Source organism: Phyllobacterium sp. K27, from assembly GCF_054796155.1.
The window spans coordinates 3,250,102-3,305,854 of sequence record NZ_CM139240.1 but is presented as its reverse complement, the minus strand read 5'-3'; the positions used below and the strand labels follow the sequence as shown (position 1 = coordinate 3,305,854).

The window sequence follows — 55,753 nt, the reverse complement described above, 5'->3', positions numbered from 1 at the left end:
GATAGCTTGCAGTAGAGGGTAGCGGAACCAATCACGCAAGAATTCAATCGTTACTCTCGACATGAATCTGTCGATATTATCGGGATAGGCGGTGGCGATAGCCTGCTCGCCCACTAGATACTGGTTCCAGACCGGGCCATTGCTGAACCTACCATGCGGGATGTGCTTGACGAGGTCTGCCAATTCGCTCAAGTGCTTTTTGTAGCTTTCCAGTTGAGCCACAGCTGCAGTTCTCGTCTCTATTGGGAAACCACTGCTGAAGTCTTTGATAAATTCTTTGGGAACAGTGTAAGGAGGATAGGCGAAATGCTTAATCTCTTTAAAATAAGTTGACCATTTCCCCAAATCAAACTGAGAAGGAGACTTGATCAAACTGGAAACATCCGTAAGCGTTTGGTCTAGTTTCGTCAGGTTTTGCATAACGAGGTCGGCCGGAGGCTTTAATGCCCCAATATCCGAAAGACTATCGCCAAATACGATGACGTTTTTAAAGGCAAATGCCTTGTTGTCGAGATTCTGTCCAATTGCCGGAGTGGCGATTAACCCGGCTGCAATGATGGCTGCATGGCTGACAAGGCCCAGTTTCTTTGAAAAATTCATACTGAAATACTCCCCCGATCAAATATCTAAAATGAATGCATTATGACTCGTGAGCAGTCTGCCAAAGGCATCTGTTCACTTGCTAAAATCTAAAGTTCGTTATGGGATCATCACGCTGTAATGGTTGCGCGATCTTGAAAGCTTAATGGGCTGGCAGTCCACACAGTGCCGACGAAAGCGCTGCAATGAAAAGAATTTTTACAAAGGCAGCGGACAAGCTTTGCGATGGTACAATGTGCCATAAATAATCCTCCCAAATTCACTATGCACAATCTATTGATAAAAATATTGGCTACCTAAACTTGATTTGGCTTGCAGGGTCAAGATGACTCTCGGCGAGCGCACCTGAAGTAATATCCCGTTCACAACTGATCTTGCGGTTATGGTAGGATAAACTATAGGACTAAAGTATTGTGCACGGCCTGTAGACGTGAAAGGCATAAAATGGGAAATGGGCAATGACTGTGCTGGTGACAGGTGGTGCTGGATATATAGGCAGCCACATGGTTTGGGACCTGCTTGAAGCCGGCGAATCGGTTGTGGTCGTCGATAGCCTTTCGACCGGTTTCAAATGGGCGGTGCCGCCCGAGGCCAAGCTGGTTGTCGGGGATATTGCTGATCAGGCACTCATGCGCCAGACCATCGAGCGCAACTATGTCGATGCCATTATTCATTTTGCAGGCTCCGTCGTCGTACCCGAATCCGTTCGCAACCCGCTGGCCTATTATGAAAACAACACGTCAAAATCCCGTACGCTCATCGATGCCGCAGTGAAGTCTGACGTCAAGAACTTCATTTTTTCTTCCACCGCCGCCGTTTACGGCGATGCTGGCATGCTGCCCGTCGACGAGGATCACCCGGCCCGGCCCGAATCGCCCTACGGCCTGTCGAAACTAATGACGGAATGGATGTTGCGGGATACCGCTGCTGCCCATAATTTCCACTATACGGCCCTGCGCTATTTCAACGTGGCGGGCGCTGATCCGAAAGGCCGCACGGGCCAGTCGACCCGCGGTGCAACCCATCTGATAAAGATTGCTTGCGAAACCGCGCTCGGCAAGCGTCGTTACATGGAAGTCTTTGGCAATGATTATTCTACACCAGATGGCACTTGCATAAGAGACTATATACACGTCACCGATCTGGTCGCCGCGCACCGTCTTGCACTTGAGCGGTTGCGCTCGGGTGGCAGCAGCATGGTGGCCAATTGCGGTTATGGCCGTGGCTATTCTGTCAACGAAGTCATTGCCAGTGTTGAGCGTGTTCATGGCGCGCCGATTGATGCCCGCCCCACCAGCGCCCGGCCAGGCGATGCTGCCTCCGTTGTGGCCGACAGCGGCAAGGCCCGCAACGAGCTGGGATGGGTGCCGCTACTGGATGATCTGGACAAGATCGTTGAGTCCGCGCTGACATGGGAAGCATCGCTGCAATTCCGCAATCAACGATAGGCTGGCAGCGCAACACTATTCCTTTGGCTCTTTTTTGAAAGGCAGCATCAGCCGCAGCGTCAGGAACGTGAACAGCGAAATGATGATGGCGACGTCATAGCTTGCCAGCCCGACCGAAATGCCAATGGCCCCCGTCGCCCATATGCTGGCGGCTGTAGCCGTTCCGCGCACGGAATCCTTCAATTGGAGGATCGCGCCGCCACCAATGAAGCCGACACCAGTAATCAGGCCTTCGACAATGCGGGCCATTGCCTCGGGGTTATCAGCCGTCAAATGCTCCGTTCCCTGTATAACGCCGCAACTGGCGAGCGCGACGAGCGGGAATGTCCGCACTCCGGCACTGCGCTCTTCGGCTTCACGCTCAACACCGATCGGCACAGCGAGCACATAGGCTATAAACAATGCAATCAGGTGCGGAACGACTGGAAAGGAATTGAGATACTGGAGCGTCTCTGTCAATGAAATCCCCCTGAAACGATTTGGCGGTTAACGTTTGGCAACACCAGACGTTCCAGCAAGCTGTTGAAAACCGGGTGGGACTTTAGGCTGCGGCGCAGCGACACATTGAATTAAGATATTGGAATGTAGGAGAAGAGGAACCTTCATCGTAGAGAACGGGTTTGAAGGACAAGAAAGTTGGAGTCTAAAACAATGGACGGCAGCAACCGGACCTACGAAAAACAGTTGTCTCAAATATTGCGGCGACATATATCGCAGTCTTGTTACCGTTCGGCAATCAGAGCAGCTGGAATATATAAAATAGAAGAAACCGTTCCTGAAAGCTTGCTGGATCAACTAAAGCGGCTCGATGACGTAGAACGGAGCCGCCAAGGATAAGCCACCAATCTATTGCAGACCAAACAAAAAGCGGGCCACGAAGCCCGCTTTTATTTTTGATATCTGGTTATTCAGGCGGCGAGCGCAAGATCGTTGGTGTGTTCGATGGCAGATGAAATGGCTTTCGCTTCGGCATCCGCGCCCATGGCAACGCCTTCGATGCGGATGAACTCCACGTCAGTCATGCCAATGAAGCCAAGTGCAGTCTTCAGATATGGTGTGGCATGGTCAAATGACGCAGCTGGACCATCGGAGTAAACGCCGCCTGAAGCGAGAATGACGTAAACCTTTTTACCAGTTACAAGACCTTTAGGACCATCCGCACCATAGCTGAATGTTTTGCCGGAACGCATAACATGGTCGAGCCACGACTTAAGCGTCGATGAAATGTTGAAATTGATCATGCCAGTTGCCAGAACGATGGTGTCAGCCGCCATTAGCTCGTCGACAACCACGTCGGACACGCCCACCACCTTTGCTTGTGGGGCTGTGCGTGTTTCCTCCGGCGTGTAAATTCCCGCTGCAAAGTCGGAATCGATATGGGGGAGAGGAGTGGTGGCGAGGTCGCGTGTGACGAGCGTATTGCCGCGCCTTGCCGAAGCCAGCTTTTTTGCAAATTCGGTTGCAACGCGGGTTGAGTGAGATGCTTCGCCACGTGGGCTCGAAGTGATCAGAAGAATGGATGACATTGTATTGGTCCTTTCAGGAACGAAACTGATGGACAATATTTGGCTCTGGACATCTATTTAGAAAACTGGGAAAATATCTATTAAACCTATCGATAAAGTAGATATTTAAATGCTGCCCAATCCTACGCTTGATCAGTTGCAAGTTTTTGTAGCGGTTGCTGAAACTGGGAGTTTCTCGGCTGCTGGGAGGCGTCTCAATCGTTCGCAGTCGGTAATAAGCTATACGATCGCCAATCTGGAAGCCCAACTCGAATTGCAGCTCTTCGTGCGCGGCGGAGCGCGTGAGCCTCGGTTGACTGACGTCGGCACAGCCATGATTGAAGATGCGAGGCGCATGATCTCAGTGCTTCAAAATCTGCGGGCGCGCGCCGAAGGGCTAAAGCAGGGCCTTGAGGCAGAAATTGCGGTGGCGGTCGACGTTACTCTGCCATCGCCTGTCCTCATTGCTGTGCTGACCGCATTTCAAGTGCAATTCCCCACTGTCAGTCTGCGTTTGCACGTTGGAGCACTTGGCGTTGTGTGGGATCTTGTACTCAAGAAACAAGCCGATATCGGCTTTGGCGGTAAACCGTTGGAGGCTTACGACGAGTTGGTCATGGGCCGGCTGGGACAAACAACGATGATGCCTGTGGCTGCGCCTGATCATCCCTTGGCACTATATGAGGGGCCGGTACCATTGGCTGTGATCCGCGATCACATCCAATTGGTGGTAACGGATTTGAGTGAGCACACCAAGGGCAAGGACTTTGGCGTGTTTGCCTACAAGACATGGCGCTTGACCGATGTTGCAACAAAGCGCTCGCTCATGCTGGCTGGTCTTGGTTGGGGTGGTTTGCCTAAGTGGATGGTCAAGGATGATATTGCCGAAGGCAGGTTTGTTCCCCTTAATCTGGATCCCTATCCGGAACTTCCTTACAATTTAGTGGTTCTTCATCCTGTTGACGCGGCGATGGGACCCGCGACGACGTGGATGGTTGAACGGTTCAAAGAAGAGCTGGAAAAGTTCGATTAAAACGAGATGACGAGCAACAAACCACCTAATCTCGGCCTCGGTGTTGCAATCGGGACGGCAATCGGCGCCGTCTTCGGCAATATTGGAATGGGGATTGGGATCGGTCTTGCCATAGGCATTGCGATTGGCCTTACCCCCGGCAAAACCAACGATAAATGATAGCTGCGTTGTTTGGTTGGAAACTGGTGCTGCGAGAGAGGATTGAACTCTCGACCTCTCCATTACCAATGGAGTGCTCTACCACTGAGCTACCGCAGCCGATTTGCGAACGCGGCGGACTTCTGGCATATCATTGCTGAAATCGCAAGCAAGCAATCGTAATCTCTTGGGTAAAATATCCAAAGAGAGCAAAAAACATAGGCTGGCTACCGACATAATATTGTTAGAGCTAGTCAAAATACCGGATAAAACCAATGTCTTTGTTGCCTAAAAACCCCAGCCGCGAACAAGAGGAGCGTGAAAAACGCCGCTCGGAACAGTTGCGCGCAAATCTTGCGCGGCGCAAACAGCAGACAAGATCACGTCGGTCCGGCGCTGAAGATGGGCGCGATGAAGGTTTGAAAGCCTCGACCTCGCAAACTGATTCAGCCGACGGTGAAAAATAGAGAGTTATTTTTCTGCATATCCTTTTTTGACGCAGAAACGACGCACTCACATTCAAGATCATGAGAACTGCGTAAGGCCGATTCGAAGATCAGCGTTATGCACAGGAATGACAAGCTATTCTTGAACCAACACACGTGATGGTTTAAAGGAACCCGCTCTGCAAAGAGCCTTTAACGACAGGACGGGTATTCCCCCCGCGAAAGTGACAGATTATGGATCGCATCAAGATTGTCGGCGGTAATAAGCTCAACGGCATCATCCCCATTTCAGGCGCCAAAAACGCGGCCCTGCCGTTGATGATTGCCTCTCTTTTGACCGATGACACGCTGACACTTGAAAACGTGCCGCATCTGGCAGATGTCGAGCAGCTTATCCGCATCCTTGGCAATCACGGGGTTGATTATTCGGTTAATGGCCGCCGCGAACGTCAGGACGGTGCTTATTCCCGTACGATTCATTTCACAGCACGCAATATCGTCGATACCGTTGCTCCCTATGAGCTCGTCTCCAAAATGCGGGCCAGCTTTTGGGTTATCGGGCCGCTTCTCGCCCGCATGGGTGTTGCAACCGTTTCGTTGCCGGGTGGTTGTGCAATTGGTACACGGCCGGTTGATCTGTTTATTGATGGCCTGCGCGCGCTCGGCGCCGATATTGAGATTGAAAACGGCTATGTCAAAGCCAGCGCCAAGGGCGGCCTGGTCGGTGCGCGCTATGCATTTCCGAAAGTTTCGGTTGGTGCAACCCATGTCTTGATGATGGCCGCCACGCTCGCCAAGGGCGAGACGATCATTGAGAACGCCGCGCAGGAGCCTGAAGTCGTTAATCTGGCTGAATGCCTGAACGCCATGGGTGCCAAGATCAGCGGTGCTGGTACGGCGACGGTTACAATCGAGGGCGTAACCAGTCTTTCCGGCGCACGCGTCCGGGTCATTCCTGATCGTATCGAGACAGGCACCTATGCCATGGCTGTAGCCATGACGGGCGGCGATGTCATCCTGGAGGGCGCTGATGCCAACCTGCTGACTGCTGCCCTTGCAACGTTGGGTCAGGCCGGCGTCGAAATCTCCGAAACCAATTCCGGTCTGCGCGTTGTGCGTAATGGCCATGGGATTATGCCTGTCGATGTGACAACGCAACCATTTCCGGGCTTTCCGACGGACTTGCAAGCACAGTTCATGGGGCTAATGACCAAGGCCAAGGGCACATCCCATATTACTGAAACCATTTTTGAAAACCGCTTCATGCACGTGCAGGAATTGGCTCGACTCGGTGCGAAAATCTCACTGTCAGGTCAGACTGCGAAGATTGAGGGTGTTGAACGCCTTCGCGGCGCGCCGGTCATGGCGACTGATCTGCGTGCATCGGTTTCGCTGGTGATTGCAGGTCTTGCGGCAGAAGGCGAGACGACGGTCAACCGCGTCTATCATCTTGACCGCGGTTTTGAGCGTCTTGAAGAAAAGCTGACACGCTGCGGTGCGGTGGTTGAGCGGATCAGCGACTGATCGTCCGGAATTTCTGCGTCGATTATACGTCTTGCATAATTCCCTTTGCCTTCGCTTTCCTCTAACAGGGAAGAGAGCAGGATTCCCCATTGGAAGTCCTGGCCCCGCAAATTGAGGCAAAGGGTAGACATGGACACTCTCAAACTCATCGCGCTTGATGAGGAAGATCTGCAAATCCTATCTGCGCACCTGCAGGATTCCGTGCTGAAAGTCCGCGATATCGATTATCTGGCAGCGGAAAAGAAGCTGGTTCTTGGTATTAATCGTTTCGTCTGGGAACTGGCGGATGACGGCAAGCGTCATCGCAGTTTTGAGCGCCGCCGCACGGCGCTCTATTTCGGCCAGGTCTTGAGTGTCAAGGCAACGGGTATCGACCGTCATTATCCGGATGATGTTCTTTCCATCTTGGCCATTCGTTTTATCGTTTCCGAAGCTCCGTCTGGAATTATCGAGCTGCTTTTTGCCGCAAACAAAGCTTTGCGCCTCGAAGTCGAAGCCATTGAAGCTCAAATGGCGGATTTGGGTCCGGCTTGGGAAACACAATCCCGTCCAGAGCACGAAGCCTGAGGAGTAAGTAACGTGGCAATTGTGCTGAAACAGTCTGATTCTGATTTTAACGAGAGTTTTTCCGCATTCCTTTCGACCAAACGCGAAGTCTCCGAAGATGTTGATCGCGTGGTTGAGACCATTATCAAGAATGTTCGCGCCAATGGCGACTCAGCACTCATGGATTATTCGAAGCAATTCGATCGTATCGATCTGGCGCAGCATGGTATCGCCATTTCCGCCGCTGAGGTCGATGCGGCGATGGAGACAGCGCCGCAAGCAACGGTCGAGGCACTCAAGCTCGCACGGGATCGCATCCATTCCCACCATGCAAGGCAAATGCCCAAGGATGATCGTTATACGGATGCATTGGGCGTTGAACTTGGCTCGCGCTGGACAGCAATCGATTCAGTCGGGCTCTATGTTCCCGGTGGCACTGCGAGTTATCCGAGCTCTGTCTTGATGAATGCCGTTCCGGCACAGGTGGCCGGCGTTGAGCGTATTGTCATGGTGGTTCCGTCGCCGGACGGTAAGCTCAATCCGCTGGTTCTGGTCGCAGCACGTCTCGCTGGCGTTTCCGAGATTTACCGTGTGGGTGGTGCGCAGGCTGTTGCAGCACTGGCCTACGGCACTGAAACCATTGCCCCGGTCGCCAAGATTGTCGGCCCCGGCAATGCCTATGTGGCGGCTGCCAAGCGCCGTGTTTTCGGTACTGTGGGTATCGACATGATTGCCGGCCCATCCGAGGTTCTTATTCTCGCCGATGCCGATAATAACCCCGATTGGATTGCTGCCGACTTGCTGGCGCAAGCTGAGCATGACAGCGCCGCACAATCAATTCTCATTACGGATGATGAGACTTTTGGTAAAGCCGTAATGGCCGCTGTTGAACATCAACTGAAAACGTTGCCGCGCGGCCAGACCGCAAGCGAGAGCTGGCGGGATTATGGCGCGATGATTCTGGTCAATGATTTGCAGTCAGCTTTGCCTCTGGTCAACCGCATCGCGCCGGAACATCTGGAGATTGCAGCCGCCGATACAGAACAGCTTCTGGCCGGTGTTCGTAATGCTGGAGCAATCTTCCTTGGCCGCTATACCCCGGAAGTCATCGGGGATTATATTGGCGGCTCCAACCATGTTTTGCCCACCGCCCGTTCAGCAAGGTTTTCTTCGGGACTTTCCGTGCTTGACTATGTCAAACGAACCTCCATTCTGAGGCTGGGTGTTGAGCAATTGCGAGCCTTGGGACCAGCAGCGATTGAGCTGGCACGTGCGGAGGGACTTGATGCGCACGGCAATTCAGTCGCAATCCGGTTGAACCTTTAGGAATCTGATGACGGCAAGTGATGCGAGATTGGTCGATGTGGAACTGGACGACACGATCGGCCGTTCGACACCCGACGTCGAGCATGAACGAGCGGTCGCAATTTTTGATCTTATCGAAGAAAACAGCTTTCGCCCTGTTAGTGATGAGGGAGCGGGGCCTTACAAGCTGAAGATTTCTCTGGTCGAATCACGTTTGATTTTTGCGATTTCGCGGGAAAGCGGGGACGATGTGGTAACGCACATCCTCTCGCTTACGCCTTTGCGCAAGGTCATCAAAGACTATTTCCTTATCTGTGAAAGCTATTATGACGCCATTCGTTCGTCCAGTCCAAGCAAGATCGAAGCGATCGACATGGGTCGAAGAGGGTTGCATAATGAGGGCTCGCGAGCATTGATGGATCGGCTTGGCGGTAAGATTGAGGTCGATTTCGACACGGCCCGCCGGCTTTTTACACTGGTATGTGTGCTCCATTGGCGGGGATAGGCGCACCCGTGCCGGGAATGCCCGATCACCTGCCGGATGAAACGGTAGGTGAGAAACCAAGGATTCCGGGGGCTGTACTTTTTATATGCGGAATGAACTCCATTCGCTCTCCCATGGCAGAAGCGCTGGCCCGAAAAGTATTGCCTTCTAAGGTTTATGTTGCTTCAGCAGGCGTTGAAAAGGGCGATCCTGATCCGTTTGTGGATGCGGTTCTCGAAGAAATAGGGTTAAAGCGACTCTCAATGACCCCGCGCACCTTCAAGGAGCTTGAAGACGATTATTTCGACCTGATTGTTACATTGTCACCCAAGGCACACCATATGGCACTGGAGTTGACCCGAACGACATCAGTGCATGTGGAATATTGGCCGACCCCAGACCCGACCCTGGTGCGGGGTCGCAGGGACCAGATTCTGAGTGCCTATCGCGACGTTCGTGATCATCTGAAGCAACATATTGAGGATCGTTTCGGTCCATTGACTTGATACTCTTGTACGTCCGTACAATTGGATTGAACTCCCTTGTTCACAAATGCTGCGCAATACTATAGGTTCCGCGCAAAATTGCGGTCGAACACGGCCGCAAATTCAATTTCTGGAGATAGAACTACGCATGGCGAAAGAAGAAGTACTGGAGTTTCCTGGCCTCGTAACGGAGCTGTTGCCCAACGCGATGTTCCGGGTAAAGCTCGAAAACGATCATGAAATCATTGCTCACACGGCTGGGCGTATGCGCAAGAACCGTATTCGCGTTCTTGCAGGTGACAAGGTTCTGGTTGAAATGACCCCATACGACCTGACCAAGGGTCGCATCACTTACCGTTTCAAGTAAACCTCCCTCAGCCTGTCCGCAGGAATTCTCTTTATGAGCGATCAGCACAAATTCGTTCTCGCATCCGGTTCTCCGCGCCGCCTGTCGCTGCTCGGCCAGATCGGTATTGAGCCGGATAGTCTGCTGCCCGCCGATGTGGATGAGACGCCCCTGCGGGCGGAACACCCGCGTTCGCTGGCGCGTCGGCTTTCCCGCTTGAAGGCGGAAAAAGTTGCTGCGGACTTGAAGGGGAGTGTTGATCTGGGGAAGGCCTACATTTTAAGCGCAGACACCGTTGTAGCTGTGGGGCGACGCATTCTGCCGAAGGCGGAAATACTTGACGATGCGACTGCCTGCTTGCGGCTGCTGTCCGGTCGTTCGCACCGTGTCTATACTGGCCTTTGCCTGATTACTCCGGCTGGAAAATTGCGCCAGGATCTGATCGAAACCCGCGTTCGTTTCAAAAGACTTTCGCGGGAGGAACTGGAGAGCTATCTTGCCTCGGGCGAATGGCGGGATAAGGCTGGCGGCTATGCGATTCAAGGCTTGGCGGGCAGCTTCGTCATCAAACTGGTCGGCTCTTACACCAATGTTGTTGGCCTTCCACTTTATGAAACCTTGAACCTTTTGCAGGGGGAGGGGTTTCCTGTTTACGCCAATTGGCAAGCCTCCGGACATTAGAGCAAACGGACTGCGACATTGACTGACGATAAAAACAGTATGGCGAACGTTACGCCCCTGCGACCGACACGCCCTTGTCCCGAATGCAAACGGCCTTCCCAACGTGAGCATTATCCATTCTGCTCATCACGCTGTCGCAATATCGATCTCAATCGCTGGCTAACGGGGGCTTATGTGTTGCCCGCCGTAGAAAGCTCGGAAGACAGCGACGGCGAAGAAGACATGTAAGGGGCGGGACCCCGCATTTCTAAAGTTTTATCACGCGTTGCGTCGCAGGTTGCGACAATACAATATTGATTGCACGCAATGCATTGATACTGTCCGCAATCGGCATAATGGCTGACTCCGTTTTGCCTCGGCCTATTGCATCCATGACCGCAATTGCCTCAAACTGGAGGCCGTTACCATCAAAATTGTACTCTTCGACGGTACGCCCCGGCACCGGCAGGCGATCCAATATTCGTCCAATAGTTCCGCGCGGGCCCGATAAGGGGCTGAAAAGCGCTTGGCGGGATAATCCTTGGTAAATCGTCAATTCTTTTGCTTCGAGAAATGGAGCATTCACCCGGATAGTGCCGGTTGTGCCCTCAATGACAAAATGATTTTTCCCATCCCGGTCAAATCCACAGGAAAGTTCTGCTTTCGCTTGATCGTAATGCAGCACGATTTCTGAGCTCATGTCGATACCATTTGGAGCCGCATACCATAACCCCGAAACCTTCTGTGGTTGACCAAGGAAGAACATTGCCAAGGAAACACAATAGACCCCAAGGTCAAGGCTGGCGCCCCCGCCCAATGATCTGCTGAAGAAGCGCGTTTTAGGATCATAGGGATGCTCATAGGCTAACTCGGCGGTGATTCTACGGATTGCTCCGATCTCTCCAGCATCCACTTTGGCTTTTGCCGCAGCAATTGCAGGCAGAAACCTTGTCCACATCGCTTCCATGGCAAAAACATTCGCGCGGGTTGCTTCCCGTTCAATGACGGAAGCCTCCGTATGGGAAGGGGCGAGCGGTTTGCCTGTCAGAATAGCTTTGCCTGAACGAATGGCTTTAAGAGCCTGCGCCAGGTGCATTGAGTTAGGCGTTGCAATGTAAACTGCATCAATCTCGGAATCGGCGACAAATGCATCCAGATCGGAATAGGCTCGCTTGCTGCCAAAGTTTTCGTGAAACCGTTTTGCATTGGCTGCTGTCCGCGAATAGTTACCCACAAGCAGAGCACCGGGTACCAATGCAAGATCAGCGGCAAATTGTCCGGCATGTCGGCCGCTGCCAAGAATGCCCCAGCCAAAAGACGTTGCTTTGGCGGCTTTATCCCCCGTATCAATCATATAAAACGAATCCTGTCTGTAACCCCATCAAGAACGCACCTATCTGTGCCCTTTGCAAGAGGCAGAAAAACGGCGAAAAATTCCTTAGTTGATGCTGGACAGCAGGATTTTTAGTGTTATAACCCACCCGCTTCCAACGAAAACCAACGCGTCGGAATGGACTGCCAACTTGGCAGCCAAAAGTGCCCAGATAGCTCAGTTGGTAGAGCAGCGGATTGAAAATCCGCGTGTCCGTGGTTCGAATCCGCGTCTGGGCACCACTTTTTCTTCTGATAAAGCCAGTATTATAACCAAAACTGTTGCTTGCCTGGTAGAGTACCTGTCAGATATACATAGCCTACATCGCACCTATGATCGCGCCAGCACTGGCAAGAGCGACGACCACAATCCAAGGTGGCATCTTCCATATTGTCAGGAACAGAAACCCGGCTGTCACCAGCAGGAAGTCGGACGGCTTGAAGACTGCGCTTGTCCAGACAGGATTATAAAATGCAGCGGCGAGAATCCCCACTACAGCTGCATTGGCGCCTCTCATGGCCGCTTGTGCCAAGGGGCGGCGTCTGAGGTCGTCCCAAAACGGCAAAGTGCCATAGGCCAGGAGCAATCCCGGCAAGGACAATGCAATTACTGCGATAAGCGCGCCTAGCAGCCCATTGGGCGAAGAATTCACAATCGCTCCAAGATAGGCCCCAAACGTAAAGAGCGGCCCCGGCACCGCCTGTGCTGCGCCATAACCTGCAAGAAATGCCTCATGGCTCACCCAACCGGGAGCCACAACCGCCGTTTCAAGCAGTGGTAGCACCACATGGCCGCCACCAAAGACGAGTGCACCTGAACGGTAAAATGCATCAAAGAGCGAAATTGTTTGGCTGTGTAAGGTATCTGGTAAAAGCGGCGGGACACCGAGCAGCACCGCAAACAGAATGAGTGCAATGATGGCACTGCGCCGGGTAACGGAACAGCCGAGACGATGTGTGTCCTGAGCATCCGCATTGCGGCACAAGAAAAGGCCCGCCAATGCGCCACCCGCAATCGCGCCTATCTGTCCGACAGTGCTGCTGAGGAACACAGCTGCTGCTATTGCAGCCAGTGCAATAGCAATTCGGGTTTTGTCAGGGGTCAGCGTACGTGCCATTCCCCAGATTGCTTGAGCCACGACGGCCACGGCGACGAGCTTCAATCCATGAATAATGCCCTGGCCGATTGGCCCTGCAAAATTTGCTGCTCCATAAGCGAATGCAATGAGCAAAATCGCTGAAGGGAGGGTGAAGGCCGTCCATGCCGCGATTCCTCCCAATACCCCGCCACCTCTGAATATTCCGATAGCGAAGCCCACCTGACTGGAAGCAGGCCCGGGCAGAAACTGGCATAGGGCCACAACGTCGGCATAGGCGCTATCCGTCAACCATTTTCGGCGGTTCACAAACTCGTCGCGAAAATAGCCTAGATGGGCAATAGGCCCGCCGAAGGAGGTAAGGCCAAGTTTCAGGAATACAAAAAATACCTCGGCAATCCTGTCCATGCTTGAACTGATGGTTGTGGTCTCGACCTTGGTCATTGAGCAAATGCCCTATTGTTACGGCTGCACAGAATACCCAGGGTATCCGTTAACCTTGGCCTTTGCTCCTCCCCGAACGAAAAGCCTCATACCATCTCAACAGGTTAAGATCCTGACCCTGAACACTTATATGTTCTGCATGAAGAATTTATCACACCAAGTCCATGTAAATGTTCTGGAACGTTCAACAGAAGGGCAACTTGCAATCCCTGTGATCGGGAGTTGGGAATGAATGGGGGCGTTGCGGCAAGCTGTACATTGACCGGGAGACGATATCCTGCGGTTATAGTGAAATGGATGAGATTGAGATATTCCGCCGGATAGGTTTGGCTACAGCCATCGGGGCCATGATCGGCGTCGAACGGCACTGGCGCGAAAGAAATCAGGCGGCTGGCAGCCGCACGGCTGGAATTCGCACTTATACTCTCGTCGGAATGCTGGGCGGCATTGCCGGCCTGCTGGAGATGTTGATTGATGGCCTGAGCGGCATTTCCGGATTGATAGTCGTCGGATTTTTCATAATTTTTTCATCGATATTCGCCATGTTTCAATGGCGGGAGTCGATTGCAGAGAACAAGTTTAGCGTGACATCCGTCATTGCAGCAATGCTAACATACTGTCTTGGAACTCTCGCAGTACTGGGAAGTATGGCTGTTGCCTCTGCCGGATGTGTCGCGCTTGTGTGCATTCTGCTCAGTCGCGAGTTTTTGCACAGCTTTTTACGTAAGGTGGAATGGGCAGAATTACGATCAGCCGTATTACTCCTGGCTCTGACATTTGTTGTTCTCCCGCTTCTTCCCAAAGATCCGATTGGTCCGTTTGGCGGCATCTCCCTTTCGCGAATACTGCTGATTGTTATTGCCTTGGCATCTATTTCCTTTTGCGGATATATCGCCTTGAAGCTGCTCGGCCCCACAAATGGAGAACTTGCCGCAGGTGCGATCGGAGGGTTGGTTTCGTCAACCGCTGCAACCATTATGAATGCTCGGCGATCCACGGCAGGTGAGACAATTGAACCTATAGCAGCTGGAGCGATAAGTGCCGGAGGCGTTTCGCTGTTGCGAACAATCACGCTCATTCTGTTTCTCGCGCCGCAACTCAGTACGATGCTCATTCCTCCATTGATGACTGCAGCAGTAATCATGCTCATTTACGCAATTACGCTCGCTTATCGAAAGCCCCGTACGCATCAATTGTCCCGGTTCAGAAATCCTTTCGATATAGTAGAAGTTATCAAGATGGCTCTCATTCTTGTCGGGGCCTCGTTGTTGACGAATGCCGCAAGCCAATTGTTTGGCAACCAGGGCTTGATTACTGCATCAATTCTATCTGGTCTTGTCGATGTTGACGCGGCGATGGTATCGATTGTTGGTTTACTCCCGCAAATTTCGACTGAGAATGCTGGCTATGCGTTGGGGCTAGCTGTCCTCAGCAACATTATTGCCAAGGCAATCTATGCATCTGTTCTCGGAAAAATGTCGTTTGGACTACACGTTTGTCTTGCATCCATTTCTGCGGTCCTTGCAGCAGCATTATATGTTGGTGTCCTTGCAGTCTGGTAATCACCTACGGGCAAATCGACAAGCCGCATGAGCGTTCAATCAGATCACGGGATGTCTTGCTGAGATAACGTCCGAGATTCAAAAGGAGTCGGAAGCTGAATGCATAGCTCACAGCATTGACTGCTTTGTATTGTATCTGTATATCTCGATATATGGAAAAAGAAGATGTCATTGAAGCCTTTTCGGCTCTTGCCCAACCGTCGCGTATGGATGCTTTCAAGCTGATTGTGATGCATGAGCCGGAAGGGATCGCCGCCGGGGAAATCGCCCGTATTCTGGATGTTCCTCAAAATACAATGTCGACACACCTCGCGATCTTGTCACGAGCTGGCTTGATCGCGTCGGAGCGGCAAAGTCGTTCCATTATTTATCGTGCGGATTTTAATGGTCTGCGGGCAGCGATTAACTATCTACTGACGGATTGCTGTGCCGGGCACCCGGATATTTGCGCGCCGCTCATCGCTGATATTGTTCCCTGTTGTCCTCCCAAGGAGACCTTCAATGGTTGATCGTGTCTACAATGTCTTGTTCCTGTGCACTGGAAACTCCGCCCGCTCTATCCTTGCCGAATCCATTCTGTCAGCAGAGGGCAAGGGACATTTCCGGGCGTTCTCGGCAGGCAGCAAGCCAAACGGCACAGTAAACCCCTTCGCCTTGAAGGTGCTTGAAGCCTATGGGTATCCGACGGAAGGATTTCGGTCCAAGAGCTGGGATGAATTTGCGACGCCAGGGGCGCCGAAGATGGATTTCATCTTCACTGTCTGCGACAGCGCTGCGGGAGAGGCATGCCCCGTCTGGCCCGGCCAGCCAGTGACGGCTCATTGGGGCATCGAGGATCCGGCTGCCGTTGAAGGAACGGATATCCAAAAGGAAGCGGCATTTTCTTTGGCAGCTCGCTACATGAAAAACCGTATTTCCGCTTTTCTGAACTTACCCTTGGAATCCGTCGACAAGCTTTGGCTGACAACACGTCTGCAGGCCATTGGGCGCCGTGAAAAAGTCGAAGGGGAAAAAATATTGTCCTCAGACGAGGAACTGGCAAAAGCACTACGGGCTGCATCGCTACCCATTGATGATCTCTCCCAGTCCGGGGGCACTTTCTTTCGCTTTACGGATCGCAAGGGCGAGCCTGCCGGATTTGGTGGCATTGAATTGCACGGGAAAAACGCGTTGCTGCGATCGATAGCCGTTCCTCTGGGAATGCAGAATGCCGGTTACGGCACCGCGATCACCCGGTCCTTATTGCGGTATGCAGAAATGGCGGGTGCAGAATCCAGCTATCTGCTGACAACGGAAGCTGCCCCGTTCTTCAATAAGCTCGGTTTTAAAACTATCCCCAAAAGCGATGCACCGCCTGAAATCCTGGCGACGCCGCAAGCATCGGGTCTTTGCCCATCGAACGCCTCCCTGATGGTGCGATCAGTCTCTCTTTAAGGAAAAGCAGAATGTCTATTTTTGAGCGGTACCTTACCGTGTGGGTGGCCTTTTGTATTGTCATTGGCATAGCGCTTGGTCACTTCATTCCGGGCGTTTTCCAAGCCATAGGCTCGGCAGAATATGCCAAGGTCAATATTCCGATGGCGGTCCTGATCTGGCTGATGATCATCCCAATGTTGCTGCGGATTGATTTCGCCTCACTCGGTCACGTGGGTCAATTCTGGCGGGGTATCGGCGTAACGCTGTTTATCAATTGGGCGGTCAAGCCATTTTCCATGGCATTGCTCGGCTGGTTGTTTATCGGCTGGCTATTTCGGCCCTATCTGCCGGAAATGCAGATCGATTCCTACATTGCGGGTCTGATCATTCTGGCAGCGGCCCCCTGCACGGCAATGGTGTTTGTCTGGTCGAACCTTACCAAGGGGGAACCACATTTCACCCTGTCGCAGGTTGCCCTGAATGATGCGATCATGATTGTCGCCTTTGCTCCGATCGTCGGTCTACTGCTCGGTCTTTCGGCAATCACCGTGCCTTGGGATACACTTGTCCTGTCTGTGGTGCTTTATATCGTCATACCGGTCATTATCGCTCAAATCACGCGTCGACAGTTGCTTGCCAATGGTGGTCAGAAAGCTTTCGATCGTCTGCTGAGAACCTTGCAGCCAATCTCGCTTGTCTCGCTTTTGGCAACCCTTGTCATGCTGTTCGGTTTCCAGGGTGAGCAGATCATTGCACAGCCTATGATCATTGCCTTGCTGGCTGTGCCGATCCTGATCCAGGTCTATTTCAATTCCGGTCTTGCCTATATGCTCAATCGCGTCAGCGGGGAGCAGCATTGTGTGGCCGGACCCTCGGCCCTCATCGGTGCCAGCAATTTCTTCGAACTCGCTGTCGCTGCCGCCATCAGCCTGTTCGGTTTCAACTCGGGTGCGGCGCTCGCCACAGTCGTCGGTGTGTTGATCGAAGTGCCGGTTATGCTGTCGGTCGTCTGGATCGTGAACCGGAGCAAGAGCTGGTACGAGAGCGGTGCCGCGGTTCAAAATCTGAAGAAAATTGAAAGGACAGTCTGATGACCGTCACTATCTATCATAACCCATCTTGCGGCACGTCGCGCAATACGCTGGCGCTCATACGAAATGCAGGCATCGAACCGACCGTTATTGAATATGTGAAGACACCGCCAAGCCGCGACGATCTCAGGGACATGATCAAGAAAGCGGGCCTGACTGTGCGGGAAGCCATTCGTGAGAAGGGAACACCTTACGCGGAACTCGGTCTTGGCAATTTGTCATTGACAGATGAGCAGTTGCTGGACGCAATGGAAGCCCATCCGATCCTGATCAACCGTCCGTTCGTTGTGACGAATCTGGGCGTGCGTCTGGCACGTCCGTCGGAATTGGTGCTGGATATTTTATCGGATGCGCAGAAGGGCCCATTCACCAAGGAGGATGGCGAAATCGTTATCGATGCGGAAGGAAATCGCATTGTCTGATCTGCCCAATACAGTTCCGGATATGCTGCATCTGCCCCAGCCGGAAAAGCTTGCCGCTCCAATGTCGAAGCATCGACCGCGCATTCTTCTTCTGTACGGTTCATTGCGCAAAGTCTCCTACAGCCGACTGCTGACACAGGAAGCAGCTAGGCTGCTTGAGTATTTCGGTGCTGAAACGCGAATTTATGATCCGGTCGGCTTGCCACTGCCGGATGACGCGCCGGTCGATCATCCGAAGGTTCAGGAATTGCGGGAACTTTCGCTTTGGTCCGAAGGACAGGTCTGGACCAGTCCGGAACGACACGGTGCAATGACAGGCGTCATGAAATCGCAGATTGACTGGATTCCGCTCGCTATGGGGGCGATACGTCCGACCCAGGGACGGACGCTGGCCGTCATGCAGGTTTCTGGCGGCTCCCAATCCTTCAATGCGGTCAATCAGATGCGGGTTCTGGGTCGCTGGATGCGTATGATAACGATCCCCAATCAATCCTCAGTGGCAAAGGCCTATCAGGAGTTTGATGAAAGCGGTCGCATGAAGCCCTCTGCCTATTATGATCGTCTGGTCGATGTCATGGAGGAACTGGTCAAGTTTACGCTGCTGACGCGCGATGTTTCAGGATATCTGACAGAGCGCTATAGCGAGCGAAAGGAGAATGCTGCAAAGCTGGAACAGCGTTTGAAACTCAGCAAAGCCGTTTGACTGGCATAAGCGTTCTAGCGCAACAGGCACTTTGCGACGAAGTGCAGCCAGGTGTCGTCCCGGCGAATAGTCAGTCTTGGCAGGTTCATCAAATCGTCATTGGCTGTCGCGCGGCGCCGTTCCGTACCGCCAGCCACCGTATAGCCCGCTTGTTGAACCAGTTCCCGCACCTTGTCATTGTGATCGCCATAGGGGTAAGCAAATGAATCGATTGCATCGCCGGTAAGTGCCTGCAGTTTTTCCCTGCAAAGAGACAATTGCTCGAAAGCCTCCCTTTCCGGAAGTTGACTGAGGTGCACATGGTCCATTGTATGCGCGCCAACTTCATGGCCTGCAGAATGCCATTGCTTGATCTGATCAATGTCCATGCAAGTTGCCGGTAAAACACCAAGCGGTCGGTCCCACTCGTTCGAGCCGCCGATCTGATTGCCGACGAAAAAATTGGTCGCAGTAAAGCCGAACTCCTGCAAGATTGGCATGGCGTTCTGATAGACATTGGTAAAGCCATCATCAAAGGTGATAGCGGCGATTTTTCCTGTTTTCCTACCGGTTATGTAGGGCATGCTTTCGCGTAGTGAGAGCCCTTGATAACCCAATCGCTTGAGCCAGCTCATCTGCCGCCGGAAGGATTCCGGGCTGACGATCATGCTTCGAAACGGCGTCTTGCGAGCCGGTGGCGTGGCGATCTGATGGTAAAGGAGGATCGGTATAGGCAAGGTCAGCTCCCTTGGCGGCGGGAATAGGCTTTGACCCGCATGCGATAAATCGGCCGTAATATCTCGCGTCTCAGTTTTTCAAGCAAAGGTTTTTGCTGTTGGATTGTGCTGCCGCCAAGCTGAGATGAAACTTCCATAACGCCGCCAGGAACAACAGCTACCGGCGACAATCCTGTTATCCAGTTCATCTGCAACGTTGTATCGACCGGGCGGTCAAAAGTTTCAGTGACAGCCAGCAATCGTTTTGCAGCCTCGTGACCGACAAGTTGCATCACCATTCCCAGTCCAACCGGTTTGGCTTGCAGGATGCGGGCATTATTTGCAGTGAAGACCTCTGGCCCCTGTTCACGGTGAGGCCGGAAAGGAAAGCGGATAAAATCATCGGGCCTTACAAACGCAGCAGCAGCAGAATAGGCTCCGGCGAAGTCGGACGTTAAGGCAACATCGTCCTCAAGCACCAATCCGGCTGTGAGATTCTGATCAACAATTGCCTGCCATGCCTTCCGGTGCGACAGAAAGCAGGCAACCTCTCTGATATTGAGATCAAAAGGATAGCGCGGGGCATGCAGTCCGGGCTTGTAGACGCGGCGAACATCTTCCTCGGTAAGGTTTCTGGCATCGACAGCGTCGACGACATCCGCCGGGACAGGAAGCGTCTGGCTGAGCAAATCAACCTGTTGTTGCCTGTCTACGGAGCGTGACAGATGAATGATGAATGCTTTGATCAATGTGTCAGGTTCACCAGGGGCTTCGATCATTAGGTATCGTACAACAACATTGTTAGGGGTTTGGCAAGGGACGCCACCTTCAAAATACGGCAATAAAAAAGGCGCCGGAGCAAAGCTCACAGCGCCTTCATCGAATTCCAGGCCTAATTTAATTAGTTGCAGGCCATCCAGGCAATCTGGCGAATGTCGGCACGGGAAATTCCAAGATCAGCAAGATTGCGATCACTGCAAAGACGCAGCTCATGGAGATTCTGGCGGTACTGGCGGTATTTCTGAATGCGGTTGCGAAGGCTCATGGCTCTTACCCCTTTTATTGTTTGCCCTCCCTATCGCAAAGCTTGCGCCAAATAATATCGATTTAAAACTGCGAATGTTGCAACGCACCATTGCATTCCCTGCATGGCAAGCCGGTTGGGCTTTAATCGGAAAGGCCTTCGCGCTATAGAAACCTTGTCTGCAACATTTCCAGCGGGATATTTCCTTGTCAAAGCAAAACCCGACAGCCGTGCAAAGGCTCGAGCATATTCTTGCGCGTTTGATACAGCGCGAGACGGACGAGCGAATATTTACACGGGTATATGCCGTGTCAGCCCGCCGGGAGGCAGAAGCCTCCGACAACCGCTTGCGGAAGAACGAAGCGCTTGGGCCGCTCGATGGGCGGATAGTCTCCATCAAAGATTTGTTTGACGTTGCCGGTGAAACCACCTTGGCTGGTTCGGTGATACGGAAAACGGCTGCGGCGGCCAGTGATGATGCGCTCATTGTGCAGCGACTGCGTGCAGCTGGGGCGGTCATTACAGGCAAAACGCTGATGACCGAGTTTGCATTCACGGCGGTGGGCTTGAATCCGCATTATCCGACAGCGGGAAATGCGGTCGATTCTTCGCGTGTTGCTGGCGGTTCGTCCATCGGGGCCGGAATTTCGGTAGCAGAAGGCACAAGCGAGATGTCAATCGGCTCGGACACAGGAGGCTCGATACGAATTCCTGCGGCTTTAAACGGTGTTACCGGATTCAAACCGACTGCAAAGCGTATTCCGCTGCAAGGCGCATTTCCACTTTCGCCCAGTCTGGATTCTGTCGGGCCGTTGGCACGAAACGTGTCAGACTGTGCATTCACAGACTCAATTCTGGCTGGAGAGCAGCCGCGTCCTTTGGATGCCATCTCTTTATCAGGTCTGCGTATTGGCGTGCCACGCGGCGTCTTGTTTGAAAACATGGAACCAGAAATTGAAAAAGCATTCAATGTAAGTCTCCAGGCCTGCGAGAAAGCCGGAGCCGTGATTGTCGATTGCTCGATAAACGATCTTATTGAAGCCATGGCTCAAGCAACATTGGTGGGATCGATCGCCGGAATTGAAGCGAGTAGGGTTCATGCCGGATGGTTGCGGAATAAAACGTTGGATGTAGACCAGCGTGTTCAGCGGCCACTCCTGCGGAGGCTTGAGACGTCGGAGTCCGATTACATAGATCTGATGATGAAGCGTCAGTCGCTGGTGCGTGAAATGGATCAGCGGATCAAAGCCTATGATTTTTTGGCCTTGCCAACAGTGCCGATCCTCGCCCCCACGATCAAGGCAGTCAGTGATGAACATTTCTATCGGGAAACAGAGGCGTTGCTGCTACGCAATACGCAAGTCGCAAACCAGTTTGATCTGACCGCCATCAGTCTTCCCATGCCGGATACGGCAATGCCAGCTGGATTGATGCTCATGGCGCAGCATGGCACTGACCGAAGGCTACTGGCGATGGCATTGTCCGTAGAGCACATTTTGACCTGATGGTTGGCGGACAGCAGAAATATCGCTCGCAATTTTCAACAATCTCGTCAGGATACGCATCCGATATCCAGAAGGAAGGCTTTCATGATACGCCACTGTGTTTTTATCCGTTTTCGTGACGACGTTCCCGCATCGGATAGACAGGCTTGTTACGATGATCTTGCCGTACTTTGTGCGAAATTGCCCGGCGCTCTCACATTCCGATCCGGTGCCAATGTCAGTCCCGAGATCGGGATGGACAAAGGCTATACTGAAGGCTTCATTATTGATTTCACTGATGCGGCTGCACGGGATGCCTATCTCATTCACTTGGAACATCAGGCAATTGGCGGGCGTATTGTGACCTCAGCCGTAGGCGGTCCCGATGGCGTTTTCGTGTTCGATCTGGAAGTTTGAACCCCATGCATGACAAGGAGTTTTTCACCAAACTATTCCGGGCCGCTGTTGACGCCGCTGATCCTGAGCGGGTGATTGCATCCCATCTGCCATCGAAGCCAAAAGGCCGGACGATTGTGATCGGTGCGGGCAAAGGTTCGTCGCAAATGGCAAGTGCATTTGAAAAAGCATGGACGGCCAAATATCCGGGTTCTTTCATCGAAGGACTCGTTGTGACCCGCTATGGTTTTGGTGCTGCCTGCGAACGCATAGAGATCATTGAAGCTTCGCACCCGGTGCCCGATGCAGCAGGTCTCGTTGCCTCGAAGCGTCTTCTGGAAATCGTGTCAGATTTAACGGCGGACGATCTTGTGGTTGCGCTTGTATCGGGTGGTGGGTCGGCATTGTTGCCATCGCCGCCCGAGGGCATGACCATTGAGGACGAAATTGCTGTCAACAAGGTACTTCTCGCGTCAGGAGCGCCGATTTCGGCGATGAATGCCGTGCGCAAACACCTTTCGACGATCAAGGGCGGTCGTCTTGCTGCCGCGGCATTTCCGGCCCGTGTGTACTCGCTTGTCGTATCGGACATTCCAGGAGACAACCCGGCATTCGTCGCTTCCGGCCCTACCGTTCCTGACGAGACAACGCGGGAAGAGGCGCTGGCAATCGTTGATCGCTATAGTCTGGACTTGCCGCTGACGGCAATGGCGCACCTTCGCACCGCCGCTGCAGATGCTCCAAAGCCCGGTGATGCTGTTTTTAAGGATCATGAACATCACGTCATTGCATCGGCTGGTGTCTCGCTGGAAGCTGCCGCCAAGGTCGCGCGGGAGAATGGCGTCGAAGCCGTAATCCTTTCCGATGCAATTGAAGGCGAGGCGAGAGAGGTTGCTCATGTTCACGCAGCACTGGCAAAACACGTGCTTGCAAAAAACCAGCCGTTCACAAAGCCCGTGGTCATCCTTTCCGGCGGTGAAACCACAGTCACAGTGCGCGGGAAAGGTAAAGGCGGACGTAATACCGAATTCCTGTTGTCGCTTGCCATGGATATAGATGGCGCAAACGGCATTAGCGCTTTTGCCGCCGATACGGACGGCATTGATGGTTCCGAAGACAATGCAGGTGCATTTGCCGACAGCGCTACCGTGGCGCGTTTGCTGGCAAAGGGGCACGACGCATCGGCTTATCTGAATGGCAATAATGCTTGGACAGCATTCAACGCCATTGACGATCTGTTCGTACCCGGACCGACCGGAACGAATGTAAATGATTTGCGGGCAATTCTTGTTCGTTGACGCGCTATCGCCATTATTGAGTGGTCCACCGCTAGTGAAGTGATTTGACATTTGCGTCCCATTCGGGCGCTACCTAACGGCGTTTCATGCAAAGGAAAGTTGGATGCGAGTTGCACCTACCTTGGTTATTCTCTCGGCTATCGTCATTGCTGGTTGCAGCACCGGTTCGACCGGCGGAGTTCCCGCCAATTCGCCGGTCAAGGATGTTTCATTTGTTCCGCCGCCAAAGTCTCTTACTGAACGCGCAAAGCCTGAAAAGAAATTGACGCTCGAAGAAAGCGTAGCAAGACGTAAGGTTGAGATGGGGAAGCAGTAAGCCGGAAAGGCTCTAAAGGATCACAGTTTGGATGCCGTTTCATGTCGCAAAGGCTGAAGCGGCATTTTTCGTGTTTTGAATGAGAGCGAGCCAGAAACAACAAAACCCACCGCGGGAGGAGGTGCGGTGGGTTTCGTTGGTTATGGAGGGTCTTCTGGGAGGAGAAGAGACCGTCCGTTTCGACAGGGTCGGGAGGAGGTGACGCTGTCGAAAATTCCTGATCTGAAAATAACTCAATCGCCGTGATTTAATACAGACAATATTGCATAGCAGCATTGCGTTTGGTGCAATGCAACATTTCGCGCTGGGCTTTTGGGGGCTTCGGCTTGTCGGGATCACAGCCAGTTGAAGAGGTTCGCGGAACACAAACAGCTCCGTATCGTTTATAATATATTAACAAGGCTGAAAACGGTAAAATTGCCGCGGCTTTAATGTATGGCTGGAAAGGGCTTATCATGCACCTTTTAAGATCATCAATGATGGTAGTAACAACGGCAGTGTTCTTTGCGGTTGTTCCTATGACATCCAGCCTTGCGTTCAGCATTAAAGGCCAGCTGGAAACCGACGTTGAAGGCGGCGATATCAATAATAAGAAGTTCCAAAAGGCCGCCATACTGGAAGCCAAAGCCTATATCTGCGGTACTGGAACAGAAGCCAGTGAAGCAGCTATGCGAGCAGGCATGGCTGAAACTGGTTTGCCGGAAGACATCGCTGTAGAAGTTGTTTCGGACCTGGCTTCCGGTATCATTGATCGCGCTACCAAGGCCGGATCAAAAAAGATGTGTGAAATACCCGAAGTTCAAATGTCCAGATTGTAGTCGAATAGGATGCGTTATCGAGTTATGTCATAGGGTTACGTATAGTATAGTAAAATTTTAAACTAATTTTACTATAAATTACTGACGGAAATTGAAATTCGCGCGAACTTTAGACTTTGCAAAATCCCAATTTTGGTATTAGGTCCCGCAACTTTGGGGTTGTGGGAGCGGAAGGCATGAACAAGAGAGCAGAGACATTGAAAGTTCTGAAAACAGAGCTTTCCCGGTTATGCGCTCTGGCGGACGATGAAGGTTTTGAAATGATCGCCTATTTCATTGAAACGGCCATTCGTGAATCCGATGAACGCCTCTCGCAGGAAATGCGTCCGGTTGTCGGCATGGAGTTGCGTTTGGCTTCTTCCCACACCGGTACCATCAGGTAGCTTCTGCAAGGATCCCGATTGAATCGACGTTCAATATTTGTGAATCATGAAACCGCGTAGTCTCATTGTGTAGCGTTTGCGGCGTCCTATATTCAGCTCATGATCCCATTATCAGTCCTTGACCTTTCACCGATTACAGCAGGCAGCACTGCCGCACAGTCTCTCCGCAACTCGCTAGACCTAGCGCAGAATGCCGAGCGCCTTGATTATCATCGTCTTTGGCTTGCGGAGCATCACAGCATGCGCGGCATTGCCAGCGCGGCGACCGCCGTTGTGATCGCACATGTCGCAGCCGGAACCTCCAAGATTCGGCTCGGTGCGGGCGGCATCATGTTGCCCAATCACTCGCCTCTGATGGTGGCGGAAGCTTTTGGTACGCTTGCGTCTCTGCATCCTGGTCGCATTGACCTCGGCGTTGGTCGTGCTCCTGGCACAGATCAGATCACGGCTCAGGCGCTGCGTCGCAATCTCAATCAGGATATCAATGGCTTTCCGCAGGATGTCGTCGAACTGTTGAGTTACTTTGACGATCCGCAACCCGGGCAGCATGTCATAGCGGTGCCGGGTGCTGGGCTCCACGTGCCCGTCTGGATTCTGGGTTCCAGTCTTTTCGGCGCTCAGCTGGCCGCCGCACTGGGGCTTCCTTACGCTTTTGCATCCCATTTCGCGCCGGCGGAAATGGAGCGGGCAATCGAAATCTATCGCGCGCGGTTTGAGCCTTCCCGATATCTGGAAAAGCCCTATGTGATGCTTGGTCTCAACGTTTTTGCTGCCGGGAGTGATGAAGAAGCCGCGCTCCTGCAAACATCCCAGCAACAGGCATTTGTAAACTTGCGTACGGGAAATCCCGGCCCGCTTCCGGCACCTGTTGAAGGTTATGAAGAAACGCTTGATCTGCATGCGAAGGCGATCCTCCGCCAAGCCTTATCCTGTTCTGTCGTTGGCGCTGCTCCTGCCATCAAAGCTGGGGTCGAGGAGTTCATTCATCGCACCGGTGCGGACGAGCTTATGATTACGGGCCATATTTTTGATCATAAAGCGCGAATCCGGTCTTATGAAATTCTGGCAAATACAGTGATTGGACAGAATAGGGCAGCACCAGTGGGCTTGTCTGCTTAAAAGACCGCCATATTCTTGCCGAAATATTGCCTTGAAAAAACCCGTTCATCGACTGGTTGAGATCGAATTTCACAGGTGAAGTAGCTGCATCATCAATAGATGATCGTTCGCCAATCATCTGAAAGGAAAAACGATGCGAAAGATGATAGTGCTCGCGCTCTGCGCGGCATTCCCCTTGGCCACTTCGGCCGCTTATGCCCAGACTGCCACACAAACCGCTCCAAATTCTGCGGCGCCAACCCCTGAGGCGCCCGCCCAGACGGGTGCACCGCAGATTACGACGATCAATATCGTCGATATCAACGAATTGCCCGACGCAACCAAGACGCAGGTCAACGATGCAGTCGCTCAGCGCAGCGATGAAGACGTAAAGAAGTTGCGTTCTTCCATAGACAAGTCGCCGGAAGTAACATCCGCCCTCAAGGAAAAGGGCCTCACATCCGAGGCGGTCGTTATAGCCAGCCTTGATTCAAAAGGGTTGTTGACGCTCGTCACCAAAAAGCCGAGCTAATCCACATTTCTTTGCCTCCAGCAAAGTCAGTAAATGCGGCCGGAAATTCCCGGTCGTATTTTTATGCCTGATTGCCCAATTCGACGGCGCGCCTATGCGCAGCCGAAACAGCTTCTGTCAGGAGCTTTTTTAGCCTCTCTTCACCCATTAATACATCCAACGCAGCAGCCGTCGTTCCCTTCGGGCTTGTCACCTGTTCCCGCAGCCTTGTCGGTGTATCTTCGCTGCAAGCCGCCAAAGCACCAGCGCCGAACACCGTCTGCATGGCCAATATCTCTGCGGTCTTGCGTTCAAGACCTGCGTGGACTGCTGCCTCGGTCAAAGCTTCTATGAAATGAAAAACATAAGCTGGTCCTGAACCTGAAACCGCTGTGGCGACGTCGATCAGATTTTCATCATCCACCGCCGCCACGGCACCGCTGGTTTCGAGCAACTTGTCGACAAAAGCCGCGTCATCGTCACTGACATGCGCGTTGCGGAATGTGACAATCATTCCCTTGCCAATTGCCGCCGGTGTATTGGGAATCGTGCGGATTATGGCGGCACTTGCCCCCAGATGTTCTTCGAAAAATGCCACTTTTATGCCTGCCGCCACACTGACAAATGTCGCTACTCTTGCAAAGCGTGCATAGGCGGGAAGTACGTCGCGCATCACTTGAGGCTTTACGGCGACAAGAATGACGCGCGGTGCAAGATTATCGTCAATCTTCGATGCGTCGGCGACGGCATTCACGCCCAAACTTGCAGCGCGTTCCAGAAGGGCAGGCGTTGGTTCAACAACAGTCACCTGACCCGGCTGCAATATGCCAGCGTCGAGCCAACCTTTGAGCATGGCAAAACCCATATTACCGCATCCAACCAGAACCACATTACCGGACATTTTTCTCTCCATCTGAATGGACGGCACTTTGATCCGGTCCGGGTGCGTGGGTCAACAGGCTTTCCGCTAAATCACGAGCGGTAGAGCAATGGAATCCGTGCTGTCATACGCAGACCGAAGCACGCCATGACGACAATCAGCCAGACGGGATCAGCGCGGCGAAAGAAAAAGCTCTCGAGAAAGGCATTCATCAGGGTGAATGTCAGGCACATCATGAAAAAATCGGAGAGAAATATATTCTCGCGTTTTCTCAAAGTCCGCACATAATCCACAAGTGGAAGCACGACCAGAACGAGTATCGCGCAAACGAGTGCCGGAATTCCCATGGCAATGGCGATATCCAGATAGCCATTATGCGCGTGGACAATGCCCCGCACGTCCCAGTCCAGGTAATAGGGATTCTCCGCCTGCAGCACGGCGGGGGCTTCCCAAAAGCTTTCCAGCCCATAGCCACGCCATGGTGTTTCACCAAGTTTTTCGAGACCAAATTGCCAGATCGATGTCCGGCCGGTGAAGGTCGCGTCGGCACCCATTTGCTGCAAAAGATCATGAGCCGGTGTAAAAAACAGCGTGCCAATGGTAAATAAGAAAAATCCGGCAAGTGCCGCGACAATGAGCAGTGCAGTCAGCAACCGCAATCCAAACAGACCGGGAACCATAACAAGCAGAATTACCAGTGGTACCAGTGCTGTCGATGTTTTGGATCCGGTATGTGCAACAAAGAGCAGCGCAAAGACCAAAATTGTCGCGCCGCTCTTTTTCCAGCCACGGCGGATAAGATAGATACCCGCGAAAGCGAATGAGGCCATGACTGGTCCCGCAACGTTCTTATGGGCAAAAATACCGCGCCAAAGTCCGGCATGTTGGGATTCTATTTCGCCCGCAGTATGCTTGGCGAGGTCGGGCACAATGACCAATCCCATATAGGACAGACCAAGCACCACAGTTGCTGCAATAACCAGAACCAGCGAGAAGCCATCCATATCGGGCGGAAGCGCCAGAACCGCGATGACACACAATACGCCGATCATGGTGAATATAACAGTGCGTTGAGCCGCGCCGGGATCGATGGCAACAAGCGTTGAAAGGAAAACAAACCCGAACATGATGATCCACATTGGGCTTGCAAGAGATAGCAACCGGCGCGGATCGGCCAGCACAATCACGGCAAGAATTGAAGCGCCCCCAAGAGCGCCGAAACCTAACTGGTTAACCAGATCGCCGCCGCCGCCAGCAATGGCGGTGCTCGCCGGTTGAAATGGCCGGAAGGACACAAACAGAACACACAAAATCAACGCGGCAAGAAGGCTGGCGACAAGGCGTGCCGGCATCGCTACGGGCGCGTCAGTTCTTTTCAGGTTGCCGATATTGCTCATTCGAGTATCCGAATTCTGCCAAAACGCGGCCAAGCCCGATATAGATTTGATAGGCGCCGATAGATACCGAGCCGGTCTGCGCTGTTTTCATTACGGCGCGGAAAGGCGAGATTGCAAGCAGTGCCAGACTTTTCACAATTGTTTTCAACGTGCCAAAGGGCTCGTCAGCTCGTTTTCTCTTCTCGATCAGGCTTGAGATGACACCATTGCGCAAGGCCCGTGCTCTGATCCAATCTGCTTCAACGCGCCGGGCAGGGACAGTTTCATAAACTGGCGCTTCTGCACACCATGCAATGGTAAATCCCTTGACCATGCTCCGGCTGATAAAATCCGAATCTCCACCACCCATGAAATTGAAGGTGAGATCGAGAAATGGAAACGGCATAGCCTCCAGCACATTTCTCCCCACCAGCAAATTGCCCGAGGAGTAAATAATCGGCACGCGTCCGGTTGTGTCATAATGCGGGCTGAATACGGGATGTTTTGCCCAAACCTGATGTTCCGGCTTTGCAAATATCGGAATTTGTGGACCACCGACGAAATCGACATTGTACAATTCGCGCGTCTTGCAAAGATTTTCCAGCCAATCGGGGTCAGCAATCTCGTCATCGTCGATCACCACCAATGAGCTGAAATTGGGAAACGTCTCAAGCGCTGTCAGCCATCCCGCATTATAAGCATTACAATTGCCGCGATCATGCGCGACAATCACCAAACCGCTATATTCGCCGCTTTCAAACAGCGGTGAAGCGACTGCCGCGCCCTCGCGTCTCTCTGCTTCGTTTTCAATCACAATAATTGCAAATGGCCGCTCTGTTGCCTGGGTTTTCAAAGAGGCGAGAGTCTTCAGCAGATGATCGGGCCGTTTAAATGTTGGCAGTGTGACCACAACATCAATCATCTCCGGCGAAAGGCCCGGTGACTGTGTAACAATGCTTATATTCTCGTGGCCGCTTAATTTCATCACCAAACTATTTATCCGTTATTTATCTATATGCAGATATAGAAGACACTTGTTCAACATTTCATTACGTTCGAGCCGCAATGCATGTAGTTTTCATCACATCCATCGTTCCAGACGGTAAACCGGCGACTGGCTACGAAATAGCCAACAAAGCGATCATCGATGGGCTGAAACGTGCTGGCGTGAACGTCACGGTAATAGGCTGTATCTGGCCGGGTAGCACACCGCTTGACCCGGATAATACGATACTGCTCGGCGAAGTGGATGTTAGAAATGACACGGCGAGCTTTGGCCAGAAATTGCATTGGCTGGGCAAGGCCATGCTCATGGGCCTCACCGTATCGTCAGTCAAACTGCGCATCATTACCAAGGAGCGCTTTCGAACGGCAATCGCCTCAGCCGAACCATTTGATGCTTACATATTGAATGGGGTGGCGCTTGCGGGTGCTTTCGAAGATTGTTTTCACGGCAAGCCGCAAATATTCATTGCCCATAATGTCGAGCATCGCTCCGCTCGCGAGAATGCGGATGCAGCGACAAGCCCGATACAAAAATATCTGTTCGGCCGTGAGTCCCGGCTGTTGGCAGGATTGGAAAAACGCTTGTGTGACAGCGCAGCTTTCGTCTTTACATTGGCCGATGAAGACATTGCCGCATTACAACTGGATACAACCAACCGAGCTGCTGCCTTGCCTTTGGTAACTGAAGCAGACCCGACAAAGATGTCCGGTCGCACGATCGAGCATGATTTGGGCCTGATAGGCACATGGACATGGCGGCCCAATCGTATTGGGCTTGAATGGTTTTTGCGCGAGGTAGCGCCCTATCTGGACAAGGATATCAAGATTACCGTGGCAGGCAGTACCCCCGCCGATCTCAAAGCCGCATGGCCGAAGATAAACTTTGCAGGACGCGTGCCGGATGCAACGGATTTTGTTCGCAGCTGTGCGGTGATCCCGCTGATCAGCCGCGCGGGGACAGGTGTCCAGCTGAAAACCATCGAAACCTTTGAACTGGGATTACCAACTGTCGCAACAGCGCTTTCCGTACGCGGTATTGCCGACATACCGGACAATTGCGTGGTTGCGGACGATTCTGTTGCATTTGCGCAAGCCATCAATCAGATGGTCGCCCGCGTGCGATCTGGCGAAGACATGACCCGTTCGGGCAAAGCTTTCCGCGCTGCACAACAAGCCCGTTTTGACCGCCAGCTAAAACTTGGCCTTGCCCGGATTCAAGCGGCGAAATGAGCAGGATCGCTCCACCTAGCCGCTCTATTCTCGGCGTGCCTGTTACTGCTTTGTCATGGCACAATGCCATTGACCTGATGCGCCAGCGCATTGCCACGCATGACTTTACGCTGGTTACATGGCTCAATGCTCATAATGCGAATATTGCTCAGACAGATGCCGGATTTCGCGAAGCGCTGAATAGTTTTTTGATTCTGCCCGATGGTATTGGCGTCGATATCGCTTCAAAAATTCTGCATGGCTCATCGTTTCCAGCCAATTTGAACGGTACGGATTTTACTCCCGCTCTTTTGCAAGCCGAAACCAAGCCACTGCGAGTCGGGCTGATCGGCGCAAGGCCAAATGTGGTCGAAAAGGCGGCAGGCAAGTTCCGGAAGATCGCTCCGCAGCATGAGGTTCGCGTTATCAGCGACGGATTTTTTACCGCGGCAGATGAGCCTCGGATTTTGCAATCATTGAAAGACTTTTCGCCGCATATCCTGCTTGTTGCCATGGGCGTTCCGCGTCAGGAAATGTTCATGGCGCAAAAGCTCACAGCAGAGCATTGTACGCTTGCCTTCGGCGTTGGGGCATTGTTCGATTTCATGGCGGATGTTGTGCCACGTGCGCCACTGCTCGTGCAGAAATTACGTTTTGAATGGCTGTACCGGCTGGCACAAGAGCCGGGACGTTTGTGGCGCCGCTATGTTGTCGGCAACCCGCTTTTCCTGCTACGCGTTATGCGCGCAAGATTAAGGGGTCGCAATTGAAGAATGCATTGGTTACCGCGAGCTACGCGCCGGATTTCCGGCGTTGCCAATTGCTATGTGAGACCATTGATCGCTTCGTGACCGGCTATACCAAGCACTATATTCTCGTTGAGCATCGCGATGTTGCTCTGTTTAAACAGCTCGAAAACCCCAATCGGATTATCATCGACGAGAAAGATATCCTGCCGGGTTGGATAAGGCCATTTCCTGATCCCACAAATTTTGGCCGCCGGCGTATTTGGCTGTCACCAAGGACAATGCCATTGCGCGGCTGGCATATGCAGCAGTTCCGTCGCATCGCGATTGCCAGCCATACAGATGATGATGCGCTCATCTATATTGATTCAGACGTCACCTTCCTCAAGCCATTTGACTGCGGTTCGTTTTGGCGCGGCAATAATATGCGGCTGTTCCGGCGCGATGGGGACCTGTTGCGGCCAGTACCGGGCGATCAGCGCATATGGTCGGAAAATGCAGGAAATTTGCTTGGGATTACGCCAGTCAGCATTGCGGGACATGATTACATCGGAACGCTCATTGCATGGCGGCGCAACTCTGTGATTGGCATGTGCGATCTTATAGAGAAACGCAGTGGCAAACACTGGGTGGCAGCCATTGGCCGCACACGCAAGTTTTCGGAATGCATGATCTATGGCCGCTACGTTGACGAAGTTTTGAACGCTCAAGGCCATTACCATAGTGGCGAGGAGTTTTGCCGGATTCATTGGTCTGCCCCAGCGCCAACAGACGCCGAACTGGTAAAATTTGTCGAAGAAATGGCCCCCTATCAGGTGGCGATCGGAATCCAGTCATTTCTTGGCGACGACACTGATCGCATTCGAAAGTTATTCTTTTAAACCCGGCGCGCTGGCTTTTTGATCGCGCTGTAGGTCAGCATGGTAGAAGCGATATAGATCACTGCGAACATGGCATTGAGCCAGATGAGCCAGTCGTTCACTTCCAAAAATGTCACCAGAAGCCAGGACAGTAGGCCCGCCTTTATAATACCGAGCACGGCAAGATTGATTGCCCTTAAGCCCGATTGACCGCGCGCATAGAGTATTTCTGCTTGGTATTCGACGAGATTGCGCAGGCCCGGTACAAGAATGACCAAGGGCAGCAGGGCAACCACCGACGCAACATTATCGCCCAAGGCCCGGGGAAATATATGCAGGAAGAGCGCAAGCGCAGCCAATCCGAGAGTCGAGACCAGAAACACGCCTAGTTCCAGCCCGCCACGGATTTTCATGGATTTAAGCATATCGGGCGTGCGCATCAACTTTTGGACTAGCATCATATTAAAAGAGCGCACCGGCAGAGCGGTCAGATCGACGAGACGCATGATGATGGCATAGACACCCGCTGTCTGTGGACCGCCAACAGCCAGTACAAGCAGCTTGTCCATCTCTGATTGCACATAGAACAGCACTTCCGCGCCGGTCACGGCAAAAGAGTCGCTCAGCCTGCGGCTGTACAGTTTCGGAACAAGCCGCAACCGTACTCTCGGATAAAAGAAGATAATGGCAATGATCAGGGCAATGCCATTGGCACCCGCATACCACCAGCTCCAGACGGCAATATTGGTGATGGTAGAAAATGCAAACAGTACTGCGGCAGCCGCTCTTAATGCTGTGCCGATAATAACGAGCAGCGCCGCGCGGCCAAAGCGGTTAAGGCCATTATTGACGATGACGACGACTTCCATGGAGCGCCAGAGCAGAGCCTCTGCGCCAACGATGACAGCAAAGGTTGCAAGCGCCAGATCTGCGCCAAAGAATACCAGATGGGCAAGATAGGCAGCGAGAAGAAAGATCGGCAGGGAAATGATCACAGCTGCCAGAAACCCGCCCGTATATGCACCGAGAAGCTGCGGCTTGACTGTGGAGATACGGTAAAGCGGCGAGACAAAGCCGAACGAGACAAGACGCGAAAGCACCACGCCGGTCGCCGATGCCGTGGCGAACAGTCCAAACTCCGCAATCGTCAGCGTGTTTGCCAGCGCCACAAAATAGGCCAGCGATATAACCAGACGCCCCGCCGATCCGCTGATCACCGAGAAATAGTCGCGGATGAGCCCCGCATTGGCTTTCACATGCCGAACGACCAATTTCATATCCTGCATAACAATGGTTAAGTGATTTAACGTAAAAGGCTTAACGGCTGATGATGGGGCGATTGTAAATAGACTCCGCCTATTTTACTTGTTCATTTTTACTCGAAAGATATTTCTAGATTATACCATATAGGCTATATTGAATGAATTGGTCTGTTGAAATATTCAGCTCGGCAGAAGCAGAGATGGATGCATTGCCACCTGGTTTGCAAGCGCGGTTGATCCGCCTGATGGAATTGATTGAAAGCATAGGGCTCGAAAACATGCGAGAGCCGCATGTCAAACATATTAGTGGGAAGTTGTGGGAGATTCGTGCCAAGGCAGCGGAAGGAATAGCTCGAAGGCTATATGTAGCTGTAGCCGGTAGACGAATTGTAATTTTACATGTTTTTGTAAAGAAAACACAACAAACACCTCGACGAGCGTTGGCTCTAGCCTATGAACGGATGAAACAGGTGGAAATATGAGAACCCTTGAAGAACTGAAACAAAAGTACTCAAACGACCCGGAATTCCAGAAGCACTACAAGCAAGCGGATCTGGAATACACAGTTATAGAGCTGCTCATTCGTACCCGAACTCAAGCAAAACTGTCTCAAGCAGAACTCGCCAAACGAATGGCGACCACGCAATCTGCTATCGCAAGATTAGAGGCAGGTCGGGTTTCCCCTTCCATTGCAACGTTGCGACGATATGCGGAGGCTACGGGATATGAATTGCGTGTTGATATGACACCCTTATGAGCTGTGGGAGTGTCGTGATATTAACGTTTTATTTTCCATAGAACTTTAGTGTGGATTAACCGTGGATCTCAGCATCCGCGATTGATCGCATTTGGGTTGGGATGTTGGAGTTCAGTTGCGGATGACTAGTCGTGAAAACGAGACGGCAAAGCGGCGCTCGCTGCTCTCGTTTGCCAACGAGGAGGGCTCAGAGGTAGAGACATCGCCTACCGGGGCTGCACCATCTGTGCGTAACGAGACCAATCTCGACCATTATCACAGGATGCGTAGTTTGCGCCTTGCTGCTGAAACCGACGCTATCCAGCCGCCGCTTCCTGAAGATCTTGGTAATGAAGCAGCCGAGCAGGATGCGATAAACCGCATGCGTGCCGATATGGCTGCGATCAAGGCTGAGCTTAATCGCCGCGTCGATGCTGCCGAAAGTGAAGTACGCATGCCCGAGGCGACCTATGAAGACCTGCTGCTGAAGAAGACACCGGCCGCTATGTCTCCTGCCTCTAATCCCCCAATTGCCGAGCCGGCAACTCCAGAGCCCGCAATGTTCGACACGCCTGTTTGTGCGCCTTTGCGGCGGTCAGAACCGGCAAGGGCCGAACGTCAAACTGCCAATGATCAGGATGATGAGTGGAAGCCTCTGGTCGATCCACGCATTGTCATAAACAGGGTCGGTCGTTCGAAGTCTTTGATTGTTGCCACAACAATCATTGGAACGTTGCTGGGCGTTGGTTATGCGATGACCTTGCCCAAACTCTATTCCTCGACAGTTGAGGTGCTCGTTGATCCGCGCGACCTGAAAATTGTTGACAAGGAAATTTCATCGACCCAGCTCCCTCTGGATGCCTCGCTCGCCGTCGCTGAAAGCCAATTGCGCATCATCCAGTCAAGCAGCGTGTTGACCAAGGTTATCGATCGGGCCGGACTTGCCAAAGATCCGGAATTCAATGGCGACCTGAAAGAGCGTGGACTGATCGCGACAATACGGGAACTGTTTTCCACCGACAGCACGCCCGACGCTACGACACGCGAAACTTTGCTGCTTCGCAATCTTTATGAGCATTTGAAGGTCGAGCGCAGTACGAAGAACTACATTTTCAACATCACGGTCGACTCACGCGATCCGGAAAAATCGGCATTCATCGCCAATACTGTGTCGGACGTCTTCCGCGAGGAGCAGGGCAGTATTCAATCTGATATGGCAAGGCAGGCAACCGAGGCGCTCACCGCCCGGTTGAATGATTTGCGCGTGGGCGTTGAAGAGGCTGAAAACGCCGTTCAAAAGTTCAAGGCTGAAAACGATCTGGTGGATGTACAGGGTCGCCTGATCAGCGACGACGAAATCACGCGCACCAATGATGAACTGACAGCTGCGCGCAATCAGACAATCAGGCTGAACGCGCAGGCGGAATCGATCCGCAGCACCTCCGTTGATGGGGTGCTTGGCAATACTTTGCCGGAAGAATTCCGTTCCGGTGTCATTGTCGCCCTGCGCTCGCAATATGGTGCCCTGAAACAACAGGCGGATGGTTTAGCGACAAAGCTTGGGCCGCGTCATCCGCAGCTCATTCAGGCTCAATCGCAGGTCAGCGGTATTCGCAGTGAAATCCGCAACGAGTTGCAGCGCATTGCCTCATCGGTACAAACTGAACTCAAGCGTTCCCAGCAACAGGAACAGGCGTTGATGGCACGCCTGAACCAGTTGAAGGCACGCACGGCATCCAACAATGAGGATATGATCAAACTGCGTGAGCTTGATCGCGAAGTTGCTGCCAAACGCGCAGTCTATGAGGCGTTCCTCTTACGCGCCAAGGAAACCGGCGAGCTTGAGGGCGTGAACACAGCCAATATACGCGTCATTTCACCTGCGCGCCCAGCGCTTGAAAGCACTGGCGGATCACGCAAGCTTGTTGCCATTGCCGGTTTGCTCGGCGGCCTTTTTGCCGGTCTTGGTATCGCGATCCTGCTTGGCATGATCGAAAGTTTCCGTTCGGGAAATTTACCATCCTCCCCGCCGCCACAAGGAAGGGGCAAGCGGACAACGCCCTTGCTTGCAGATGATGCACCTTTGCAGGAAAAATCACGATTGGGTGCTGCAATCGAGCGTGTACACAGTGGCCGAGCATCATCCGAGCTGGAAGATGACGTGGCTGTTGCAGAGTTTCTTTATGCCTATACTGACGCTCATATCGCACCGCGCGAGCACGATAACTCCAATATTGAAGACGTGCTCGATGAGATTGCTGCATTGCGCGAGATATTGCGTGAAGAGGCCGAACGGCAGACTGCTTGATGCAGGTGGTTCGACAAGCTCACCATGAGGGAGGTTAGTGGCTGTATGATTATCGCAAGCGTTCGCGATTTTAGCGTCTTGCCGATCACCAGTATCCCTCATGGTGAGCTTGTCGAACCACGCACGGCGTCAATGCTTTCCACCAGAGAATAATCATGATCACGAATTCAATGCAGCCTTGGCGTCGGGCCTTGTCCCTTATCGTCTATGACATAGCCGCGATAAAAGCGATCCAGCTTAAACGGCGCTGATAACGGGTGCGGCTCGTCTTTGGCTATCGTCCAGGCGAAGCATTTTCCAGAGATCGGCGTTGCCTTGAAGCCGCCATAGCACCAGCCGGTATTGAGATACATTCCCGGTAGCGGGCCTGTTGTAATGATAGGTGAGCCATCCATGCTCATATCCATGATGCCACCCCACGAGCGCAGCAGCTTGACCCGCGCCAGCGCCGGGATCAGCGCAACAAATTCGCTCATAACATCTTCAACGACCGGAAGATTGCCACGCTGCGCATAGGAGTTATAACCGTCAATGTCGCCGCCGAAGACCAGTCCGCCCTTGTCGGATTGGCTGAAATAAAGATGTCCACCGCCAAAGGTTGCAACCGTATCGACCACCGGCTTCAGGGCCTCTGAGACGAAAGCCTGCAAGACGTGGGATTCCAGCGGCAAGCGATCAATGCCTGCACGGCGCATGAGTTCACTCGTATTGCCGGCCACCGCACAGCCAACCTTTTTGGCATTGATTGGTCCACGGGTCGTCATGACGCCCGTAACCTTATCGCCGTCTTTAAGAAAACTGGTCACTTCGCAGTTCTCGATAATATCCACGCCGAGTTGATCGGCAGCTCGAGCATAGCCCCAAACGACAGCATCATGCCGTGCTGTACCCGCACTGTGTTGCATCAAGCCGCCAATAATGGGAAAGCGCGCCGAACTGCTTATATCAAGGCCCGGAATCAGCTTTTTGATCTGAGTGGGACTCATCAGTTCCGCGTCAATACCATTCAGTCGCATCTGGTTGCCACGCCTTGCATAGACATCCAGTTGAGGCAGAGAGTGGGCGAGATTGACCACCCCGCGCTGTGAGAACATCACATTATAGTTGAGATCGTGGGACATGGTTTCCCACATCTTCATTGCCGCTTCATAGAAATGCTGGTTCTCGGAAAGAAGGTAGTTGGAACGGATTGCGGTGGTATTCCGGCCGATATTGCCAGACCCGAGCCAGCCTTTTTCCACGACAGCAATGTTGCGGATGCCATGTTCCTTGGCAAGATAATAGGCAGTCGCAAGCCCGTGTCCGCCACCAATGATAACCACATCATAGGCGGGCTTCGGGTCTGGTTTACGCCATGCAGGCTTCCAGTCCTTGTTGCCGTTAAGGGCATTTTTGAGAAGGCTGAAGGCTGAATAGCGCATTTGAATTCCTGGAATCGGTAAGGTGTTCACAATCATGCTTGGATTTGGCCACTTAGCCAAGCCCTGCAACGTATCATCGCATTGCGGTTCTGTAGCGCTTTCGCTATTGCGTCAGGGAACGCCGTTCTGACGGTATTGTTTGGGCGTAAAATCAAGACAATGACGCTCAATCCGCGAAGTAAGAGTTTCAGGAGCAGCACATGGCAGTGACGATCAATGGCAAGGAAATTGCCGAGGATGTGGTTTCGAAGGTCAAGCTATCCGCTGCCGAACTGACTAACGACACAGGCATAACACCGGGCATTGCCGTCGTCATCGTCGGTGAGGATCCAGCCAGTCAGGTTTACGTCGCATCGAAGGGCAGAAAAGCGCGAGAATGCGGTTTTCATTCCGAACAGCATACTTTGCCTGCAGAAACCTCCGAGGAAGACCTCGTTGCTCTGGTGGAAAAGCTCAATGCTGATCCACGGATTCATGGTATTCTGGTGCAGCTCCCTCTACCCAAACACATTGATTCCGGTCGCATCATCCAGACCATATCGCCGGACAAAGATGTCGATGGCTTCCATTTTATCAATGTTGGAAAACTCGGTACCGGCGAACTTGATACAGCATTTGTTCCTTGTACTCCGGCCGGTTCGATGCTGCTGATTGATCGCATCCTTGGCCGCGATCTTTCTGGCTTGAATGCCGTGGTGGTTGGTCGTTCCAATATCGTTGGCAAGCCCATGTTCAATTTGCTGCTGGCACACAATGCGACAGTCACCATCGCCCATAGCAAAACGAAAGATCTGGCTGCACTGTGCCGCACTGCCGATATTCTTGTTGCTGCCGTGGGCAGGCCGCAAATGATCAAGTCAGATTGGGTAAAGCCCGGAGCGACTGTCATTGACGTAGGCATCAATCGTATTCCAGCTCCCGAGCGCGGTGAAGGAAAGACGCGGCTTGTGGGCGATGTGGATTTTGCCGATGCTGCTACGGTTGCTGCGGCAGTCACCCCCGTGCCAGGCGGCGTCGGTCCCATGACAATTGCCATGCTGATGGCAAATACGCTTGTCGCCGCCTATCGCTCGGCTGGCAAGACGCCGCCACGCTTCTGATCTATTTGCTCAAATAAGGAATCCGGTTACAACAGCGCATGGCCGAAACAATCAAGGTCGGCAGAACCTTCGCCTTTCTGCTTGTTGACAAATTTCCGATGTTCAGCCTTGCCGCTGCCATCGACACGATGCGTACGGCCAATCGCATGTCGGAGCAGGCGTTCTATTCATGGATCACTGTATCCCCGACCGGCGCCGCCGTCACCGCATCCAATGGCCTTCAGATCAATGTGGAATATGCGCTGGCGGATATTCCGGCAGCGGACATTTTTTTCATCTGTGCTGGATTAACGACCGAATTTGAGGATAAGCCAAAGGTTATCGCCACACTTCGAAATCTTGGACGACGTGGCGCCTCCTTGGGCGGCCTCAACATAGGCAGCTATATCTTGGCCGAGGCGGGCCAATTGGAAGGGCATCGCTGCACGATCCATTGGGAGAACCGGGCCGGTTTTCAGGAGCGATTCCCGCATATCGAGTGCACGGGAAATGTCTTCGAGATTGATCGCAAGCGCTATACCTGTGCAGGTGGCACAACATCAATCGATCTGATGCTTGAGATTATCAAGCAAGATTTCAATCCGGCCCTGGCTAATGAAGTAGCAAACCAGTTTCATCATGAGCGTATTCGTTCCCAAACAGATCGCCAGCGCATCGGGCCGGAGCGCGATCTTACAGGGAAATCGGAAAAACTGCGCAAGATCGTCGAGATTATGGCGGATAATCTGGAGCAGCCGAAGTCTGCCGTGCGATTGGCAAAGGCGGTTGGATTGTCCGTGCGTCAGGTGGAGCGGCTCTTCCTGCGTCATCTCAATATGACACCTGGCCGCTATTATATGAGCGTGCGCCTTGAACGTGCCCGCGAGCTTTTGCGGCAGACGCATTCGCCCATTCTGGATGTGGCGCTGGCTACCGGTTTCACGTCACATTCCTATTTTGCCCAGAGCTATCGCGCACAATTCGGGCGCTCACCTTCCGACGAGCGCCGCACCAATTACTGATTTTTCGTCAGCCCGATAGTTTCAAGATCTGTAAGAGCGAAACCGCCATCCTTAGTCAAAATAGGCACGTGCTGTGCCTTCGCCGTTGCATAATGGAAGCAATCGGCAAGGTTAAGCGAACTGTTCCGATCCGTTGCCGGATAGCGGTGCCGCCCGTATTGTTCGAATGCTTGGAGTGCTCCAGACAAGTTGTCGTTTGAGACAGGCAAAACATTAATCTGAGTGGCGTCAAGAAAATCCTGCACTCGTGATCGTGCCTCTGTCATAGAAAGCCGATTCTGCTTGAATATGACGGCGGTTGCTTCCCAGACCGCGATAACAGAGGTAACCAGTAATCCGGAGTCGGCATCATCCAGGTGTTCACTCAACGCTTGGGCATCAGCTTCGTCCATTAAAATCGATATTATTACAGAAGCGTCGACAAACATCAGTAGTCGCCACTAAGGTCATCAAAGAAGGCCTTATCCGCAACGAATCCCGTTTTCTCGTAACTTGCCATCTTGTCACGTAGTGGCTTCAGACGCTCCCAAAGCGGGGTCTCCGCATCCGTAAGGCGCAACTCCTTTAAAAGAGCGAGCCGCACAGCCTCAGTCTTGCTGATATGTTTGCGGGCAGCCAGCTTTTCGGCCAGTTGATTGACTTCCTCATTGCGAATGTTGAGTGGCATACCAAATCCTCGTGTGTAGACATAATATAGTTATGTCTACACACGTATGCAATGCTACTAAAGTCCGAACACCGACGCGCCAGCATCCGCACGTCCGACAACATTGCGGAATGAGGCGAACAACTCGCGGCCCATGCCATAACTGTTATGGCTCATATCGACCATAGCGGCTGGCCGTGCTGCCAGCACTTCTGGATCTTCCAGCACGTCCAGCGTGCCGATTTCGGCATCCAGGCGCACAATATCGCCATCGCGTATCTTGCCGATGATGCCGCCGTCCAGAGCCTCTGGCGTGACATGAATGGCGGCTGGCACCTTGCCCGATGCGCCGGACATACGGCCATCGGTGACAAGCGCAACCATGTGGCCGCGATCTTGCAGAACACCAAGTGCGGGGGTCAATTTATGCAGTTCCGGCATACCATTGGCGCGAGGCCCTTGAAAACGCACGATCGCTACGAAATCACGATTAAGCTTACCAGCCTTGAAAGCGTCTTGCAGGGCAGCCTGACTGTCAAAGACCAGCGCAGGAGCTTCAATAATATGCCGGTCGGCCTTCACTGCCGAAGTTTTGATAACGGCGGTTCCAAGATTGCCTTTCAGCATTTTCAGGCCGCCCGTCATTTGAAACGGTTCCGCGCAGGTGGAAAGCACTTTTTTGTCGGCGCTTTCAGCGGGAGTAGGGTTGCGGACTACAGTGCCGTTCTCGCCAAGCGCGGGTTCGATCGTATAGGCACGCAAGCCATCGCCGCCGCCCCAGACGGTCTTGACGTCCTCATGCAATAAGCCGCCATCCAGCAATTCGCGGATGATGTAACCCATGCCGCCTGCTGCGTGAAAATGGTTCACATCTGCAAGCCCATTCGGGTAGACCCGTGCCAGCAGCGGCACAACATCCGAAAGGTCGGAAATATCCTGCCATGTCAGCTTGATGCCAGCGGCGGCTGCCATTGCCACCAGATGCATGGTGTGGTTCGTCGAGCCGCCGGTCGCATGCAGGCCCACAACGCCATTGACGATGGTACGCTCGTCGATCATTTCACCGACAGGTGTGAATTCATTGCCCAGCGCCGTTATTGCCAGCGCACGCTTTGTCGCTTCGCGCGTCAGCGCCTCCCGCAATGGCGTGCCCGGATTGATGAAGGAGGAACCTGGCATGTGCAGGCCCATAATCTCCATCAGCATCTGGTTGGAATTGGCTGTGCCGTAAAATGTGCAGGTGCCAGGGCCGTGATAGGACTTTGACTCCGATTCCAGCAGTTCGTCACGGCCGACCTTGCCTTCCGCATAGAGCTGGCGGGTCTTGGCCTTCTCATCATTCGGCAGGCCGGTTGTCATCGGGCCAGCAGGGATGAAAACGGCTGGCAGATGACCGAAGGTCAGCGCACCGATAACGAGACCTGGAACAATCTTGTCACAAACGCCAAGATAGACCGCTGCATCGAACATATCATGCGAAAGACCGATAGCGGTCGCCATGGCGATGACATCGCGGGAGAACAGCGACAATTCCATGCCGGGTTGGCCCTGAGTTACGCCATCACACATGGCAGGCACGCCACCGGCAACCTGTGCCACACCACCGGCTTCCTTTGCCGCTTGCTTGATCAGGTTCGGATAGGTCTCGAAGGGCTGATGCGCAGAAAGCATGTCATTATAGGAGGTGATAATGCCGAGATTTGGCACCACATCGCCAGCAAGCGCAGCCTTGTCGGATGGGCTGCATGCGGCAAAGCCATGGGCAAGATTGGCGCAGGCAAGAGCGGAGCGCTTGGGCTTGCGTGAGGCAGCCTCACGCAAATGATCGAGATATACATCACGCGTTGGCTTTGACTGTTCGCGGATGCGATTTGTAATGCTTTTCACCCGTTGCGTTACGGTCATGGCTAAGTCCTTTTCTTGCGACCGGGAGTTTGGGAGCCTCCCGGCAATGAGGTATCAAGGCGCTTACCGGGCCCAGAAAATCTCAAGATCAATCGGCTTGTGGCGAAGCACGGCGCGGATCGGCATGTCCTCAACCTCGCCATCGGCAAGCGCTGTTTCCAGTGTGGTCATCTTTGCGGCACCTTCAATATGAAGTGCCACAAAACGTGCGCCGACTATAACCGGCAGCGTCAGCGTCAATCGCGGCTCGCCTGCATTTTCTGCTGACATTGGCAAAACCAAAGCTTTCGCATCTTTGGAAATTGCTGCTTTCAAATTATCGCCGCCGGGGAAAAATGACGCCGTATGGCCATCACCGCCCATGCCAAGGACAACCACATCGAAGGGCTGCCCAAGCTTGGCAATCTCAACCGCTGCAATTTCCGCACCGCGACCCGCGTCAGAAGCTTCATGGTATAGCCCGACAAATTTGGCTTCAGCCGCCGCATTCTGCAAAAGGGTTTCGCGCACCAGACGTTCGTTTGAGCGCTCACTGGTGGGTGGCACAAATCGTTCGTCCACCAGCGTTATTGTGATCCTGTTCCAAGGCAAATGCTTGAGCGACAAAGCTTTGAAAAAGCGGGCGGGAGTTGTGCCACCGGAAACAGCCAGCACAGCCTTTCCGTTTGCCTCGCATCCGGCCAAAAGGCGTTTGGCAACTTCTGTTGCCAATGCTTCGGCCAGCGCTTCGCCATTGTCAAATCTGTTCAGTCTTTGATCTGTCACCATGGATTGTGGCCCTATTCCGGCTCGTGCCATGTGCGGCCATCACGTTCGATGAGAGCAATGGCGGAAGAAGGCCCCCAGGTTCCTGCCGTATAGCCGGAGGGAACCTGTTCGGTCTCGGCCCATGCTTTGAGTATGGGATCAATCCAGCCCCAGGCCGCAACCACCTCGTCGCGCCGCATGAACAATGTCTGATTGCCGCGAACAACATCCATGAGCAAGCGCTCATAGGCATCAGGGCTGCGAACCTTGAATGATTCGGCAAAACTCATATCCAGCGGAACGTGGCGCAGGCGCATGCCGCCCGGTCCCGGATCCTTGATCATCATCCACTGCTTCACGCCTTCATCCGGCTGCAAGCGGATGACGAGCTGGTTGGCGACAATCCGCCCGGCTGTCTCGCCGAAAATCGAATGCGGAATGGGCTTGAACGAAACCACAATCTCCGATGCCCGCGCGCCGAGACGCTTGCCGGTACGAAGATAAAAGGGTACGCCAGCCCAGCGCCAATTGGCGATTTCCGCTTTGATCGCGACGAATGTTTCCGTGTTGCTTGGCGAGCCCAACTCGTCCAGATAGCCCTTGACCGCACCTCCGGATGAAGCACCGGCACGATACTGGCCGCGCACAGTGAGCTCTTCGGCATTTTTCGAGGTAATGGGGCTCAGCGAGCGCAGCACTTTCAGCTTTTCATCGCGCACCGCATCGGCATCCATGGATGCCGGCGGCTCCATCGCGACAAGGCAAAGCAGCTGCATGATGTGATTTTGCACCATGTCTCGCAAAGCGCCCGCTTTGTCGTAGTAACCGGCGCGGCCTTCAAGCCCCACCTGCTCGGCAACCGTAATCTGCACGTGATCAATATGGGCGGAATTCCATAGGGGCTCGTAGAACGCATTGGCAAAGCGCAACGCCATCAGGTTCTGTACGGTTTCCTTGCCAAGGTAATGATCGATGCGGAAAATCTGCTGCTCGTTGAACACATGGCCGATTGTATCATTGAGCGCGATGGCGCTATCAAGATCACGGCCGATTGGCTTTTCAACGATGATGCGTGTGTGATCGGTAACGAGCTTGTTGCTCTTTAAACGGCTCGCAATATCGCCAAAAAGTGAAGGGCTGACAGCGAGGTAAAAAGCACGGATGCGCTTGGAGTCATTGCCGATTTCCGCCTTGAGTTCTTCCCATCCGGCGTCAGATGTCGCGTCAACTGCAACATAGGAGAGGCGCTCCAGAAACTGGTCGACCTGTTTTTTGTCGTACTCGTCAGCTTTGACAAATTCCTTGATCGCGGCTTGCGCAAACTTGCGATAATCTTCATTCGACATGGCCGAACGGGATGCACCAATTATACGCGTGGGTTCTGAAAGCTGGCCATCACGCTGGCGCTGATAAAGCGCCGGGATGAGCTTGCGTTCGGCAAGATCGCCGGTTCCGCCAAAAACGATGCAATCAAATGGTTCAACCGGGATAATCTGACTTGTCATGAATAGAGTCTCGCTATGCCTGAATTGCGCGATACAAAATGTAGCTCCAAAGCGCAGGGTTTCTATAATCTAATCGATTTAAAATGACCAGTCCTTTAGCGTAAACTGCGTCAAATTGCATTTCCAATCCGCTGAAGTTCCGGTACGACTACTACGAACGGGAAACAGCCATGTTACAGAATCTCTCGCGTATTGTCGCACAGGATAAGAATTTCCTGAATATCATCAATGGCAGGCGTATCGGCTCAGCCACTGGAAAAACCATTCCTGTGGCATGTCCTTCTGACGGGGCGGATTTCGCAACAATCCCGGCTTGCGATACAGCTGATGTAGATCGCGCTGTCAGTGCAGCCCGGCTGGCTTTTGATGAAGGACCGTGGTCCTGCATGCCTGCCTTTGAGCGCGGCCGCTTGCTGACACGCCTTGGACAGCTCATAGAAAAACATGGCGATGAACTTGCGGCACTTGAAGCGCGTGATACAGGAAAGCCAATAAGGCAGGGCAGGGCTGATGTCGCTGCGACGATACGCTATTACGAGTTTTATGGTGGCGCGGCGGACAAGGTTCATGGCGATACGATCCCTTTTCTTGAGGGATACACCGCGCTGACTTTGCGTGAGCCGCATGGCGTTGTGGCTGGAATCACCCCTTGGAACTATCCGATGCAGATCATGGCGCGCGTGGTTGGAGCAGCGCTTGCCATGGGCAATACGCTGGTCATCAAACCCGCCGAAGACGCGTCGCTTTCAACCATCCGTATTGGTGAGCTTGCCATCGAGGCAGGGTTTCCCGATGGCGTGCTCAATATCATCACGGGCTATGGCGCAGAGGCGGGAGCAGCATTGTCCGCTCACCCTGGTGTTGACTATGTAACTTTTACAGGTTCGCCCGTCACCGGCACTGCGATCCAGCAGGCGGCGGCCACCAATAATCGCGGCGTGACGATGGAGCTTGGCGGCAAGTCACCGCAAATTGTTTTCGCCGATGCCGATATCGGAAAGGCCTTGCCGGTCCTCGTCAATGCCATCATCCAGAATGGGGGGCAGACCTGCTCAGCGGGTAGCCGTATCCTCATTGAACGTTCGATATATAATGAAGTCGCAGAAGAATTGGCGGCAAGGTTCAACAATCTTGTCGCCGGGCCGCATGATGCTGATCTCGACCTTGGACCAATGATTAATGCCGCGCAAAAGCGCCGTGTGGAAAACTATATAACAGCCGCCGCGGAAGCCGGAATTGAGGTCGTTGCGCGCGGGTCGATTCACGCGGACGCGCCTGTCTCCGGCTTTTATGTTGCGCCGGTGCTGTTTGGCTCAGTCGATCCGGCGGCAGTCCTGGCGCAGGAAGAAGTTTTTGGTCCGGTGCTTTCACTGTTTTCGTTTGACAGTGAAGAAGAAGCAATCCGTCTTGCCAACAGCACTGAATATGGACTTGTCGCGGGTGTCTGGACCAGAGATGGTGCACGGCAGCACCGTGTTGCAAAGCGCGTGCGTGCGGGGCAAGTCTATGTCAATGCTTATGGCGCAGGTGGCGGTGTAGAACTTCCCTTTGGCGGTTTTAAACGCTCTGGTCATGGCCGCGAAAAGGGATTTGAGGCGCTTTACGATATGTCCGCAACCAAGACGGTCGTTTTTCGCCACGATTGAATCTCGTAAATAAATCACAACAGATGGAGGATAAAATATGGCCCGTTTGGCAGGCAAGACAGCGATTATTACCGGCGCAGCATCAGGCTTCGGTGAGGCAATGGCACGCCGTTTCGCACAGGAGGGCGCGAATGTCGTCGTTGCTGATTTAAATCTTGTCGGAGCAGAAGCTGTCGCGCAATCTATCGGCGATAACGCCCTTGCCGTGAATACGGATGTGACACGCAAGGAAGATATTGACGCCATGGTCCAAGCCACCATGGATAAGTTCGGCCGTATCGACATCATGGTCAATAATGCGGGTTATTCCCATCGAAATGGGTCTATGCTGGGTGTTGACGAAGATACATATGATCTGATCGCAGCGATCAATATGAAGGCCATTTATTATACCGCTCTTGCCGTTGTGCCGATCATGGAGCGGCAGGGCAGCGGATCGATCATCACAACGGCTTCCACCGCAGGCTTGCGCCCGCGTCCCGGCCTGACCTGGTACAATGCCTCAAAAGGCTGGGCGATCAGCGTGACCAAATCCATGGCCGTCGAGCTGGGCCCGAAAAATATCCGGGTCAATTGTCTTTGCCCTGCGGCAGGCGAAACTCCAATGCTCGGGCTGTTTCTTGGCGAAGATACACCAGAGCGGCGGGCGCAGTTCAAGGCCACTATTCCACTTGGACGTCTGTCTGTTCCGCTCGATGTTGCCAACGCAGCGCTTTATCTGGCTTCCGACGAGGCTCAGTTCATCACTGGTGTTGCGCTTGAAGTGGATGGCGGGCGCTGCATATAAAAGTGGTGCTACACTTGAATCGCTGGCAGAGGGGTCTACATCTTTGATGTATTCCCCCTTCAATAAGCGCTGCCCGGCCAAGCGGCCGCTCTGGCGTTATGCTTTTTCAAGGAAATCAACATGACAACCAAACCTGTCTGGTTCATCACGGGCTGTTCAACCGGCTTTGGCCGTGAACTTGCCCAACACACACTATCGCTCGGTTACCCAACCGTTGTCACTGCGCGCAATCCCGCACAGGTTGAAGACATTGCCAGGGGTCACGAAGGCAATGCCCTTGTCCTGAAACTCGATGTCACCAAGCCAGAAGAAGTCGCCGCTGCGGTCAAAGCGGCCGAAGAGCGCTTCGGACGCATCGATGTTCTCGTCAATAATGCGGGCATTGGCTATTTCGGCTCCCTCGAAGAGAGTGAACTTGCTGAAGCGCGCAAGATGTTTGACATCAACATCTGGGGTCTCATGGATATGACCCGCGCCGTTCTGCCGGGCATGCGCAAACAGCGTTCCGGCACCGTGGTCAATATCTCGTCGATTGGCGGGTTGCGGGGCTTCCCGGCGGTCGGCTTTTATAATGCGACCAAGTTTGCTGTGGAAGGATTGTCGGAGTCACTCTCCAAGGAAGTCGCACATCTTGGCATCAAAGTGCTGATCGTCGAGCCAAGTGGATTCCGCACCGATTGGGCTGGCCGTTCTGCCAATGAAGCGCCGGAGACGATCGAAGATTATCGTCCCTCTGCCGGCGAGCGCATGCGCCAGATCCGGCAGGCCAGCGGCAATCAGCCGGGCGATCCGGTAAAAGCCGTGCAGGCGATCGTCAAGGCTGTCGAGGCGGAAAACCCGCCGCTGCGTCTGCTGCTTGGCAAGATTGCCCTCGATGGCGCTCGTGAAAAAATCACGGAAATGCAGCGTGATTTTGATGCTTGGGCCGAGGTGAGCATAGGCGCGGACGCGCCAAAGCAATAGTTAGAAGGGCCACGCGAGTGCTTTCGGAAGAGATATTCGCGTGGCCTCGTTCACCATCTCGCTAAAACAATTTTCGGCCCCGCCTCCCATCGGCCCGCTTTATGCGCTATCATCTTTTCACCGAAACTGACCTTGGTGATTGATGCCTTCCGAAACTCCTGAAAAGAAACCTGCGCGAACCTCAGCGAAACGGCAGCGCACGCCTGCCTATGTCAAAGCTACTCGTGGTGTGAAAAACTGGCGTGAAGCGGCTGAGTGGCTTGCCTGGCGGGATATCGAAGACATAGAATGCATCACGCCCGATCAAGCCGGCGTGGCTCGCGGCAAGATGATGCCGTCGAAGAAGTTCACCTCAAATACATCGCTCGCCCTGCCATCGGCAGTTTTCATGGCGACGATTTCCGGTTCCTATCCGGAAGATGGTTATGGTTTTTCCTATCCGGAAGACGATGGCGATCTCAAATTGATGCCCGACCTTTCAACTCTGTCGGAGGTGCCGTGGGAAAGCGACCCCACCGCTCAGGTCATTTGCGATCTGGTAAACAAAGACGGGCAGGCGGTTGAGTTCACGCCGCGCAATGTGTTGAAGCGTGTGGTGGCGGCCTATAACAAGAAGGGTCTGAAGCCCGTCGTTGCGCCTGAAATCGAATTCTATCTCGTTAAGAAAAACCCCGACCCTGACTATCCATTAACCCCACCGGTCGGCCGGTCTGGCCGTGCTATCGGCGGCGGGCAGGGCTATTCAATTGCTGGCGTCAATGAGTTCGATGAACTGATCGACGACATTTACCACTTCTCCGAAAGTCAGGGTCTTGAGATCGATACACTGATCCATGAAGAAGGTGCAGCGCAGCTGGAAATCAACCTGCGTCATGGCGATCCGGTCGAACTTGCCGATCAGGTATTCCTGTTCAAGCGCACGATCCGGGAAGCGGCGCTAAAGCACGATATGTATGCAACCTTCATGGCCAAGCCCATTCAAGGGCAGCCAGGATCAGCCATGCATATCCATCAGTCCATCGTCGACAAGAAGACCGGGCGCAACGTTTTCTCCAATCCTGATGGTACCGAAAGTGAGGCTTTCCGGCATTTCATCGGCGGTATGCAGAAACATGTTCCCGCCTCACTGGTCATGTTTGCACCTTACGTGAATTCCTATCGCCGCCTGACACCGGCAGCATCAGCTCCGGTCAATGTCAAATGGGGTTATGATAATCGTACCACGGCATTCCGCGTGCCGCGCTCCGACCCTGCAGCACGTCGTGTCGAAAATCGCATTCCCTCCTCTGATGCCAATCCATATCTGGCACTGGCAGCCTCGCTCGCTTGCGGTCTTCTGGGTATGAATAACAGGATCGAACCGGATGCACCTGCCTCGACGACCGTTAATGACAATCTGATCGAGCTGCCTCGCGGTTTGATCGAGGCCACCTTGCTGTTCGAGCAAGACAAGGACTTGATTGCTATGCTGGGTGAATCTTTTGCCATCACCTATGCCGCCATAAAACGTGCAGAGTTCGAAACCTTCATGGAGGTTATCAGTCCCTGGGAACGTGAATTTCTGCTGCTGAATGTTTAAGTTTGGCAGCAGCACCATCGTGCGTGGTTCGACGGGGCTCACCATGAGGGAAGTTGTTAATTGCAGTGCTAAAAACAGTTCTGCAAATAATTTTGCAGCCCGGTACCTCCCTCATGGTGAGCCCCGTCGAACCACGCACTGCACCGTTGCGGTAAATAAGTGAACAAGATTGCATCAATAAATGGCCCATCAGTCCCCCATTTCGCCCGGCATATCATGGTACGAATCAACGATTGCTGATCGCACGGAATATCCGGCTCTGGATGGCTCCCGCACCGCTGATGTTGTTATCGTCGGCGGCGGGTTCACCGGCCTTTCGGCGGCCGTGCATCTGGCATCTTCAGGCGTTGACGTCGTGTTGCTGGAAGCATTTCGGTTTGGGGATGGGGCTTCAGGGCGCAATGGCGGCCAGCTTGGGACAGGCCAGCGCGCATGGGCGGAAGAGCTTGAGGCTCAATATGGCTTTGAGCGCGCCAAAGCCCTGTTCGATCTTGCCGAAGAAGCAAAAAGACATCTGCTGGAATTCGCTGAAACTCATCAGATCGACATTGAATATGTGCCCGGCCAGATGTCCGTTGTGCACAAGAAGCGGTACCTCAAAAGCTATCGCGAACATGCGGAGTTGATGACGGCGCGGTTCAATTACCCGCACATTCATTACATGGAAGCGGACGAAACCACCGAGCGGTTGGGCTCGACCCGCTACCTTGGCGGCCTTTACGATAAAGGTACCGGCCACATCCAGCCGATGAAACTCGTCGTCGGCACCGCCGCCGCTGCGGCGAGGGCAGGCGCGCATCTTTATGAGAATACCAAGGTCACCGGTATCAAATCCGAAAATGGCAAGGTGAGTGTCAGCACAGCGACCGGCACTGTCACTGCGGCAAAGGCCCTGATCGCCGTCAATGCCTATGGCGGCAATCTGGAACCGGTCAGCGCCTCTCATGTCATGCCGATCCGCTCATTCATTGGCGCAACAGTGCCGCTGGGGGATAACAGCCCGGTTTTGCCGGGTGGTGAAAGCGTCGATGATTCGCGTTTCGTTGTGCGCTACTTTCGCCGCTCAAAGGATGGGCGGCTGCTGTTCGGCGGTCGTGAGGCCTATACGGCCGATAATCCGCTGGATATCAGCACCCATATTCGCCGACAGATTGCCGAGATTTATCCGGCACTTGCCAATGTGGAGATGACGCAAGCCTGGGGCGGGTCGGTCGGTATCACCATGCCGCGTCAGCCATTCGTGCGTGAAGTCATGCCCAATGTGATTTCGGCAGGCGGTTATTCCGGTCACGGAGTAATGCTGGCGAATTTTGTCGGCAAGCTCTATGCGGAAACAGTAGCCGGCAATCGCGACAGGCTGAAACTGCTGGAAGAGTTGAAAGTTCCGGCATTTCCGGGTGGGCGTACATTCCGGGCGCCCATGCTGTTTCTTGCCCTTAGCTGGTATGCACTGGTGGATCGGATTTAGAACCTTTCGTGCAACAAGAATGGCCTAAACCTTCCGCACGATCACACTTCCAACCGAATATCCCGCGCCAAATGAACAGATGACGCCGAGGCTACCCGGCGCAAGGTCATCGGAATATTTCGAGAATGCGATGATCGATCCAGCCGATGACGTATTGGCATAGTTCTGCAGGATATTGGGTTGTTCGCCGGGTTCCGGTTCGCGGCCAAGCACCTTCACGCCGATCAGATCGTTCATACCTTTGTTGGCCTGATGCAGCCACAGGCGTGACAGGTGGGCAGGAGCGATGTTCTCGTCTGCCAGATGTGTCAGGATCAGGTCGGAAACGATCGGCACAACCTGTTTGAAAACCTTGCGGCCTTCCTGCTTGAACAACATGTCACGGCGGTCGGTCATGTGGCCTTCGCGGGTGCGGCGCAGGAAGCCATTATTGTTGCGGATATTGTTGGAGAATTGCGTCAGGCAACGTGTCGACACGATCTCAAAACGGTCCTCCCCGGTGGCCAGGTCATCGCGTTCAAGCAATACCGCAGTGCAGACATCACCAAAGATAAAATGGCAGTCGCGGTCGCGCCATTCGAGATGGGCCGAGCAGATTTCCGGATTGACCATCAGAATTGCCCGCGCAGAACCCGAGCGGATCATATCGGCCGCCGCCTGAATACCGAAGGTTGCCGAGGAACAGGCCACATTCATGTCAAAACCAAAGCCTTCAATACCGAGCGCCTGCTGGACTTCTATGGCGATGGCGGGATAGGCACGCTCGTGATTTGAAGCCGCGCAAATCACAGCGTCGATTTGTGAAGCATCGCGCCCCGCTTTTTTCAGGGCAAGGGTAGCTGCATGGACGGCCATTTGCGCCATGACGGAAAGGTCTTCGTCGTTGCGTTCAGGCAAAACAGGATGCATGATTTCGGGATCAAGAATGCCGGATTTATTGAGCACATAGCGGTTTTCGATGCCCGACGCGCGAACGATAAAATCTTCATTGGACATGGTCATTGCATCGCGTGTGCCAGCAGCGATTTCGTCGGCATGCAATTCATTTTGCCGCGTTGCATAAGTATTGAATGCTTCAACAAGCTCGGCATTGCTGATGGATTGGTCCGGCGTGAAAACGCCTGTACCGCTGATGACGACTTTATGCATGGGCGTTTCCAGAGTTTTTCTTCTTCACAAAAGCGATAGAGCAAAGAAGGTTCAAATGGAACCCATACCCTCTCTATGCTTGGCCATCTTAAAAGCAAAACCGCCCGCAATTGCTTGCGGGCGGTTCTGCGTGCCGTGCTGGTTCCCAGACCGAAACCAGAGAAGGCCACAGCAATACAATGGGAGAGGCTATTGCCTTGTTACAACGACCGGGATCAGCAGATCCCCCCAGTTTCCGTCGCCACCATGATGACGGGCCGAGCGAACCAGCTCAACCGAAACCCCGGCATCAACCGCCTTCATGACGGATTGGTTGAGGCGGTGCAGATCATTGGCAACCATGCGAATGACAGCCTGCTGGTCTGTATTCATTGAGGAAGCCTGTTCCTCAGCCCGTTCTTTTACGCGTGAAATGGAAGCCATGATCGTTCTCCTCTCGTTATTCTATTCGGCAGCCGGGCGGAATTGCGCGGTTTCCGTTGATTCCTTCATTGCGGTTGTCGAAGACTGACCACCGGTGATTGCCAGTGAAACCGCGTCGAAATAGCCAGTGCCTACCTCGCGTTGATGCTTGGTGGCAGTGTAGCCGTTTACCTCGGCGGCAAACTCCGCCTCTTGCAGTTCCGAATAGGCGGACATCTGCCGGTCCTTGTAGCCGCGGGCCAGCTCGAACATGCCGTAGTTCAACTGGTGGAAGCCGGCCAGCGTGATGAACTGGAATTTGTAGCCCATAGCTCCCAGTTCGCGCTGAAACTTGGCAATTGTCGCCTCGTCCAGATGCTTCTTCCAATTGAAGGAAGGCGAACAATTATAGGCGAGCAACTTGCCCGGATGTTCCTTGTGTACGCCTTCGGCAAAGCGCCTTGCCTGCTCCAGATCGGGCTTCGATGTCTCGCACCAGATCAGATCCGCATGCGGGGCATAAGCGACAGCACGGGCGATGCAGGAGTCGAGACCGTTCTTGACCTGATAGAAGCCTTCAGTTGTGCGCCCGGCATCATAATCGACGAATGGCTGGTCGCGCTCATCAATATCCGAAGTCAGCAGCTTTGCAGCCTCCGCATCCGTGCGGGCAATAACCAGAGTTGGTGTGCCCATGACGTCGGCAGCCAGACGTGCAGCGTTGAGATTGCGGATATGGGCCGCTGTCGGGATCAGAACTTTGCCGCCAAGATGGCCGCACTTCTTTTCCGAAGCGAGCTGATCTTCATAGTGAACGCCAGCTGCGCCTGCCTCGATAAAGGCCTTCATGATTTCGAAGGCATTCAGAGGTCCGCCAAAACCTGCTTCAGCATCGGCGATGATCGGTGCGAACCATGTATCGACTGAAAGACCCTTGCCCTCGGCGGTTTCAATCTGGTCAGCGCGCTGCAAGGTCTTGTTGATGCGTTTTGCCAGTTCCGGTGCGGCATTGGCCGGATAAAGCGACTGGTCTGGATACATGGACGAAGCCGTGTTCGCATCAGCGGCAACCTGCCAGCCCGAGAGGTATATCGCCTTCAGCCCCGCCCGAACCATCTGCATGGCCTGATTGCCGGAGAGCGCACCAAGCGCATTGACGAAATCTTCCTCGTGAATGAGTTTCCACAACCGGTTTGCGCCGTTTTCAGCCAGCGTGTGCTTGATCTGAACCGAACCGCGTAGCCGCTTGACGTCCTCGGCAGTGTAGGGACGCTCAATATTGTCATAGCGGCCAGCAGGCGCATTCGGTACAAGGTTGTAAAAATCAGTCATTGTCGTCTCCAAAATAGTTTGTCGAACTCGCGGTCATCAGATGCGAAAGATACTTATCGCAGTTTCTGTGTGACTAAATTTACATTGCACTGCGATATATGCGAGAAATATCAGCGTTTTTCGGATGTTTATCGAGTTATCTTGTAAGGGGATTTACACTTCGCAATTGTAAAGTTGTAAATCTTGTAATAGGTTGCCGAAAGCGTTTTAATGTAAATCTTGTCATAAAGGTGCTGTGCGTGGTTCGACAAGCTCACCATGAGGAGCGATGTGCAGGAGGCAATGGGCTGGACTTAGACGGAGCTCGCTGGAAGCTGAGGCAATAACCACGTTCCTCATGGTGAGCTTGTCGAACCACGCACAATGTAATTGCAAGTCCATATAGGGAACGATTGGAGCATTATGGCTGAGGGGAAAATTTTTGCAGGTCCGCGTATCCGGCGCATCCGCAATGAGCAGGGTTTGACACAGACCTCCATGGCGGAGGCTCTGGGCATTTCCCCATCCTATCTCAATCTGATCGAGCGCAACCAACGACCTCTCACTGTGCAGCTGCTGCTCAAGCTATCTTCGACCTATAAGATCGAGCTGGATACGTTGCAGCTTGAAACCGGCTCGTCCATGGCGTCGTTGAAAGAGGTGTTCTCCGACCCGCTTCTGAATGGCGAATTGCCTGGCGACCAGGAGTTGATCGAGATTTCCAACGCAGCGCCCAATGCTGCCACTGGCATGATCAAGCTTTATCGCGCCTACCGCGAGCAACAAGAGCGCCTGTCTGACCTGTCGGCGCTTCTGGCAAAGGACGGCCAGGCTCCATCTCTTACCAGTACGCGCTTGCCACTCAATGAAGTGCGTGAGGTGATGGAGCGCCGCGCCAATTATTTTCCGCGCATCGAAGGAGAGGTTGACAGTTTCCTTCATCTGATAAAGCCGGGTGATGATCTTTCCGGCGCCCTGAAGGCCTGGCTTAAAAGCGAGTTTGGCACGACAGTGCGTATCCTGCCCGTCGCAACCATGCCAAACTGGCGCCGCCGTTACGATCGTCACTCGCAACGTCTGTTCCTGTCAGAG

General features: G+C 53.3%; 61 protein-coding genes, 2 tRNA genes and 1 pseudogene (2 of these 64 running past the window's edge). 42 read left to right on the top strand and 22 right to left on the bottom strand.

The window, feature by feature from the left end:
* Positions 1–600: the start of an autotransporter domain-containing protein gene (locus ACYJL1_RS16380; RefSeq protein ID WP_460896359.1), read on the bottom strand. Its footprint begins 2,781 nt before the window's first position; only the first 600 of its 3,381 coding nucleotides appear in the window; it begins with the start codon at positions 598–600; its stop codon lies off the left edge, out of view.
* A gap of 458 nt (positions 601–1,058) precedes the next feature.
* On the opposite strand from ACYJL1_RS16380, the gene galE reads away from it, so the two are divergent.
* Positions 1,059–2,048, top strand: coding sequence for a UDP-glucose 4-epimerase GalE (gene galE, locus ACYJL1_RS16375; protein WP_460896358.1), 990 nt, complete (start codon positions 1,059–1,061; stop codon positions 2,046–2,048).
* Positions 2,049–2,063: 15 nt separating this feature from the next.
* Here galE and ACYJL1_RS16370 read toward each other — a convergent pair whose 3' ends face one another.
* Together ACYJL1_RS16370 and ACYJL1_RS16365 are read right to left on the bottom strand one after the other, a co-directional pair.
* Positions 2,064–2,507, bottom strand: a complete 444-nt coding sequence (locus tag ACYJL1_RS16370; protein ID WP_460896357.1) for an MgtC/SapB family protein — start codon at positions 2,505–2,507, stop codon at positions 2,064–2,066.
* Positions 2,508–2,956: 449 nt separating this feature from the next.
* Positions 2,957–3,574 (bottom strand): FMN-dependent NADH-azoreductase, encoded by a 618-nt coding sequence (locus ACYJL1_RS16365; RefSeq protein ID WP_460896356.1) that lies wholly within the window; start codon positions 3,572–3,574, stop codon positions 2,957–2,959.
* A 109-nt stretch (positions 3,575–3,683) separates the two neighbouring features.
* On the opposite strand from ACYJL1_RS16365, the gene ACYJL1_RS16360 reads away from it, so the two are divergent.
* Both ACYJL1_RS16360 and ACYJL1_RS16355 read left to right on the top strand, forming a co-directional pair.
* The gene (locus ACYJL1_RS16360) at positions 3,684–4,586 is read left to right on the top strand and encodes a LysR family transcriptional regulator (protein WP_460896355.1); all 903 of its coding nucleotides are present in this window, start codon (positions 3,684–3,686) and stop codon (positions 4,584–4,586) included.
* Positions 4,587–4,592: 6 nt separating this feature from the next.
* Positions 4,593–4,745 (top strand): hypothetical protein, encoded by a 153-nt coding sequence (locus tag ACYJL1_RS16355; protein WP_460896354.1) that lies wholly within the window; start codon positions 4,593–4,595, stop codon positions 4,743–4,745.
* Positions 4,746–4,769: 24 nt separating this feature from the next.
* Here ACYJL1_RS16355 and ACYJL1_RS16350 read toward each other — a convergent pair.
* Positions 4,770–4,844: transfer RNA gene (locus ACYJL1_RS16350), tRNA-Thr, on the bottom strand.
* 155 nt (positions 4,845–4,999) lie between these two features.
* Between ACYJL1_RS16350 and ACYJL1_RS16345 the strand changes: the two genes are divergently transcribed.
* From ACYJL1_RS16345 to yacG, 9 genes are all read left to right on the top strand, one after another.
* Positions 5,000–5,191, top strand: coding sequence for a hypothetical protein (locus ACYJL1_RS16345; RefSeq protein ID WP_460896353.1), 192 nt, complete (start codon positions 5,000–5,002; stop codon positions 5,189–5,191).
* A 213-nt stretch (positions 5,192–5,404) separates the two neighbouring features.
* Positions 5,405–6,694 (top strand): UDP-N-acetylglucosamine 1-carboxyvinyltransferase, encoded by a 1,290-nt coding sequence (murA, locus tag ACYJL1_RS16340; RefSeq protein WP_460896352.1) that lies wholly within the window; start codon positions 5,405–5,407, stop codon positions 6,692–6,694.
* A gap of 129 nt (positions 6,695–6,823) precedes the next feature.
* The gene (locus tag ACYJL1_RS16335) at positions 6,824–7,261 is read left to right on the top strand and encodes a DUF2948 family protein (protein WP_460896351.1); all 438 of its coding nucleotides are present in this window, start codon (positions 6,824–6,826) and stop codon (positions 7,259–7,261) included.
* Positions 7,262–7,273: 12 nt separating this feature from the next.
* Complete coding sequence (gene hisD / locus ACYJL1_RS16330; protein WP_460896350.1) at positions 7,274–8,566, top strand: histidinol dehydrogenase; 1,293 nt, start codon at positions 7,274–7,276, stop codon at positions 8,564–8,566.
* Between the two features lie 7 nt (positions 8,567–8,573).
* Positions 8,574–9,050, top strand: a complete 477-nt coding sequence (locus ACYJL1_RS16325) for a UPF0262 family protein (protein WP_460896349.1) — start codon at positions 8,574–8,576, stop codon at positions 9,048–9,050.
* Positions 9,051–9,067: 17 nt separating this feature from the next.
* Entirely contained in the window at positions 9,068–9,535 is a 468-nt protein-coding gene (locus tag ACYJL1_RS16320; RefSeq protein WP_460898083.1) for an arsenate-mycothiol transferase ArsC, read from the top strand.
* 127 nt (positions 9,536–9,662) lie between these two features.
* Positions 9,663–9,881, top strand: coding sequence for a translation initiation factor IF-1 (gene infA, locus ACYJL1_RS16315; RefSeq protein ID WP_008122731.1), 219 nt, complete (start codon positions 9,663–9,665; stop codon positions 9,879–9,881).
* A 33-nt stretch (positions 9,882–9,914) separates the two neighbouring features.
* On the top strand, positions 9,915–10,541 hold the full coding sequence (locus tag ACYJL1_RS16310; RefSeq protein ID WP_460896348.1) for a Maf-like protein: 627 nt from the start codon (positions 9,915–9,917) through the stop codon (positions 10,539–10,541).
* 39 nt (positions 10,542–10,580) lie between these two features.
* The gene (gene yacG / locus ACYJL1_RS16305; protein WP_460898082.1) at positions 10,581–10,769 is read left to right on the top strand and encodes a DNA gyrase inhibitor YacG; all 189 of its coding nucleotides are present in this window, start codon (positions 10,581–10,583) and stop codon (positions 10,767–10,769) included.
* Between the two features lie 19 nt (positions 10,770–10,788).
* Here yacG and ACYJL1_RS16300 read toward each other — a convergent pair whose 3' ends face one another.
* Positions 10,789–11,874 (bottom strand): Gfo/Idh/MocA family protein, encoded by a 1,086-nt coding sequence (locus tag ACYJL1_RS16300; protein WP_460896347.1) that lies wholly within the window; start codon positions 11,872–11,874, stop codon positions 10,789–10,791.
* 184 nt (positions 11,875–12,058) lie between these two features.
* Here ACYJL1_RS16300 and ACYJL1_RS16295 point away from each other — a divergent pair.
* Positions 12,059–12,134 (top strand) — tRNA-Phe (locus ACYJL1_RS16295).
* A 77-nt stretch (positions 12,135–12,211) separates the two neighbouring features.
* On the opposite strand, the gene chrA is transcribed toward ACYJL1_RS16295, so the two are convergent.
* A complete protein-coding gene (chrA, locus tag ACYJL1_RS16290) occupies positions 12,212–13,432 on the bottom strand; it encodes a chromate efflux transporter (RefSeq protein ID WP_460896346.1) in 1,221 nt (406 codons plus the stop codon).
* A 293-nt stretch (positions 13,433–13,725) separates the two neighbouring features.
* Here chrA and ACYJL1_RS16285 point away from each other — a divergent pair, with 293 nt between their 5' ends.
* From ACYJL1_RS16285 to arsH, 7 genes and pseudogenes are all read left to right on the top strand, one after another.
* Positions 13,726–14,994, top strand: coding sequence for an MgtC/SapB family protein (locus ACYJL1_RS16285; RefSeq protein ID WP_460896345.1), 1,269 nt, complete (start codon positions 13,726–13,728; stop codon positions 14,992–14,994).
* 152 nt (positions 14,995–15,146) lie between these two features.
* Positions 15,147–15,503 carry an ArsR/SmtB family transcription factor gene (locus tag ACYJL1_RS16280; RefSeq protein WP_460896344.1) on the top strand — a complete coding sequence of 119 codons (357 nt, stop codon included), beginning with the start codon at positions 15,147–15,149 and terminating at the stop codon, positions 15,501–15,503.
* A pseudogene (locus ACYJL1_RS16275) lies at positions 15,496–15,990 on the top strand (arsenate reductase ArsC); the annotation flags it as partial. The gene ACYJL1_RS16280 and the pseudogene ACYJL1_RS16275, both read left to right, overlap by 8 nt.
* 21 nt (positions 15,991–16,011) lie before the next feature.
* Positions 16,012–16,428, top strand: a complete 417-nt coding sequence (arsN2, locus tag ACYJL1_RS16270) for an arsenic resistance N-acetyltransferase ArsN2 (RefSeq protein WP_460898081.1) — start codon at positions 16,012–16,014, stop codon at positions 16,426–16,428.
* Between the two features lie 11 nt (positions 16,429–16,439).
* The gene (gene arsB / locus ACYJL1_RS16265) at positions 16,440–17,501 is read left to right on the top strand and encodes an ACR3 family arsenite efflux transporter (RefSeq protein ID WP_460896343.1); all 1,062 of its coding nucleotides are present in this window, start codon (positions 16,440–16,442) and stop codon (positions 17,499–17,501) included.
* On the top strand, positions 17,501–17,923 hold the full coding sequence (arsC, locus tag ACYJL1_RS16260) for an arsenate reductase (glutaredoxin) (protein ID WP_460896342.1): 423 nt from the start codon (positions 17,501–17,503) through the stop codon (positions 17,921–17,923). Before arsB ends, arsC begins: the two co-directional genes overlap by 1 nt.
* Positions 17,898–18,626 (top strand): arsenical resistance protein ArsH, encoded by a 729-nt coding sequence (arsH, locus tag ACYJL1_RS16255; RefSeq protein WP_460896341.1) that lies wholly within the window; start codon positions 17,898–17,900, stop codon positions 18,624–18,626. Before arsC ends, arsH begins: the two co-directional genes overlap by 26 nt.
* Positions 18,627–18,640: 14 nt before the next feature.
* On the opposite strand, the gene ACYJL1_RS16250 is transcribed toward arsH, so the two are convergent.
* The 3 genes from ACYJL1_RS16250 to ACYJL1_RS16240 all read right to left on the bottom strand — a co-directional run bounded on the left by ACYJL1_RS16250 (position 18,641) and on the right by ACYJL1_RS16240 (position 20,366).
* A complete protein-coding gene (locus ACYJL1_RS16250; protein ID WP_460896340.1) occupies positions 18,641–19,342 on the bottom strand; it encodes a polysaccharide deacetylase family protein in 702 nt (233 codons plus the stop codon).
* A gap of 2 nt (positions 19,343–19,344) precedes the next feature.
* The gene (locus ACYJL1_RS16245; protein ID WP_460896339.1) at positions 19,345–20,100 is read right to left on the bottom strand and encodes a glycosyltransferase family 25 protein; all 756 of its coding nucleotides are present in this window, start codon (positions 20,098–20,100) and stop codon (positions 19,345–19,347) included.
* 122 nt (positions 20,101–20,222) lie between these two features.
* Entirely contained in the window at positions 20,223–20,366 is a 144-nt protein-coding gene (locus ACYJL1_RS16240) for a DUF1127 domain-containing protein (RefSeq protein WP_115051276.1), read from the bottom strand.
* A gap of 185 nt (positions 20,367–20,551) precedes the next feature.
* Between ACYJL1_RS16240 and ACYJL1_RS16235 the strand changes: the two genes are divergently transcribed.
* The 8 genes from ACYJL1_RS16235 (at position 20,552) to ACYJL1_RS16200 (ending at position 26,670) form a co-directional block, all read left to right on the top strand.
* Complete coding sequence (locus ACYJL1_RS16235; RefSeq protein ID WP_460896338.1) at positions 20,552–21,850, top strand: amidase; 1,299 nt, start codon at positions 20,552–20,554, stop codon at positions 21,848–21,850.
* A gap of 84 nt (positions 21,851–21,934) precedes the next feature.
* Entirely contained in the window at positions 21,935–22,246 is a 312-nt protein-coding gene (locus tag ACYJL1_RS16230; RefSeq protein ID WP_460896337.1) for a Dabb family protein, read from the top strand.
* Positions 22,247–22,251: 5 nt separating this feature from the next.
* A complete protein-coding gene (locus ACYJL1_RS16225) occupies positions 22,252–23,523 on the top strand; it encodes a glycerate kinase type-2 family protein (RefSeq protein WP_460896336.1) in 1,272 nt (423 codons plus the stop codon).
* A gap of 103 nt (positions 23,524–23,626) precedes the next feature.
* Positions 23,627–23,839 (top strand): hypothetical protein, encoded by a 213-nt coding sequence (locus tag ACYJL1_RS16220; protein ID WP_460896335.1) that lies wholly within the window; start codon positions 23,627–23,629, stop codon positions 23,837–23,839.
* Positions 23,840–24,315: 476 nt separating this feature from the next.
* Positions 24,316–24,657, top strand: coding sequence for a hypothetical protein (locus ACYJL1_RS16215; RefSeq protein ID WP_460896334.1), 342 nt, complete (start codon positions 24,316–24,318; stop codon positions 24,655–24,657).
* A gap of 176 nt (positions 24,658–24,833) precedes the next feature.
* Entirely contained in the window at positions 24,834–25,040 is a 207-nt protein-coding gene (locus ACYJL1_RS16210; RefSeq protein WP_460896333.1) for a hypothetical protein, read from the top strand.
* Between the two features lie 99 nt (positions 25,041–25,139).
* A complete protein-coding gene (locus ACYJL1_RS16205) occupies positions 25,140–26,159 on the top strand; it encodes an LLM class flavin-dependent oxidoreductase (RefSeq protein WP_460896332.1) in 1,020 nt (339 codons plus the stop codon).
* Between the two features lie 133 nt (positions 26,160–26,292).
* A complete protein-coding gene (locus tag ACYJL1_RS16200) occupies positions 26,293–26,670 on the top strand; it encodes a hypothetical protein (RefSeq protein WP_460896331.1) in 378 nt (125 codons plus the stop codon).
* A 61-nt stretch (positions 26,671–26,731) separates the two neighbouring features.
* Here the strand turns inward: ACYJL1_RS16200 and proC are convergent, their stop codons facing one another.
* The 3 genes from proC to ACYJL1_RS16185 form a co-directional block, all read right to left on the bottom strand.
* Positions 26,732–27,550 (bottom strand): pyrroline-5-carboxylate reductase, encoded by an 819-nt coding sequence (gene proC, locus ACYJL1_RS16195; RefSeq protein ID WP_460896330.1) that lies wholly within the window; start codon positions 27,548–27,550, stop codon positions 26,732–26,734.
* Positions 27,551–27,621: 71 nt separating this feature from the next.
* On the bottom strand, positions 27,622–28,926 hold the full coding sequence (locus ACYJL1_RS16190) for an O-antigen ligase family protein (protein WP_460896329.1): 1,305 nt from the start codon (positions 28,924–28,926) through the stop codon (positions 27,622–27,624).
* A complete protein-coding gene (locus ACYJL1_RS16185; protein ID WP_460896328.1) occupies positions 28,895–29,893 on the bottom strand; it encodes a glycosyltransferase family 2 protein in 999 nt (332 codons plus the stop codon). Before ACYJL1_RS16185 ends, ACYJL1_RS16190 begins: the two co-directional genes overlap by 32 nt.
* A gap of 77 nt (positions 29,894–29,970) precedes the next feature.
* Here ACYJL1_RS16185 and ACYJL1_RS16180 point away from each other — a divergent pair, with 77 nt between their 5' ends.
* Genes ACYJL1_RS16180 through ACYJL1_RS16170 form a run of 3 tightly spaced genes read left to right on the top strand, consistent with a single transcriptional unit; the run spans position 29,971 to position 32,746 of the window.
* A complete protein-coding gene (locus tag ACYJL1_RS16180; protein ID WP_460896327.1) occupies positions 29,971–31,140 on the top strand; it encodes a glycosyltransferase in 1,170 nt (389 codons plus the stop codon).
* Positions 31,137–31,889, top strand: coding sequence for a WecB/TagA/CpsF family glycosyltransferase (locus ACYJL1_RS16175; RefSeq protein WP_460896326.1), 753 nt, complete (start codon positions 31,137–31,139; stop codon positions 31,887–31,889). The genes ACYJL1_RS16180 and ACYJL1_RS16175 overlap by 4 nt, the downstream gene beginning before the upstream one ends.
* A complete protein-coding gene (locus tag ACYJL1_RS16170) occupies positions 31,886–32,746 on the top strand; it encodes a DUF6492 family protein (protein ID WP_460896325.1) in 861 nt (286 codons plus the stop codon). The genes ACYJL1_RS16175 and ACYJL1_RS16170 overlap by 4 nt, the downstream gene beginning before the upstream one ends.
* Here the strand turns inward: ACYJL1_RS16170 and ACYJL1_RS16165 are convergent.
* Positions 32,743–34,002, bottom strand: a complete 1,260-nt coding sequence (locus ACYJL1_RS16165) for a lipopolysaccharide biosynthesis protein (protein WP_460896324.1) — start codon at positions 34,000–34,002, stop codon at positions 32,743–32,745. The genes ACYJL1_RS16170 and ACYJL1_RS16165 overlap by 4 nt on opposite strands.
* A gap of 143 nt (positions 34,003–34,145) precedes the next feature.
* Here ACYJL1_RS16165 and ACYJL1_RS16160 point away from each other — a divergent pair, with 143 nt between their 5' ends.
* The 3 genes from ACYJL1_RS16160 (at position 34,146) to ACYJL1_RS16150 (ending at position 37,031) form a co-directional block, all read left to right on the top strand.
* Positions 34,146–34,469 carry a type II toxin-antitoxin system RelE/ParE family toxin gene (locus tag ACYJL1_RS16160; RefSeq protein WP_460896323.1) on the top strand — a complete coding sequence of 108 codons (324 nt, stop codon included), beginning with the start codon at positions 34,146–34,148 and terminating at the stop codon, positions 34,467–34,469.
* Positions 34,466–34,744, top strand: a complete 279-nt coding sequence (locus tag ACYJL1_RS16155; RefSeq protein ID WP_460896322.1) for a helix-turn-helix domain-containing protein — start codon at positions 34,466–34,468, stop codon at positions 34,742–34,744. The genes ACYJL1_RS16160 and ACYJL1_RS16155 overlap by 4 nt, the downstream gene beginning before the upstream one ends.
* Positions 34,745–34,865: 121 nt before the next feature.
* Positions 34,866–37,031 (top strand): GumC family protein, encoded by a 2,166-nt coding sequence (locus ACYJL1_RS16150; protein WP_460896321.1) that lies wholly within the window; start codon positions 34,866–34,868, stop codon positions 37,029–37,031.
* A gap of 167 nt (positions 37,032–37,198) precedes the next feature.
* Here the strand turns inward: ACYJL1_RS16150 and ACYJL1_RS16145 are convergent, their stop codons facing one another.
* The gene (locus ACYJL1_RS16145; protein WP_460896320.1) at positions 37,199–38,452 is read right to left on the bottom strand and encodes a sarcosine oxidase subunit beta family protein; all 1,254 of its coding nucleotides are present in this window, start codon (positions 38,450–38,452) and stop codon (positions 37,199–37,201) included.
* A 200-nt stretch (positions 38,453–38,652) separates the two neighbouring features.
* Between ACYJL1_RS16145 and folD the strand changes: the two genes are divergently transcribed.
* The gene (folD, locus tag ACYJL1_RS16140) at positions 38,653–39,552 is read left to right on the top strand and encodes a bifunctional methylenetetrahydrofolate dehydrogenase/methenyltetrahydrofolate cyclohydrolase FolD (RefSeq protein ID WP_460896319.1); all 900 of its coding nucleotides are present in this window, start codon (positions 38,653–38,655) and stop codon (positions 39,550–39,552) included.
* Between the two features lie 38 nt (positions 39,553–39,590).
* Positions 39,591–40,553 (top strand): GlxA family transcriptional regulator, encoded by a 963-nt coding sequence (locus tag ACYJL1_RS16135; protein WP_460896318.1) that lies wholly within the window; start codon positions 39,591–39,593, stop codon positions 40,551–40,553.
* Here ACYJL1_RS16135 and ACYJL1_RS16130 read toward each other — a convergent pair.
* The 5 genes from ACYJL1_RS16130 to zwf form a co-directional block, all read right to left on the bottom strand.
* Complete coding sequence (locus ACYJL1_RS16130) at positions 40,547–40,981, bottom strand: type II toxin-antitoxin system VapC family toxin (RefSeq protein ID WP_460896317.1); 435 nt, start codon at positions 40,979–40,981, stop codon at positions 40,547–40,549. The genes ACYJL1_RS16135 and ACYJL1_RS16130 overlap by 7 nt on opposite strands.
* Entirely contained in the window at positions 40,981–41,220 is a 240-nt protein-coding gene (locus ACYJL1_RS16125) for a type II toxin-antitoxin system VapB family antitoxin (RefSeq protein ID WP_460896316.1), read from the bottom strand. Before ACYJL1_RS16125 ends, ACYJL1_RS16130 begins: the two co-directional genes overlap by 1 nt.
* Before the next feature lie 57 nt (positions 41,221–41,277).
* Positions 41,278–43,104: a phosphogluconate dehydratase gene (gene edd, locus ACYJL1_RS16120; protein WP_460896315.1), complete on the bottom strand. Its 1,827-nt coding sequence runs from the start codon at positions 43,102–43,104 to the stop codon at positions 41,278–41,280.
* A gap of 63 nt (positions 43,105–43,167) precedes the next feature.
* Positions 43,168–43,872 (bottom strand): 6-phosphogluconolactonase, encoded by a 705-nt coding sequence (gene pgl / locus ACYJL1_RS16115; RefSeq protein ID WP_460896314.1) that lies wholly within the window; start codon positions 43,870–43,872, stop codon positions 43,168–43,170.
* An 11-nt stretch (positions 43,873–43,883) separates the two neighbouring features.
* Positions 43,884–45,356 (bottom strand): glucose-6-phosphate dehydrogenase, encoded by a 1,473-nt coding sequence (gene zwf, locus ACYJL1_RS16110; protein ID WP_460896313.1) that lies wholly within the window; start codon positions 45,354–45,356, stop codon positions 43,884–43,886.
* A 170-nt stretch (positions 45,357–45,526) separates the two neighbouring features.
* On the opposite strand from zwf, the gene ACYJL1_RS16105 reads away from it, so the two are divergent.
* The 5 genes from ACYJL1_RS16105 to ACYJL1_RS16085 all read left to right on the top strand — a co-directional run bounded on the left by ACYJL1_RS16105 (position 45,527) and on the right by ACYJL1_RS16085 (position 51,799).
* Complete coding sequence (locus ACYJL1_RS16105; RefSeq protein ID WP_460896312.1) at positions 45,527–47,002, top strand: aldehyde dehydrogenase family protein; 1,476 nt, start codon at positions 45,527–45,529, stop codon at positions 47,000–47,002.
* A gap of 37 nt (positions 47,003–47,039) precedes the next feature.
* The gene (locus ACYJL1_RS16100) at positions 47,040–47,789 is read left to right on the top strand and encodes an SDR family oxidoreductase (RefSeq protein WP_460896311.1); all 750 of its coding nucleotides are present in this window, start codon (positions 47,040–47,042) and stop codon (positions 47,787–47,789) included.
* Between the two features lie 120 nt (positions 47,790–47,909).
* On the top strand, positions 47,910–48,752 hold the full coding sequence (locus ACYJL1_RS16095) for an oxidoreductase (RefSeq protein ID WP_460896310.1): 843 nt from the start codon (positions 47,910–47,912) through the stop codon (positions 48,750–48,752).
* 142 nt (positions 48,753–48,894) lie between these two features.
* Entirely contained in the window at positions 48,895–50,331 is a 1,437-nt protein-coding gene (locus ACYJL1_RS16090) for a glutamine synthetase family protein (RefSeq protein WP_460896309.1), read from the top strand.
* A 181-nt stretch (positions 50,332–50,512) separates the two neighbouring features.
* Positions 50,513–51,799: an NAD(P)/FAD-dependent oxidoreductase gene (locus tag ACYJL1_RS16085; protein WP_460896308.1), complete on the top strand. Its 1,287-nt coding sequence runs from the start codon at positions 50,513–50,515 to the stop codon at positions 51,797–51,799.
* 24 nt (positions 51,800–51,823) lie between these two features.
* Here the strand turns inward: ACYJL1_RS16085 and ACYJL1_RS16080 are convergent, their stop codons facing one another.
* The 3 genes from ACYJL1_RS16080 to aceA form a co-directional block, all read right to left on the bottom strand.
* Complete coding sequence (locus ACYJL1_RS16080) at positions 51,824–52,948, bottom strand: beta-ketoacyl-ACP synthase III (RefSeq protein ID WP_460896307.1); 1,125 nt, start codon at positions 52,946–52,948, stop codon at positions 51,824–51,826.
* A 189-nt stretch (positions 52,949–53,137) separates the two neighbouring features.
* Positions 53,138–53,371, bottom strand: coding sequence for an SMc00767 family acetate metabolism repressor (locus tag ACYJL1_RS16075; RefSeq protein ID WP_115051250.1), 234 nt, complete (start codon positions 53,369–53,371; stop codon positions 53,138–53,140).
* Between the two features lie 21 nt (positions 53,372–53,392).
* Entirely contained in the window at positions 53,393–54,682 is a 1,290-nt protein-coding gene (gene aceA / locus ACYJL1_RS16070; RefSeq protein ID WP_460896306.1) for an isocitrate lyase, read from the bottom strand.
* A gap of 402 nt (positions 54,683–55,084) precedes the next feature.
* On the opposite strand from aceA, the gene ACYJL1_RS16065 reads away from it, so the two are divergent.
* On the top strand, positions 55,085–55,753 hold the 5' end (the start) of the coding sequence (locus ACYJL1_RS16065; RefSeq protein ID WP_460896305.1) for a helix-turn-helix domain-containing protein. The gene runs 777 nt beyond the window's last position; the window shows 669 of its 1,446 coding nt (coding positions 1–669); its start codon is at positions 55,085–55,087; the stop codon falls past the right edge of the window.

Coding starts and splice junctions, on each gene's coding strand:
- ACYJL1_RS16355 (WP_460896354.1), top strand. CDS start 4,593: ATGACGAGCAACAAACCACCTAATCTCGGCCTCGGTGTTGCAATCGGG.
- infA (WP_008122731.1), top strand. CDS start 9,663: ATGGCGAAAGAAGAAGTACTGGAGTTTCCTGGCCTCGTAACGGAGCTG.
- ACYJL1_RS16145 (WP_460896320.1), bottom strand. CDS start 38,452: ATGCGCTATTCAGCCTTCAGCCTTCTCAAAAATGCCCTTAACGGCAAC.
- pgl (WP_460896314.1), bottom strand. CDS start 43,872: ATGGTGACAGATCAAAGACTGAACAGATTTGACAATGGCGAAGCGCTG.
- ACYJL1_RS16090 (WP_460896309.1), top strand. CDS start 48,895: ATGCCTTCCGAAACTCCTGAAAAGAAACCTGCGCGAACCTCAGCGAAA.
- ACYJL1_RS16365 (WP_460896356.1), bottom strand. CDS start 3,574: ATGTCATCCATTCTTCTGATCACTTCGAGCCCACGTGGCGAAGCATCT.
- ACYJL1_RS16190 (WP_460896329.1), bottom strand. CDS start 28,926: ATGAGCAATATCGGCAACCTGAAAAGAACTGACGCGCCCGTAGCGATG.
- ACYJL1_RS16310 (WP_460896348.1), top strand. CDS start 9,915: ATGAGCGATCAGCACAAATTCGTTCTCGCATCCGGTTCTCCGCGCCGC.
- ACYJL1_RS16165 (WP_460896324.1), bottom strand. CDS start 34,002: ATGAAATTGGTCGTTCGGCATGTGAAAGCCAATGCGGGGCTCATCCGC.
- ACYJL1_RS16125 (WP_460896316.1), bottom strand. CDS start 41,220: ATGCCACTCAACATTCGCAATGAGGAAGTCAATCAACTGGCCGAAAAG.
- ACYJL1_RS16130 (WP_460896317.1), bottom strand. CDS start 40,981: ATGTTTGTCGACGCTTCTGTAATAATATCGATTTTAATGGACGAAGCT.
- folD (WP_460896319.1), top strand. CDS start 38,653: ATGGCAGTGACGATCAATGGCAAGGAAATTGCCGAGGATGTGGTTTCG.
- arsB (WP_460896343.1), top strand. CDS start 16,440: ATGTCTATTTTTGAGCGGTACCTTACCGTGTGGGTGGCCTTTTGTATT.
- ACYJL1_RS16335 (WP_460896351.1), top strand. CDS start 6,824: ATGGACACTCTCAAACTCATCGCGCTTGATGAGGAAGATCTGCAAATC.
- ACYJL1_RS16080 (WP_460896307.1), bottom strand. CDS start 52,948: ATGCATAAAGTCGTCATCAGCGGTACAGGCGTTTTCACGCCGGACCAA.
- ACYJL1_RS16230 (WP_460896337.1), top strand. CDS start 21,935: ATGATACGCCACTGTGTTTTTATCCGTTTTCGTGACGACGTTCCCGCA.
- ACYJL1_RS16180 (WP_460896327.1), top strand. CDS start 29,971: ATGCATGTAGTTTTCATCACATCCATCGTTCCAGACGGTAAACCGGCG.
- zwf (WP_460896313.1), bottom strand. CDS start 45,356: ATGACAAGTCAGATTATCCCGGTTGAACCATTTGATTGCATCGTTTTT.
- ACYJL1_RS16225 (WP_460896336.1), top strand. CDS start 22,252: ATGCATGACAAGGAGTTTTTCACCAAACTATTCCGGGCCGCTGTTGAC.
- ACYJL1_RS16345 (WP_460896353.1), top strand. CDS start 5,000: ATGTCTTTGTTGCCTAAAAACCCCAGCCGCGAACAAGAGGAGCGTGAA.
- ACYJL1_RS16215 (WP_460896334.1), top strand. CDS start 24,316: ATGATGGTAGTAACAACGGCAGTGTTCTTTGCGGTTGTTCCTATGACA.
- aceA (WP_460896306.1), bottom strand. CDS start 54,682: ATGACTGATTTTTACAACCTTGTACCGAATGCGCCTGCTGGCCGCTAT.
- ACYJL1_RS16075 (WP_115051250.1), bottom strand. CDS start 53,371: ATGGCTTCCATTTCACGCGTAAAAGAACGGGCTGAGGAACAGGCTTCC.
- ACYJL1_RS16200 (WP_460896331.1), top strand. CDS start 26,293: ATGCGAAAGATGATAGTGCTCGCGCTCTGCGCGGCATTCCCCTTGGCC.
- ACYJL1_RS16155 (WP_460896322.1), top strand. CDS start 34,466: ATGAGAACCCTTGAAGAACTGAAACAAAAGTACTCAAACGACCCGGAA.
- ACYJL1_RS16240 (WP_115051276.1), bottom strand. CDS start 20,366: ATGAGCCTTCGCAACCGCATTCAGAAATACCGCCAGTACCGCCAGAAT.
- arsC (WP_460896342.1), top strand. CDS start 17,501: ATGACCGTCACTATCTATCATAACCCATCTTGCGGCACGTCGCGCAAT.
- ACYJL1_RS16135 (WP_460896318.1), top strand. CDS start 39,591: ATGGCCGAAACAATCAAGGTCGGCAGAACCTTCGCCTTTCTGCTTGTT.
- edd (WP_460896315.1), bottom strand. CDS start 43,104: ATGACCGTAACGCAACGGGTGAAAAGCATTACAAATCGCATCCGCGAA.
- ACYJL1_RS16085 (WP_460896308.1), top strand. CDS start 50,513: ATGGCCCATCAGTCCCCCATTTCGCCCGGCATATCATGGTACGAATCA.
- ACYJL1_RS16280 (WP_460896344.1), top strand. CDS start 15,147: ATGGAAAAAGAAGATGTCATTGAAGCCTTTTCGGCTCTTGCCCAACCG.
- ACYJL1_RS16095 (WP_460896310.1), top strand. CDS start 47,910: ATGACAACCAAACCTGTCTGGTTCATCACGGGCTGTTCAACCGGCTTT.
- ACYJL1_RS16150 (WP_460896321.1), top strand. CDS start 34,866: ATGACTAGTCGTGAAAACGAGACGGCAAAGCGGCGCTCGCTGCTCTCG.
- ACYJL1_RS16210 (WP_460896333.1), top strand. CDS start 24,834: ATGAACAAGAGAGCAGAGACATTGAAAGTTCTGAAAACAGAGCTTTCC.
- proC (WP_460896330.1), bottom strand. CDS start 27,550: ATGTCCGGTAATGTGGTTCTGGTTGGATGCGGTAATATGGGTTTTGCC.
- ACYJL1_RS16320 (WP_460898083.1), top strand. CDS start 9,068: ATGCCCGATCACCTGCCGGATGAAACGGTAGGTGAGAAACCAAGGATT.
- murA (WP_460896352.1), top strand. CDS start 5,405: ATGGATCGCATCAAGATTGTCGGCGGTAATAAGCTCAACGGCATCATC.
- galE (WP_460896358.1), top strand. CDS start 1,059: ATGACTGTGCTGGTGACAGGTGGTGCTGGATATATAGGCAGCCACATG.
- ACYJL1_RS16285 (WP_460896345.1), top strand. CDS start 13,726: ATGGATGAGATTGAGATATTCCGCCGGATAGGTTTGGCTACAGCCATC.
- ACYJL1_RS16325 (WP_460896349.1), top strand. CDS start 8,574: ATGACGGCAAGTGATGCGAGATTGGTCGATGTGGAACTGGACGACACG.
- ACYJL1_RS16205 (WP_460896332.1), top strand. CDS start 25,140: ATGATCCCATTATCAGTCCTTGACCTTTCACCGATTACAGCAGGCAGC.
- arsH (WP_460896341.1), top strand. CDS start 17,898: ATGCGGAAGGAAATCGCATTGTCTGATCTGCCCAATACAGTTCCGGAT.
- ACYJL1_RS16105 (WP_460896312.1), top strand. CDS start 45,527: ATGTTACAGAATCTCTCGCGTATTGTCGCACAGGATAAGAATTTCCTG.
- ACYJL1_RS16175 (WP_460896326.1), top strand. CDS start 31,137: ATGAGCAGGATCGCTCCACCTAGCCGCTCTATTCTCGGCGTGCCTGTT.
- ACYJL1_RS16360 (WP_460896355.1), top strand. CDS start 3,684: ATGCTGCCCAATCCTACGCTTGATCAGTTGCAAGTTTTTGTAGCGGTT.
- yacG (WP_460898082.1), top strand. CDS start 10,581: ATGGCGAACGTTACGCCCCTGCGACCGACACGCCCTTGTCCCGAATGC.
- ACYJL1_RS16160 (WP_460896323.1), top strand. CDS start 34,146: ATGAATTGGTCTGTTGAAATATTCAGCTCGGCAGAAGCAGAGATGGAT.
- ACYJL1_RS16220 (WP_460896335.1), top strand. CDS start 23,627: ATGCGAGTTGCACCTACCTTGGTTATTCTCTCGGCTATCGTCATTGCT.
- ACYJL1_RS16245 (WP_460896339.1), bottom strand. CDS start 20,100: ATGATCGAAGCCCCTGGTGAACCTGACACATTGATCAAAGCATTCATC.
- ACYJL1_RS16300 (WP_460896347.1), bottom strand. CDS start 11,874: ATGATTGATACGGGGGATAAAGCCGCCAAAGCAACGTCTTTTGGCTGG.
- ACYJL1_RS16100 (WP_460896311.1), top strand. CDS start 47,040: ATGGCCCGTTTGGCAGGCAAGACAGCGATTATTACCGGCGCAGCATCA.
- chrA (WP_460896346.1), bottom strand. CDS start 13,432: ATGACCAAGGTCGAGACCACAACCATCAGTTCAAGCATGGACAGGATT.